Annotated in this window: 36 protein-coding genes, 1 pseudogene and 1 riboswitch; of the genes and pseudogenes, 17 read left to right on the forward strand and 20 right to left on the reverse strand. The window is 68.2% G+C overall.

All coding sequences use genetic code 11. The annotated features are described in order from the left end of the window. The 5 genes and pseudogenes from BRX43_RS15650 to BRX43_RS15670 form a co-directional block, all read left to right on the forward strand. Window positions 1-419: pseudogene (locus BRX43_RS15650) on the forward strand (beta-xylosidase); the annotation flags it as partial. Window positions 420-632: 213 nt separating this feature from the next. Then, entirely contained in the window at window positions 633-1595 is a 963-nt protein-coding gene (locus tag BRX43_RS15655) for a polysaccharide pyruvyl transferase family protein (RefSeq protein ID WP_241214996.1), read from the forward strand. Next, complete coding sequence (locus tag BRX43_RS15660; protein WP_125996034.1) at window positions 1592-2533, forward strand: glycosyltransferase family 2 protein; 942 nt, start codon at window positions 1592-1594, stop codon at window positions 2531-2533. The genes BRX43_RS15655 and BRX43_RS15660 overlap by 4 nt, the downstream gene beginning before the upstream one ends. Before the next feature lie 9 nt (window positions 2534-2542). After that, window positions 2543-3847 carry a nicotinate phosphoribosyltransferase gene (gene pncB, locus BRX43_RS15665; protein WP_125996035.1) on the forward strand — a complete coding sequence of 435 codons (1305 nt, stop codon included), beginning with the start codon at window positions 2543-2545 and terminating at the stop codon, window positions 3845-3847. A 40-nt stretch (window positions 3848-3887) separates the two neighbouring features. Beyond that, window positions 3888-4808, forward strand: a complete 921-nt coding sequence (locus BRX43_RS15670) for a LysR family transcriptional regulator (RefSeq protein ID WP_277600168.1) — start codon at window positions 3888-3890, stop codon at window positions 4806-4808. Here BRX43_RS15670 and BRX43_RS15675 read toward each other — a convergent pair. Further along, window positions 4722-6008, reverse strand: coding sequence for a cation:dicarboxylase symporter family transporter (locus BRX43_RS15675; protein ID WP_164523634.1), 1287 nt, complete (start codon window positions 6006-6008; stop codon window positions 4722-4724). The genes BRX43_RS15670 and BRX43_RS15675 overlap by 87 nt on opposite strands. 176 nt (window positions 6009-6184) lie before the next feature. On the opposite strand from BRX43_RS15675, the gene BRX43_RS15680 reads away from it, so the two are divergent. The 4 genes from BRX43_RS15680 (at window position 6185) to BRX43_RS15695 (ending at window position 11500) form a co-directional block, all read left to right on the forward strand. Beyond that, window positions 6185-7009: a substrate-binding domain-containing protein gene (locus tag BRX43_RS15680; RefSeq protein WP_241214997.1), complete on the forward strand. Its 825-nt coding sequence runs from the start codon at window positions 6185-6187 to the stop codon at window positions 7007-7009. Next, window positions 7006-8325, forward strand: coding sequence for an MFS transporter (locus BRX43_RS15685; protein WP_241214998.1), 1320 nt, complete (start codon window positions 7006-7008; stop codon window positions 8323-8325). The genes BRX43_RS15680 and BRX43_RS15685 overlap by 4 nt, the downstream gene beginning before the upstream one ends. A gap of 103 nt (window positions 8326-8428) precedes the next feature. Continuing rightward, entirely contained in the window at window positions 8429-9928 is a 1500-nt protein-coding gene (locus tag BRX43_RS15690) for a porin (RefSeq protein ID WP_125996039.1), read from the forward strand. A gap of 114 nt (window positions 9929-10042) precedes the next feature. Next, window positions 10043-11500, forward strand: coding sequence for an aminotransferase class V-fold PLP-dependent enzyme (locus tag BRX43_RS15695; protein WP_125996040.1), 1458 nt, complete (start codon window positions 10043-10045; stop codon window positions 11498-11500). 22 nt (window positions 11501-11522) lie between these two features. Here the strand turns inward: BRX43_RS15695 and BRX43_RS15700 are convergent, their stop codons facing one another. Continuing rightward, entirely contained in the window at window positions 11523-11843 is a 321-nt protein-coding gene (locus BRX43_RS15700; protein WP_125996041.1) for a hypothetical protein, read from the reverse strand. A 48-nt stretch (window positions 11844-11891) separates the two neighbouring features. Next, window positions 11892-12272, reverse strand: a complete 381-nt coding sequence (locus BRX43_RS15705) for a helix-turn-helix domain-containing protein (RefSeq protein WP_125996042.1) — start codon at window positions 12270-12272, stop codon at window positions 11892-11894. Window positions 12273-12364: 92 nt separating this feature from the next. Between BRX43_RS15705 and BRX43_RS15710 the strand changes: the two genes are divergently transcribed. Further along, a complete protein-coding gene (locus tag BRX43_RS15710; protein WP_125996043.1) occupies window positions 12365-13426 on the forward strand; it encodes an SDR family oxidoreductase in 1062 nt (353 codons plus the stop codon). 163 nt (window positions 13427-13589) lie between these two features. Here the strand turns inward: BRX43_RS15710 and BRX43_RS15715 are convergent, their stop codons facing one another. Beyond that, window positions 13590-14489 carry a hydrogen peroxide-inducible genes activator gene (locus BRX43_RS15715; RefSeq protein ID WP_125996044.1) on the reverse strand — a complete coding sequence of 300 codons (900 nt, stop codon included), beginning with the start codon at window positions 14487-14489 and terminating at the stop codon, window positions 13590-13592. Window positions 14490-14671: 182 nt separating this feature from the next. Here BRX43_RS15715 and BRX43_RS15720 point away from each other — a divergent pair, with 182 nt between their 5' ends. Genes BRX43_RS15720 through BRX43_RS20965 form a run of 3 tightly spaced genes read left to right on the forward strand, consistent with a single transcriptional unit; the run spans window position 14672 to window position 18880 of the window. Next, window positions 14672-16357: an ABC transporter ATP-binding protein gene (locus tag BRX43_RS15720; RefSeq protein ID WP_125996060.1), complete on the forward strand. Its 1686-nt coding sequence runs from the start codon at window positions 14672-14674 to the stop codon at window positions 16355-16357. After that, window positions 16341-17432 carry an efflux RND transporter periplasmic adaptor subunit gene (locus tag BRX43_RS15725; protein ID WP_125996045.1) on the forward strand — a complete coding sequence of 364 codons (1092 nt, stop codon included), beginning with the start codon at window positions 16341-16343 and terminating at the stop codon, window positions 17430-17432. Before BRX43_RS15720 ends, BRX43_RS15725 begins: the two co-directional genes overlap by 17 nt. Next, the gene (locus tag BRX43_RS20965) at window positions 17429-18880 is read left to right on the forward strand and encodes a TolC family protein (RefSeq protein ID WP_125996046.1); all 1452 of its coding nucleotides are present in this window, start codon (window positions 17429-17431) and stop codon (window positions 18878-18880) included. The genes BRX43_RS15725 and BRX43_RS20965 overlap by 4 nt, the downstream gene beginning before the upstream one ends. A 58-nt stretch (window positions 18881-18938) precedes the next feature. Here the strand turns inward: BRX43_RS20965 and BRX43_RS20370 are convergent, their stop codons facing one another. Together BRX43_RS20370 and BRX43_RS15735 are read right to left on the reverse strand one after the other, a co-directional pair. Continuing rightward, a complete protein-coding gene (locus BRX43_RS20370) occupies window positions 18939-19079 on the reverse strand; it encodes a hypothetical protein (RefSeq protein WP_164523635.1) in 141 nt (46 codons plus the stop codon). Then, on the reverse strand, window positions 19063-20991 hold the full coding sequence (locus BRX43_RS15735) for a BCCT family transporter (protein ID WP_125996047.1): 1929 nt from the start codon (window positions 20989-20991) through the stop codon (window positions 19063-19065). Before BRX43_RS15735 ends, BRX43_RS20370 begins: the two co-directional genes overlap by 17 nt. Window positions 20992-21366: 375 nt before the next feature. Between BRX43_RS15735 and BRX43_RS20970 the strand changes: the two genes are divergently transcribed. From BRX43_RS20970 to BRX43_RS15750, 3 genes are all read left to right on the forward strand, one after another. Then, window positions 21367-21957 carry a TonB-dependent receptor plug domain-containing protein gene (locus BRX43_RS20970; RefSeq protein ID WP_241214999.1) on the forward strand — a complete coding sequence of 197 codons (591 nt, stop codon included), beginning with the start codon at window positions 21367-21369 and terminating at the stop codon, window positions 21955-21957. A 228-nt stretch (window positions 21958-22185) separates the two neighbouring features. Next, window positions 22186-22713 (forward strand): TonB-dependent receptor, encoded by a 528-nt coding sequence (locus tag BRX43_RS20975; protein ID WP_125996048.1) that lies wholly within the window; start codon window positions 22186-22188, stop codon window positions 22711-22713. Between the two features lie 212 nt (window positions 22714-22925). Then, window positions 22926-23387, forward strand: coding sequence for a DUF2721 domain-containing protein (locus BRX43_RS15750; RefSeq protein WP_125996061.1), 462 nt, complete (start codon window positions 22926-22928; stop codon window positions 23385-23387). Here the strand turns inward: BRX43_RS15750 and BRX43_RS15755 are convergent. Continuing rightward, window positions 23377-24957, reverse strand: coding sequence for an amidase (locus tag BRX43_RS15755; RefSeq protein ID WP_125996049.1), 1581 nt, complete (start codon window positions 24955-24957; stop codon window positions 23377-23379). The genes BRX43_RS15750 and BRX43_RS15755 overlap by 11 nt on opposite strands. 144 nt (window positions 24958-25101) lie before the next feature. Between BRX43_RS15755 and BRX43_RS15760 the strand changes: the two genes are divergently transcribed. Further along, window positions 25102-26295 carry an MBL fold metallo-hydrolase gene (locus tag BRX43_RS15760; RefSeq protein ID WP_125996062.1) on the forward strand — a complete coding sequence of 398 codons (1194 nt, stop codon included), beginning with the start codon at window positions 25102-25104 and terminating at the stop codon, window positions 26293-26295. A gap of 79 nt (window positions 26296-26374) precedes the next feature. Here the strand turns inward: BRX43_RS15760 and BRX43_RS15765 are convergent, their stop codons facing one another. From BRX43_RS15765 to BRX43_RS15825, 13 genes are all read right to left on the reverse strand, one after another. After that, a complete protein-coding gene (locus tag BRX43_RS15765) occupies window positions 26375-27376 on the reverse strand; it encodes an acyltransferase (protein WP_206433244.1) in 1002 nt (333 codons plus the stop codon). 225 nt (window positions 27377-27601) lie between these two features. Beyond that, entirely contained in the window at window positions 27602-28999 is a 1398-nt protein-coding gene (locus BRX43_RS15770; protein ID WP_125996051.1) for a TolC family protein, read from the reverse strand. A gap of 11 nt (window positions 29000-29010) precedes the next feature. Next, entirely contained in the window at window positions 29011-32181 is a 3171-nt protein-coding gene (locus BRX43_RS15775; protein WP_125996052.1) for a multidrug efflux RND transporter permease subunit, read from the reverse strand. A gap of 79 nt (window positions 32182-32260) precedes the next feature. Next, complete coding sequence (locus BRX43_RS15780) at window positions 32261-33502, reverse strand: efflux RND transporter periplasmic adaptor subunit (protein ID WP_125996053.1); 1242 nt, start codon at window positions 33500-33502, stop codon at window positions 32261-32263. A 416-nt stretch (window positions 33503-33918) separates the two neighbouring features. Then, entirely contained in the window at window positions 33919-34467 is a 549-nt protein-coding gene (gene pnuC, locus BRX43_RS15785) for a nicotinamide riboside transporter PnuC (RefSeq protein WP_125996054.1), read from the reverse strand. After that, window positions 34467-35621 (reverse strand): aminoglycoside phosphotransferase family protein, encoded by a 1155-nt coding sequence (locus BRX43_RS15790; RefSeq protein ID WP_241215000.1) that lies wholly within the window; start codon window positions 35619-35621, stop codon window positions 34467-34469. Before BRX43_RS15790 ends, pnuC begins: the two co-directional genes overlap by 1 nt. A 2-nt stretch (window positions 35622-35623) precedes the next feature. After that, on the reverse strand, window positions 35624-37924 hold the full coding sequence (locus BRX43_RS15795) for a TonB-dependent receptor (protein ID WP_125996055.1): 2301 nt from the start codon (window positions 37922-37924) through the stop codon (window positions 35624-35626). A gap of 42 nt (window positions 37925-37966) precedes the next feature. Further along, window positions 37967-38076: riboswitch (TPP riboswitch) on the reverse strand. Between the two features lie 38 nt (window positions 38077-38114). Continuing rightward, a complete protein-coding gene (locus tag BRX43_RS15800) occupies window positions 38115-39281 on the reverse strand; it encodes a glycosyltransferase (protein ID WP_241215001.1) in 1167 nt (388 codons plus the stop codon). Between the two features lie 20 nt (window positions 39282-39301). Next, window positions 39302-39886, reverse strand: coding sequence for an NAD(P)-binding domain-containing protein (locus BRX43_RS15805; protein ID WP_241215002.1), 585 nt, complete (start codon window positions 39884-39886; stop codon window positions 39302-39304). Beyond that, the gene (locus BRX43_RS15810; protein ID WP_125996056.1) at window positions 39883-40383 is read right to left on the reverse strand and encodes a YbjN domain-containing protein; all 501 of its coding nucleotides are present in this window, start codon (window positions 40381-40383) and stop codon (window positions 39883-39885) included. Before BRX43_RS15810 ends, BRX43_RS15805 begins: the two co-directional genes overlap by 4 nt. 85 nt (window positions 40384-40468) lie before the next feature. Further along, entirely contained in the window at window positions 40469-40732 is a 264-nt protein-coding gene (locus tag BRX43_RS15815) for an accessory factor UbiK family protein (protein WP_125996057.1), read from the reverse strand. Between the two features lie 22 nt (window positions 40733-40754). Beyond that, window positions 40755-41306, reverse strand: a complete 552-nt coding sequence (locus tag BRX43_RS15820) for a TspO/MBR family protein (protein WP_241215003.1) — start codon at window positions 41304-41306, stop codon at window positions 40755-40757. Between the two features lie 94 nt (window positions 41307-41400). Next, the gene (locus BRX43_RS15825) at window positions 41401-42150 is read right to left on the reverse strand and encodes a TlyA family RNA methyltransferase (protein WP_125996066.1); all 750 of its coding nucleotides are present in this window, start codon (window positions 42148-42150) and stop codon (window positions 41401-41403) included. Window positions 42151-42285 lie beyond the last annotated feature (135 nt).

The following is a 42285-nucleotide window of genomic DNA, read 5'->3' on the forward strand; positions in this document are numbered from 1 at the left end:
GGGTGCGAGGCGCGGCGGAGGTCGGCAGCGGCGCCAGCCGTGACGGCGATCGGCTTTCCATCCTGGTCTGGCATTATCACGACGATGATCTGCCGGGCCCGGCGGCGGCGGTCGCCCTTGATCTCCGGGGCCTGCCACCGGCCTTGTCGCGCGGCGCGGTCCTGACCCACTACCGGATCGACGACGCCCATTCGAACAGCTTCACCGCATGGCAGGCGATGGGCGCGCCACTGGCACCGACCAACGCGCAGCGCGCCGCCCTGCTGCGTGCCGCCGAGCTGGTAACGATCGATCCCGGGCCGACGCCGTTCGCGACCGATCATGGCCGGACCACATTGCGCTTCACCCTGCCTCGCCGAGGCGTTTCCCTGCTGGTCCTTTCGCCGAAGCCGGATCAGCCTGCGGAACGCGGCGGATGATCGCCGCACGAGCATGGTCCGGGACCGATCCTGCCCGGCTTCCATGGACCCATCCCGGCCTCGCGCGTTTTGCCTGCCGCCCCGGCCGGTCGCCGGAGGTGCGGGAGACGGGATTTTGGGGAGGACGCCGAACGTGACGGGGAACATACACGATGCGGCGGCGCGGCCATGCGCTCCCGAAACCGATCGCCGACGTCGGAACCGGCATCGCGCATGACCACCCAGTCACTCGGTCCGCTGCCGGTTTCTGGCGCGAGCGCGCATCCCCATTCGACCATGCCGCGATCCCCGGACGCGATCGAGGATGTCATCGCCACCCAGCAGGCCGCGCTACGCGGACTCTACAACAGGCATCTGCGCCACGGCAGTCGCTATGCGCTGATCGACTTCCCGGATCATGCCAATGTCGGCGACAGCGCGATCTGGCTGGGGGAATTGGCCATGCTGCGTCAGGTCACCGGCCGCGATCCAGAGCATGTCGCGACGTGGCACGACTTCGATGCCGCCGCCGTCGCGACGGTGCATCCCGACACCATGGTGCTGCTCCATGGCGGTGGCAATCTCGGCGATATCTGGCCCCATCACCAGCGTCTGCGGGAAACGATCCTCACCGACATCCGCGACCGGCCGGTCGTGCAACTGCCGCAATCGATCCACTTCCGCGATGCCGGATCGGCGCGACGCTTCGCCGACATCGCCGCCGCCCATCCTGATTTCACCCTATACGTCCGGGATCGACCGAGCGTGGCGATCGCCACTGAGCTTCTCGGCTGCCGCGCCACCATCGCCCCCGACTCCGCCTTCGCGCTGGGACGGCAGATCCGCGAACCCGCCTCGGTGCCGCTGTTGGGGCTGATGCGCACCGATGCCGAGCGTCGCGCGCACGCCGGCCCCCTTCCCGAGGGTGCCGAGATCGTCGACTGGCTCCAGGACGACCCCGGTCTGCCGGCCGGCAGCACGCCGTCCGACCGGGAACGGCAGGCCCGCCACCGCGTCGCGCGCGGCCTGCGGCTGCTGTCGCGTGGCGAGCAGGTCGTGACCGACCGGCTGCACGGTCATATCCTCGCGCTGCTGCTCGACATTCCGCATCGCGTGCTCGACAACGACTATGGCAAGGTCGGCGCCTATGTCGCGGCCTGGACGGCCGCGTCGCCGCTGGTGCAGATGGCGGCATGACCGCAACGCCCGACATCAGCCTTCTGGTCTGCACCCGCAACCGCAGCCATGCCCTGGCCACGCTGCTGGAGTCGATCACCGTCGCCGTGACGCGCGCGGTCGACCACCGGATCGAAGTGGTCCTGGTCGACAACGGATCGCGGGACGACACCGCCGAGCGCCTTGCCCGGTGGAGCGGGAGCCAATCCTTCCCCGTATGCGTGGCGCACGAACCACAGGCCGGCCTGGCCCATGCGCGCAATAGCGGCCTGTCCGCCGTGCGCGGCGGCATCGTCGCCATGACCGACGATGATTGCGTGCTCGATCCCGGCTACTTCATCGAACTGGCCCGATGCTTCGGCGAGTTGGATGGCCCGGCGATCGTCGGCGGCCGCATCCTGCCCGGCAACCCTGCCGACCTGCCCGTCACGCTGAAGCTGGAAGACCATGCGATGATCGCTCCGCCGGATGCCTTTCCCGGCGGCTTCGTCATGGGGGCGAACCTCGCCTTCTCGGCGGAGGTCGCGAGGCGCGTCGGCCGGTTCGATCCCCGGTTCGGCGCGGGCGCGGCCTTCGTCTCTGCGGAGGATACCGACTATCTCTTCCGCGCGACGGGATTGGGCATCCCGCTTCGCTACGATCCCCGCTTCGTCGTCCACCATCATCACGGCCGCACGCTGGTGGCGGAGGAAACGCGCCTGCTGGCCGGCTACAGCTATGGCGATGGCGCATTATACGCAAAGCATCTGCTGCGCGACCGCCGCATCATCCGCGCGATCCTGCGCGACCTTTCGGACCTGTCGCGCGACTTTGTCGACCCGGTCACGACCCATCGCGGCATTAGCCGCTTCTACGCCTTCCGACTGCGGCACAAGGCGGCGGGAATGATCGCCTATCTGCGGGAAGGACGGACGCGAAGGAACAGGCGCGGACCCGCCGCCGCCCCCGTCACCGCCTGAGGATTTTCCATGCCCGTCACCGACATCGCGACCCGGACCTATGACCATGGCTGGCGGCTCGATCCCATCGTCCGCAGCTTGCTCGACACCGATTTCTACAAGCTGCTGATGCTCCAGCTGATCTGGCGGCTGCACCCGGACGTCGAGGCGACCTTCTCGCTCATCAACCGCACCCGGTCGGTGCGGCTGGCACAGGATATCGACGTGCACGAACTGCGCGAGCAGTTGGACCATGCCCGCTCCGTCCGGTTCGGCAAGAAGGAGCTGATCTGGCTGGCCGGCAACAGCTTCTATGGTCGGCGACAGATGTTCGCGCCCGATTTCCTGGCCTGGCTCGCGGACTTCCGCTTGCCCGACTACGAGTTGCGCGTCGTCGATGGCCAGTTCGAGCTGCACTTCCCCGGCCCCTGGACCCACACCACCATGTGGGAGATACCGGCCCTGACGATCGTCAACGAGCTGCGGTCGCGCGCCGCGCTGAAGGGGCGTGGCCGTTTCGAGATGGACATCCTCTACGCCCGTGCGAAGGCCAGGCTGTGGGACAAGGTGGAACGGTTGCACGCCCTGCCCGAGCTGGTCCTGTCCGACTTCGGCACCCGCCGTCGCCATGGCTTCCTGTGGCAGCGCTGGTGCGTCGAGGCCTTGAAGGAAGGGCTCGGTCCGCGCTTCATCGGTTCGTCCAACGTGCTGCTCGCCATGGACAACGACCTGGAGGCGATCGGCACCAACGCGCACGAATTGCCGATGGTGTTCGCCGCGCTGGCCGATGACGATGCCAGCGTGGCCGCCGCTCCGTACCGCGTGCTGGACGAATGGCGGACGCAATATGACGGCAACTTGCTGATCGCCCTGCCAGACGCGTTCGGCACCACCGCCTTCCTGGCCGGCGCACCGAAGTGGCTCGCCGACTGGACCGGCTTCCGCCCGGATTCCATGCCGCCGGTCGAGGGGGGCGAGCAGATCATCGACTGGTGGCGGGCGCAGGGCGTCGACCCGGCGACCAAGCTGCTGATCTTCTCCGACGGCATGGACGTCGATACGATCGAGGCGACCTATCGGCATTTCCACGGGCGCGTCCGCACGAGCTTCGGCTGGGGCACCAACCTGACGAACGATTTCCGCGACTGCGACCCGTCCGGCGGCGACGCACTGGCGCCGATCTCGCTGGTCGCCAAGGTCATCGACGCCAATGGCCGGCCGGCGGTCAAGCTGTCGGACAATCCCGCCAAGGCGACGGGGGAGCCGGCCGAGGTGGCGCGCTATCTGCGCATCTTCGGCGATCGCGGCATGGTCCGCACCCCGGTCGCGGTGTGACAGGCCGCGTCCGGTCCTGCTAGCATCTCCCATGGCCTCCATGAATTTCGAGCTGCTGGACATGCGGGTGTTCGTCGCGATCGCGGAGGGCAGGAGCTTCCTGCGCGCGGCCGAGCAGTTGCACCTGTCGCAACCCGCGATCAGCCGCCGGGTCCAGAAGCTGGAGGCGACCGTCGGCACCCCCCTGCTGGAACGGACCAGCCGGACGGTGCGCCTGACCCCGGCGGGACAGGAAATCCTGCCCCTGCTCCGCCGCCTGCTGGAGGAACTGGACGAATCGCTGATGGGCGTGATGGCGTCGGGCGAGCGACAGGCGGGTCGGCTGACCATCGCCAGCATCCCCAGCGCCACGGTCCGGTTCCTGCCGGCGGTGCTGGAGGCGCTGGGCCGCGACTATCGCAACGTCCGCGTCCGGGTGCTCGACCTGTCGGCGACCGAATGCGCCGAGGCGGTGCGGACCGGGCAGGCCGAGTTCGCCATCACCCTGCCCGTCTCGTCGGACGGCGACCTGGTCTATGAACCGTTGACCGACGATCCCTATGGGCTGGTCTGTCGCGCCGACGATCCGCTGGCGAAGCTGGCCGACCCCGCCTGGAGCGACCTGACAGGCCAGCGACTGGTGACGGTGCATCCGGGCAGCGGCAATCGCACCGCGCTCGACGCCGGGCTGGCGCGCGCTGGGATCGAGTTGCGCTGGTTCTACGAAGTGACGCGCCTCACCTCGGCGCTGGCGCTGGTTCAGGCGGGGCTCGGGCCGTCGGTGCTGCCGCGCCTCGCCTGCGAGGGGCCCGATGCGCGCGACCTGATCTGGCGGCCGCTGCGCGGGGCGGAGGTCGCGCGGACCATCGGCGTGCTGCGCCGCGCCTCCGCGACGTTATCGCCCGCCGCCGCCCGGCTGATGGGGCTGCTCACCCAGGCCTGGACCGCCCAGCCGCGCCCCGCCCCAGCGCGCGACGAGTAGCGAGGCCGAGACATTGGCCGTACCGCTGGTCAGCGCGCGGATCTCCGACAGGAAACGGTCGACCGCGATCAGCATCGCCGCCGCGCCGACCGGAATGTCGGGGAGCAGCGACAGGGTCAGCAGCAAGGCCGAAAAGCCGCTACCCGTCACCCCGGCCGCCGCCTTGGACGTCACCAGCATCACGCCCAGATAGACCGCCACCCGCTCCGGGGTCAGCGCGATGCCGAGCGCCTCGCCCAGGAAGAGCGTCGCGACGATCAGATACACCGCCGTCCCCGCCAGGTTGAGCGAATAGCCCAGCGGCACCGTCAGCCCGGCGACGCTGCGCGGGCATCCCAATCCTTCCAGCTTCTGGATCAGGCGCGGCAGCACCACCTCGGTCGAGGCGGTGCCGAGCACGATCAGGATCTCGTCGCGGAACGTCCGGAGCAGCATGCCGCCCCCCAGGCCGGTGGTCAGCCGCACCAGCAGGACCAGCCCGGCGATCAACAGGCCGCAGGCCAGCGCCAGCGTCCCGAACAAAAGACCCAACGAGCCGATGAAGCCCAGACCATAGGTGCCGACCGTATAGGCGATCGCCCCGAACGCCCCCACCGGCGCAGCGCGGACCAGGAAACCGAAGATGGTGAATTGCAGCCGGGTCAGCGCCTCGATCGCGCGGACGATCGGCGCGCCGTCCGCACCGATGCGCAACAGGCCGAAGCCGACCAGCCCGGCGACGAACAGCACCGGCAGGACATCGCCGGCGGTGAAGGCGGAGAACAGCGTGTCGGGCACGATCCGTACCAGGAAATCCCCCGCCCCCGTGATGTGTCGCCCGGCCAGCTGCCGCTCCACCTCCGCCACCGCCTCGCCATAGGGCGGTAGGGGCAGGCCGCGCCCCGGCTGCATCAGCGCCGCCACGCCCAGCCCGATGGCGAGCGCGGCGATGGTGATGCCCAGGAAGACGATGAGACTACGCAGCACCGTCGCGCCGGTATTGCGCGCCGCGCCGTTGCGGACGATGCCCTCGACGATCGTGCAGAACAGGACCGGCGGCACCATCATCCGCATCGCCTTGACGAAGGCGATGCCGAGCGGACCCAGATCACGCCCGAAGGCCGGGGCCAGCGCGCCGATCACCGTGCCGGAGACGATGCCGATCAGCATCTGGACATGGAGGTGGCGCAAGGCGCGCAAAGCGGGTCGATCCTTATTCATGCACCAAACGCATAGAGCGGCCCGATCATTGCATTTGATCGAAACACCCATTGTCCTGCTTAGTGCCTGCTACGGCATGATGGCTCAAGCCTCTGCCCTCCAACAGGAACCCGCATCAAGACGGGGCGATCGAGAGAGGTATGACGAACGTGCGAACTCCAAGATATCGAACCGTGGTGCCACGGCGACGGGCGCTTGGCCTGGCGCTGCTCCTCGGGCTGACCGCGATCGGCACCCCCGCGGCGGCGCGCGAGGGCAAGGCCGCGACCAAAGCCGCCACGGTGCGGGAATTGCACGTCGTCACCTCGGGCGGCTTCACCGCCGCCTTCGAGGCGCTGGCCAAGACCTATGAGCGCGACACCGGCATCCACATCGTCGCCGAACATGGCCCCTCCATGGGCGACACGCCCCAGGCGATCCCCAATCGCCTGGCCCGTCACGAGGATGCCGATGTCGTCATCCTGGCCCGTAGCGGCCTGGACAAGCTGGCGGCGCAGGGCAGCATCGCGCCCGACACCTCCGTCGACCTCGGCCTGTCCAAGATCGCGATGGCGGTGAAGGCCGGCGCTCCCGCGCCCGATATCGCCACGCCCGAGGCGCTGCGTTCGACGCTGGTCCACGTCAAGTCGGTGGCATGGTCGGACAGCGCATCCGGCGTCTATATCCAGTCGACCATGCTCGACCGGCTGGGCGTCACCGACCAGGTCCGCCCCAAGGGACGGATGATCCCCGCCACCCCGGTCGGCCGCGTCGTCGCCGAGGGCAAGGCGGAGATCGGCTTCCAGCAACTGAGCGAGCTGAAGGCGGTCAAGGGCATCCGCATCGTCGGCCTGATCCCGGAGTCCTTGCAGAAAGTGACGCCCTTTTCCGCCGGCATCGTCGCTTGGTCGCCCCATCAGGCGGAGGCGCGGGCACTCATCGCCTATCTCGCCTCGCCCAAAGCCTATTCGATCATCCGCGACAGCGGATTGGAACCCGCCGCGCAGAAGGCCAAGCCATGACCGCTTCCACCATCCCCTTCCCCGCCACCGAGGACGTGGCATCGCCGGTATCGGCCGAGCGCCGGCGATCGGCGTTCAAGTCGATCTTCATCGTCGCCAGCGGCAACTTCCTCGAGATGTTCGACTTCATGGTGTTCGGCTATTACGCCACCTACATCTCCAAGGCGTTCTTCCCGACCGGTAGCGAATTCGCGTCGTTGATGCTGACGCTGATGACCTTCGGCGCGGGGTTCCTGATGCGGCCGGTCGGCGCGCTGGTGCTGGGCGCCTATATCGACAAGCATGGCCGGCGGCAGGGCCTGCTCCTGACGCTCGGCCTGATGGCGCTGGGCACGCTCGCCATCGCGATCACGCCCACCTATGCCCAGATCGGCGTGGCCGCCCCCGTCATCATCCTGATCGGTCGCCTGGTCCAGGGCCTGTCGGCGGGCGTCGAGGTCGGCGGCGTATCGGTCTACCTGAACGAGATCGCGCCGCCCAATCGCAAGGGCTTCTTCTGCTCGTGGCAGTCGGCCAGCCAGCAGGCGGCGGTGGTGTTCGCCGCGCTGATCGGACTGCTCGTGTCGTCCAGCCTCGACCCCGTCACCATGCAGGCCTGGGGCTGGCGCATTCCGTTCGTCATCGGTTGCGTGATGATCCCCTTCCTGTTCGTCATCCGCCGCCACATGGAGGAGACCGAGGTCTTCCTGCAGCGCAAGGAGCATCCGCCGCTGTCGCAGATCATGCGAACCATCGGCACCAACTGGGGCGTGGTGCTCCAGGGCGCGCTGATGGCGGTGATGACGACCGTCTTCTTCTACATGATCACCGCCTATACCCCGACCTTCGGCAACAAGGTGCTGTCGCTGACGCCGGGCGCGGCGCTGTTCGTCACGGCCTGCGTCGGCGTCACCAACTTCGTCCTGCTGCCGGTGATGGGCGCGCTGTCCGACCGGATCGGGCGCAGGCCGCTGCTGATCACCGCGACCGCGCTGGGGACGCTGCTCGCCTATCCGCTGATGAACTGGCTGGTCGCGGCGCCCAGCTTCGGGCGGTTGCTGACGGTCGAACTGCTGCTCGCTGCGATCTACGCCACCTATAACGGCGCGTTCATCGTCTACCTGACCGAAGCGATCCCGCCGCATGTCCGCACCGTCGGCTTCAGCCTGGCCTACAGCCTGGCGACCGCGATCTTCGGCGGCTTCACCCCGGCGATCAGCACCGCGCTGATCGGGGCGACCGGCGACAAGGCGATCCCCGGCGCCTGGTGCGCGGCCGCCGCCCTGCTCTCGCTGCTCGCCCTGCTGATCGGATCGCGCCGCCGCCGCGCCGTCTGACCCCCTCGACCGTCGCGCCCGCCACCGGGCGTGGCGGTCGCCTTGTCCAAGACTAGAGGCGGCAGCCGATGTGCTTCCCGCCCACCCCTGAGAGGATGCCGTCATGTATCGTGGAGCCTTGCTCGCGATCGGCCTGTGCACGTCCCTGCCCGCCGCCGCGCAAGGCGCCGACGATGTCGCGCGCCTGACCCGGCTGGTCGAGCAGCAACAGGCGCGGATCGCCCGGCTGGAGGCGCGGCTGGCCATGATCGAGGGCACCCCGCCCCCGGCGGTCGCCGCCGTGCCGCTGGAACAGGCGCTACCGTCCGACGCCCGTCCATCGCCGCCGCTCCGGACTGCCGCCCAAGCCCCGCAACGGCCGCGCAGTCCAGCCCCGCTCGGCCAGTCGCTTCCCTCCGACGCCCATCCGCCGTCGCTCGACGCGCGGCTGGCGCGGATCGAGCAGGCGCAGAAGGAGGGCGTCCATGTCGACTGGTCGAAGGGCACGCCGGAGTTCACCAGCGCCGATGGCCGCTTCTCCTTCCGCCCGCGCGGCCGCATCCTGGTCGATCTCGCCACCACGACCGGCAGCGCGATCCCGGCCCGCAACATGACCGCCACCACCGCCCGGTCGCTGCGCCTGGGGTTCGAGGGGTCGATCGGCCCGCACCTCTCCTATCTGCTGGAGGGCGATTTCGCCGACAACGACGTGGCGATCAAGTCGGCCTATCTCGCCTGGACGACGCGCTTCATGGGCCAGCAGGCCGAGTTCGCGCTGGGCAATCGCCTGAACGATCGCGGGCTGGACGGGTCGAGCGGCACCATATCGGTTCCCTTCCTGGAGCGGAATTTCGTCGGTGCCGGCATCATCCCGGTGCGCGGCTTCTTCGGCCTGGGCGCCGCGGCCCGCATCTATGGCGATGGCTGGCATGTCGGCGTGCAGGTCTCGGGCGACGACATCAACAATCCCGGCACGCAGGGCGACGGCCTGACCATCGGGGCGCGCGCGCATTGGAACCCGGTGAAGACCGCCGACTGGCTGGTCCATCTGGGCCTCTGGGGCTTTCACGAGGAGATCGCCGCCGATGCGACGCGGCCGACGCGCAGCATCGCGGTCGGCGGCTTCTTCAACGACAATCTCCGCATCCTACCGGGCAGCTTCGCGGACGCCCGGTCCGGCGACGGCTATGGCGTCGAGCTGGGCACGTTCCACAAGTCGCTCTGGGCTTACGGCGAATATGGCGCGCGGCGGATCGAGAATCGCGCGGGCGCGTCGACCGACCAGTCGGCCTGGGCGGTGCAGGCGGGTTGGTTCCTGACCGGGGAGACCCCGCCCTATCTGACCCGTGGCGGCGTCTGGAGCCGCCCCAAGGTGCTGCGTCCCTTCACCTCGGGCGGCAGCGGCGCGATCGAGCTCGCCACCCGCTATGAGGAACTGGACTATTGCGACAATCCCACCGCCGGGCGCGGCACCGCGCTCACGCTGGGCGTCAATTGGTACCTCAACAACTTCGTCCGGCTCCAGCTCAATGCGATCGACTGGACGGTCGCCAATCCGACGCAGCGCGGCGGCGCGACCGATCATGGCCAGACCCTGATCGGCCGCGCGCAGGTCGCCTTTTGATCGATCGCGATCCTTCAGGGCATCCTCGGATAACAAAGCCGCAATTAGTTGGTATTGCATGGCCTAGGTTTTTGATTTTGCACGTTATGCGATCCCAACAACCAAGGGATCGACATGGATCAGAAAAGCGCGCCGCTGGTGGAGGCGTTGGCCGCGATCGAGCGCAAGCCGCTGATCGGGTTCGGCGCGCCGGGGCATAATCAGGGGGCCGTTATCCCCTCGGGCCTGCGGAGCCTGCTGGGCAGGCGCACGTTCCGCGCCGATGTGCTGACGCCCAAGGGGCTGGACGACCGGACGGAAGGAACGCTGGCGTTGCAACGCGCCCACGAGATCGCGGCGGAGGCCTGGAATGCCGATTTCTGCCGGTTCGTCACCGGTGGGTCGACCCAGAGCCTTCACACGGTGATGGCGGCGGTGGCCGGTCCGGGCGACACGATCCTGGTGGCGGCGAACGCCCACAAGGCCGAGCGGACCTATGCCCTGGCTGCGGGCCTCGACATCGGCATCGTCCCGGTGCAGGTCGACCAGGGATGGGACATCGAACATGGCGTCACGCCCGACGCCTTGCGGGAGTCACTGGCGCGCCATCCGGCGGCCAAGGCCTTTGTCCTGGTGAGCCCGACCTATTATGGCGTGACCAGCGATGTGGCCGCGCTGGCCACCCTCTGCCACGAGCATGGCATCCCGCTGATCGTCGATGCGGCCTGGGGCGGCGCCTTCGCCTTTTGCGAAGCCCTGCCCGACGATCCGCTGACCAAGGGCGCGGATGCCGCCGTCTATAGCGCCCACAAGACGATGGGGGCGCTGGCGCAAGGATCGATCATCGTCGCCAAGGGCGATCTGCTCGACCGGCAACGCCTGTGGATGGCCTATGAACTGTTCGAGACGACCAGTCCCTCAGTGCCGATCCTGGCGTCGCTCGACGCGACGCGGCGGGACCATGCGTTGCGGGGCGAGCAGATGTGGAACGACGTCCTCGCGCTGGCCGACCATGCACGCGGGACGATCGCCGCGATCGCGCCGCTCCGCGTCCTCGGCCGCGAGGACATGCCGGCCGGGGCCGATCTCGACCGCACCAAGGTCCTGATCGACGTGTCGGCGCTCGGCGTGTCGGGCTATGCGATCGACGACTGGCTGTTCGCGGAGCATCGTATCAGCGTCGGCTTGTCCGATGCCCGTCATCTCCTGGCGGTGATCTCGCTCGGCACGACCCGCAGCGACATCAGGGCGCTGCAGCGCGGGCTGGCGGATCTGGTCGCGCGGCTGACCGCCGATCCCGCGATGTTGCCTACGCTGGCGACCACGCCCGGTGTCGGGACCCTGTCCGTCGAAATGGCGATGGCCGGGCCGGACGCCATCGCCGGACCGGTCGAGATGGTGCGCTACGAGGAGGCGGGCGGCCGGATCGCGGCCGAGATGATCGCCCCCGCCCCGCCCGGCGTGCCCCGACTGGTACCCGGGCAACGCATCTCCAAAGCGCATGTCGCCTGGCTGGTGGCGCAACGCGAGGCCGGGGCGTTCATCATGGACCCGGTCGATCCGACCGATGCGACGATCCGGGTCGTGGCCTAGCCGGCGGCCTGCGGTGGCAGGGTCAATTGCCCTCGGCGTCGACCACCACCGTCACCGGCCGGCCGCGCGACATCGGCTCCCAGCCGGCGGACAGCGCCGCGCGGATGCACCGGGCGATCGTCGCATCGTCCAGCTGGAGGCGGCCGCGCGGCAACCCCTTGAGCAGCCGCTTGGAGGGCGGGAACTCCACGAAGACCTCGCGCTTGGCATCCTGTTGCAGGATCGAGAGGGTCATGCCCTTCCACCCCTCATCGTCCGACAGATGGGGTTCGCGCTGCAGGCGCCAGTCATAGGGGATGCCATCCACGGCGATCGTGCCGGATGTAATATGGGACTTCGACATGGACGCGCCCTTAGCACGGCCTCGCCACCATGGCGCAAGCCGGCACGATCAGGCGCGTCGCGAGCTTGCCCGCGGCACGAGCCGGTCCAGTGCATCGGCATTGTCGCGCCCCCAGCCATAGAGCAGCTCGACCGGCTCCACGAAGCGCCGGCCGAGATCGGTCAGCCGATACTCGACCATCGGCGGGATGGCGCTGTGGACGTGCCGGCTCAGCAGGCCGCTCGCCTCCATGTCCCGGACCGTCTGGGTCAGCATCTTCTTCGAGATGCCGGGCAGGCTGCGCAGCAGCACGCCGGTCCGCGCCGTGCCGTCATGGCGGGCATGGAGCGTGTGCAGGACCATGCTGGTCCATTTGGTCGCGAACAGTTCCAGCACGCGGCGCGGCGCGCAATCCTCCCGCCATTCCTCATCCGCCGTGCCGGGTTGCATATGGTTACCTCCTGGTGCCTGGGGGCGTAGATGGTGCCGTCTGGAACCGCCGTCCACCCATGACTAACTCATGTGTCGACAAGGAGAATTTCATGACGAAAACGGCTTTGGTGGTGGGGGCGAGCGGGATCGTCGGCAGCGCGACCGCGACGCTGCTGGTGGAACAGGGATGGACCGTCCACGGCCTCGCCCGACGCCCGACCGAACAGTCCGGGGTCCAGCCGGTCGCCGCCGACCTGCAGGATGCGGAGGCCACCGCCACGGCGCTGCGCGGCCTCGCCCCCGACGCCGTGTTCGTCACCACCTGGCTGCGCCAGGACAGCGAGGCGGAGAATATCCGCGTCAACGGGGCGATGGTCCGCAACCTGCTCGACGGACTGCGCGGAGGCGAGGGCCCGCGCCACGTCGCGCTGGTGACCGGGCTGAAACATTATCTCGGGCCGTTCGAGGCCTATGGCAAGGGCAGCCTGCCCCAGACCCCGTTCCGCGAGGAACAGGGCCGGCTGGACGTCGAGAATTTCTATTATGCGCAGGAGGATGCGCTGTTCGCCGCCGCGAAGCGCGATGGCTTCACCTGGAGCGTCCATCGGCCGCACACCGTGATCGGCCTGGCGGTCGGCAATGCGATGAACATGGGCACGACGCTGGCGGTCTATGCGACCCTGTGCCGGGAAAAGGGCCAGCCCTTCCGCTTCCCCGGCTCGGCCGCGCAATGGCAGGGCCTGACCGACATGACCGATGCGGGGCAGCTCGCCCGTCACCTTCTCTGGGCGGCGGAAACCGAGGCGGCGCATGACGAGGCGTTCAACGTCGTCAATGGCGACGTCTTCCGCTGGCAGTGGATGTGGGGCCGTATCGCCGACTGGTTCGGCGTGGAGGCGGCACCCTTCGATGGCGTCGTACGGCCGCTCGAGGAGCAGATGACCGACGATGCCGGCCTGTGGCGCGAGATCGCGGCGCGTGAGGGGCTGGCCGAGGCCGAACTCGGCCGGCTCGCCTCGCCCTGGCATACCGATGCCGATCTCGGTCGCCCGATCGAGGTCGTCACCGACATGTCGAAGAGCCGGCGGCTCGGCTTTACCAGCTATCAGCCGACCGACGATGCGTTCTTCGCGCTGTTCCAGCGGCTGCGCGACGGTCGCCTGATCCCCTAAGGCCGGGATCGGGCCGGGTCGGCGGGAGCGAATGATCGCCCCCCGACCCGGATCGAGGTCGATCGAACCACGGTCTCGGGCTCGACGGATGTTGGAAGCCCTGTCTCCGGACCGGGCGTATCGAGCCTGAGCCAGGTACGTCCAGACTAGGGCCGGTTCGGGATCAGGCCAGCAAGGTCCGGGCGCAACTCTGGACATGATCGGCGATCAACCGGAAGGCCGCGCTCATCGGAGACTGTCGCCGCCACGCCATGGCGATCGAGCGGTGTGCCCGCCAATTCTCGACGGTCAGGACCTTCAGGCCCGCCAGACCGCCCACATCCGATCGCAGGTAGAGACTGGGCAGAAGCGCCAGTCCCAAGCCGCTCGCCACCATCTGATGCAAACTGTCCAGGCTGGTGCCGTAATAGTCCGGCGCCACGGTCATCCCATAGCGTTCGGCGATCTCCGCCGCCTGGCGCGCCAGGTGATGGCGGGGATCGAGCGTCAGCAGCGGGCTGCCGGCAAGGTCGTCCGGCATGGTTCCGCCAGCATCGGTCGGATGATCCAGCGCCGCCACCAAGTGCAGCGGCTCGCGAAACAGCGGCTCAATCGTCAGGTCGTCGCCGGTCATCGGCAACGGACCGAGCACCACGTCGATCTCGCCACGCGACAGTTCCAGCACCTGCTCGTCCGGAATCCCTTCCCGGACATGCAGCCGCAGGTTCGGGGCCATGCGGTGCAGCTCGGCGATGATCGGCGACAGCAGATAGGGCCCGAGCGTGGGCGTGGTGCCGAGCCGCAGGATGCCCGCCAAGCTGTTGGACGCCCCCGCCGCCAGTGCGACGATGTCGCTGGCATCGCTCAACATGCGCCGTGCCGTCGCCACGATCGTCCGGCCGACCGGGGTCAGCATCGCGCCCGCCGCGCTTCGTTCGAGGAGCCTGGCCCCGAGCCGATCCTCCAGCGTGCGGACCTGCTGACTGAGCGTCGGCTGCGAGACGTTCGCCACCCGGGCGGCGAGCGCGAAGGACCCCGTATCCGCAATCGTGACCAGATATTCCAGCTGACGAAGCGTAGGCATGGCCCCCTATAGCATCCGTCTATAGCCGCGACAGCTACAATCCGATTGGCAACCCGGATGATATGCCATTACCCTATAACAATCTGGATCAATGAACGATATGACTCCACCGCGAAGTGGCGTCATGTCGACGACATTGGTCCAGGGCCGATCTGCCGAGAGGCATGACGAGGGGGATTGTTTTGGCGGCGCAGAGACTGGGATTTCGGGACGCGGTGGGGTGGCTGTCGCAGACGATCGGGCCCGATGGGGCCTATATTCGTCTAGGCATCGTCTATACCATCGCGATCAGCCTGTTGGCGCTCGCGACACCCATTTCCGTGCAATTGCTGATCAACAGCGTCGCCAACACCGCGATGCCGGCCCCCTTATGGGCGCTGTCGGGCGTCCTTCTCCTCCTGCTGTTGATGGTGGCGGCACTCAGCGCGCTTCGCGTCTGGATCATGGCCGCGTTCGAGCGTCGCCTGTTCGCGCGCGTCGTGGCGGAGGTCACCTTGCGGGCCGTCCATGCTCAGGACCCGTTTTTCGCCGACGGCAATCGCGGCCACCTGTTCAACCGCTTCTTCGACCTGGTGGTGGTCCAGAAATCGGTGCCCAGCATGGTGATCGGCGCCTTCACGATCATGCTGCAGGCGGTGATCGGCTTGACCATCACCAGCTTCTACCATCCCGTCTTCCTCGCCTTCAACGCAGTGCTGGTCGCAGCAGTATTGCTGGTCTGGATGCTCTGGCGGCGCGGCGCGATCAGCGGCGCGGTGGCGCTCAGCCATGCCAAGCACAATGCCGCCGGCTGGCTGGAGAGCGTCGGCGGGTCGAACGGCTTTTACAAATCGGCGCGCCATCTCGACTTCGCGATGACCCGGTCGGAGGCGATGACCGCGGCCTATGTCGCCACCCATCGGCGCTATTTCCGCTACCAATTCGCGCAGACCATCGCCTTTCTGCTGATCTACGCCTTCGCGAGCGCCGGGCTGCTGCTGCTCGGCGGCATGTTGATCCTGCGCGGGCAATTGTCGCTCGGCCAGCTCGTCGCGGCGGAGCTGATCCTGTCGGGCGTCTTCTACGGCATCGCTCAGCTCGGCACCTATCTCGACATCTTCTACGACATGGTCGCCAGTTCCGAGGAACTGTCGCTGCTGTTCGCCATCCCGCAGGAGAGCGCCGCAGGCGGCGGCAACGGCCCGCGCGACGGCGCGGTCAAGCTGACCGACGTGGCCTTCAAGGACGCACGCTACGACCTGACGCTCGCCGCCGGCGAGCAGCTCGTCGCGGTCGCCGAGCCGGGGGCGGAGCGCAGCCTCGCCATGCTGCTGAAGCGGCATGCCCTGCCCGAACGCGGCCTGGTGCGGATCGGCGGCGGCGACCTGGGGTCCTTCGACATGTACCATCTCCGCTCCGACGTGACGGTGCTCGACCGCTCGACCATCGTCGAGGTCACGATCCGCGAATATCTCCGCCTGGCCTCGCAGGGGCTGGACGGCGCGGCGATGGAGGCGCTGGCGACCGTCGGACTGGAACGCCGCCTCGCCAGCCTGCCCCAGGGGCTGGACACGCCGCTCGGCTCGACCGGCTTTCCGCTCAGCGTCGGCGAGGCGATGGCGTTGAAGCTCGCCAATGCCCTGCTCGTCCGGCCCAAGCTGCTGCTGCTCGGCCAGATCTTCGACCTGCTGCCGCCCGAACGGCTGCGCGCCGCGATACGGATATTGAAGGATCATGGCACGACCGTGCTGCTCTGCACCGGCCGACCGGAGGATCTGGTGCTCGACGGCTATCTCTATCTCGGCCTGACCGAGCAACGTCGCTTCGACACGCTGGCCGGGCTCCAGGCCGCCTGCAACCGGGAGGGCGACGATGCAGCATCCGCCTGAACAGCTTGCGCATTTCCGCACCCTCGCCTCGCTGCGTCCGCCCCGGGTGGCGGTCGCCGTCGCCTGGATCGTGACGATGGGCATCGCCGCGACGATCTTCGTCCTCTTCTGCGTACCCTGGTTGCAGACCGCGGTCGGGCGCGGCCAGGTCGTCTCGCTCGACCCGCAGGACCGGGCGCAGGACGTGACCGCGCTGGTGCCCGGCCGGGTCGAGCGCTGGTATGTGCATGACGGCCAGCATGTGAAGCGCGGCGATCCGATCGCCCGCATCATCGACCTCGACCCCAACCTGCTCTCGCGCCTCGCCGCCGAGCGGGCGCAGGTACAGGCCGAGATCGCCTCGGTCCGCCAGTCGCAGGCGGTCGCCCAGATCGACGTCAACCGCACCCGGCAGCTCTATGCCGAAGGCCTCGCCTCGCGTCGCGATTACGAACAGGCGCAGATCAAGGTCGCGGACTCCGGCGCGAAGCTGGCGGAGTCGCGCGCCAAGCTCAACCGCATCGACGTGCAGCTCAATCGCCAGTCGGCGCAGCTGGTGCGGGCGCCGCGCGACGGCCGTATCCAGAACCTCAACGCCGCCGCCGGTGGCGCCTATGTCTCGGCCGGGACCGCGCTGGCGGTGGTCGCGCCGGAACGGGTCGAGCGCGCGGTCGAGCTGCTGATCGACGGTCGCGACGTGCCGCTGCTGCGTCCCGGTCGTCCGGTCCGGCTGGAGTTCGAGGGCTGGCCCGCGATCCAGTTCAGTGGCTGGCCCTCGGTCGCCTATGGCTTCTTCGACGGTCGCGTCCGCACCATCGATCCCAATGCCAACGCGCAGGGCCTGTTCCGCATCCTGGTCGAGCCGATGCCCGGCAAGCCCGCCTGGCCGGATCGGCGCTTCGTCCGGCTGGGCGGCAAGGTGCAGGGCTGGGTGCAGGGCGAGACGGTCACGGTCGGCTATGAACTCTGGCGTCAGCTCAACGACTTCCCCTTGGAGTTCGGCCAGACCGCACCCTATACGGACGGCAGTGGCAAGGATGGCGGCGGCAAGGACGACGATCGCAAGATCGCCTCCAAGGCGGGCAAGCCGAAATGATCCGGCCATTCCTGCTTGCCGCGCTGGTCGCCGCCCCCATCATGGCCCCATCGGCCGTGGCGCAGCGCATCCGCGCCACCCCGGCCCTCGCGCTCGAAACCAGCACAGCGCCGTTGACGCTGGACGACGTGCTGCAAGCCTCTGCCCGCGCCGCGCCGCAGATCATCGAGGCCCTGGCCAAGGTCCGCGCCGCCGAGGGCCGCGCCGTGACCGCCGATGGCGCGTTCGACACGGTGTTCGAGGCCGATGGCCGCTCGCGCACGCTCGGCTATTATGACGGGACGATCGCGTCCGCCCGTGCGACACGACCGCTGACCGACAATGGCGGCTATGTCTATGGCGGCTACCGCGCCAGTCGCGGGCGCTTCCCCGTCTATGAGGATGAGCATTACACCAACCGCCTGGGCGAGGTGAAGGTCGGCGCGCTCTATTCGCTGCTGCGCGATCGGTTGATCGACGAGCGGCGGACCCGCCGCACCCTGGCATCGGGCGATATCGACATCGCCCGGTTCGAGCGGCAGGCGGTGGCGATCGGCGTGCAGCGGCGTGCGATCGACGCCTATCAGAACTGGGTCGCGGCGGGCCTGCGGCTGCGCGCGTATCGCGACCTTCTCCAATTGTCCGAAAGCCGGCGCGGCGGCCTGGCGCGCCAAGTCCAGCTCGGCGCCCGGCCGGACATCCTGCTGGCCGAGAACGACCAGAATCTGGTCCGCCGCCGCGCGCTGGTGGTACGGGCCGAAGGGGACTTCCAGGCCGCCGCGAACGCCCTGTCACTCTATTATCGCGACGCCGCCGGCAAACCGGTGCTGGTCGGCCCGGAGCGACTGCCCCCGGACGCCAGCGCCCTGGCCGGGGTCGCGGCGTCGGCGCGCGCCGATTTCGAGCGGCGACGGCCCGACCTGCAGATGCTGCTGGCCCGCATCGACCAGGGTTCGGCCAAACTGGCGCTGGCGCAGAACGACCTGCGTCCCCGGCTCGACCTGCGGGGCGAGATCGGCAAGGATGTCGGACCGGTCGGCCTGGGCGGCCCCACGCGTACGCCGCTGGAGGCGGCGGTCGGCTTCCGCTTCTCGCTGCCGCTGCAAAACCGCGCGGCGAAGGGCAAGATCGTCGAGGCCCGCGCGGAGATCGATGCGCTGGAGGCGCGTCGCCGCTTCCTACGCGACCAGATCACCGTCGAGGTGGAGGGCATCACCATCGGCGTCGGCGCGGCGGAAAAGCTCGCGACGATCGCCGAGCAGGAGCGACAGCTCGCCGAACGCCTGGCGGCGGCCGAGCGTCGACGGTTCGAACTGGGGTCGAGCGACTTCTTCCTGGTCAACCAGCGCGAGGAAACGGCGAACGACGCCCGGGTGCGGCTGATCGATGCGCAGGCCCGGATCGCGGCGGCCCGCGCCGAACTCGCCGCCGCGACCGCCGATCGCGTCGCGCTCGGGCTGGAGCCTTAAGCCGCCGCTTCGATCGACCCGATGCCATTTCCCGGTAGGTCGTGCGAGATGGAAGGTCTCACCGCTCGACGACATTCCGGCCGGTCGGCAGGATGGCGTCGACGCGGTGATTGGCGAACACCCACCCGCACCGTGATACGGGCGTGCGTCGCGCCACGATCCGTTCGGCGCTATCGGACCGCTCAGCGGTCCTGCACATGGGCCTCCGTCAGCCGCCAGCGTTCCAATTGGGTCAGCACGTCATTGGCGATCTGCCCGATGGTGAAGCCGGTCAGATCGCGAAAGCCCGTCTCGCCATTGGTCTGTGCGGCCAGCATCCAGGCCAGGTTGCGGCGGCCCTCCGATGCCTCCAACGCGGTATAGGCGGCGAGCGGGCGCGAGCGTGGCGACAGGCGATAGACGAAGAGGCGGCCGTCGCGCGCGGTGATGGTCAGTTCGACCCTGTCCGCCTCGCTGTCCAGCCGGGTTGCCGTCCAGCCCTCCGCCTCCAATGCTTCCTGCACCGATTGCACCGCCTGTTGCCCCTGTGACCGGAGTTGGGCGACAATGTCGGCGCGGCGGGCGGGCACGATCAACCGCTTGATCCGCTCGCTGATGGCGGGGCCGTCGGCGGGCAGCGACACGCCCGCCAGATCGGCATTGGTCTGCCGCACCAGCCCGACCGCCAGCAGCAGCATGATGAAGCAGAAGGGTAGCGCGGCAAGCAACGTCGCCGACTGCAACGCGCCCAATCCGCCGGCGACGAGCAACAGCGTCGCGGTGGTGCCCAGCAGCACGCACCAATAGACGCGCTGCCAGCGCGGCGTCTCCTCGGTGCCGCCCGAGGCCAGCGTGTCGATGACCAGCGCACCGGAGTCGGCCGAGGTCACGAAGAAGAATCCGACTAGCACGATCGCCAGCGTCGAGGTCACGCTGGCACCGGGCAGATACTCCAGGAGCTTGAACAAGGCGGTGGACAGGTTCGCCTGCACCGCGTCGGCGATGCCGCCTTGCGCCGGTCCCAGGTCGAGCGAGATCGCGGTGTTGCCGAACACCGTCATCCACAGGAAGGTGAAGGCGGTCGGCACGAACAGCACGCCGATCACGAACTCCCGGATCGTCCGCCCGCGCGAGATGCGCGCGATGAACATACCGACAAAGGGCGACCAGGCGATCCACCACGCCCAGTAGAAGAGCGTCCAGTCCGCCATCCAGGCGCGCGGCTCATAGGCGTAGAGGGTGAAGGTGCGCTTGACGAAATGATCGAGATACAGGCCGAAATTCTGGATCAGCGCGCGCAGCAGGAACAGGGTCGGGCCGACCGCCATCACGAACAGCATCAGCAGCACCGCCAGGACCAGGTTCAGTTCCGACAGGCGGCGGATGCCGCGATCCGCGCCGCTCAACACGGACAAGGTCGCCGCGCCCATGACCAGGACGATGATCGCGATCTTCACCTGGGTCGTGTCGGGCACGCCATATTCATAGGCCAGCCCCGCCGCCATCTGCGACACGCCGAAGCCGAGCGAGGTGGACACGCCGAACACGGTGCCGCACACCGCGAAGATGTCGATCGCGTCGCCCAGCGGACCGTCGATCCGCTTGCCCAGGATCGGCGACAGGCCCGACCGCAGCGTCAGCGGCATGTCCCTGCGATAGGTAAAATAGGCCAGGCTCATGCCCACCAGCGCATAGATCGCCCAGGCATGGACGCCATAATGGTGGAAGGTGATCGCCATCGCCTCGCGCGCCGCCAGGACCGTGCCGCTCGGCGCTTCGGGCGGCGAGACATAATGCTGGATCGGCTCGGCGACCGCAAAATACATCAGCCCGATGCCCATGCCGGCCGCGAACAGCATGGCCAGCCACGACAGATAGGGAAAGTCCGGCTCGGCATCGTCCGGCCCCAGCTTCAGCTTGCCCGCCGGACCGAAGCCCAGCGCAAGCACCACGACCAGGAACACCGCCACCGCCGCAATGTAGAACCAGCCGAACGTGTCGATCGCCCAGGCCTGCGCCGTCTTGAACGCGGCATCGGCGGTGCCCGGCATGGCGAGCGTCGTCGCCAGCAGCAGGGCGATGATCGCGGATGCGCCCCAGAACACCCGGGGATTGATTTCACTTTTCATCATGTCAACCGATTAGCATCGGCCGCCCCCGAATGCGAACCGGCGACTATTCCAAGACCATGGGCATCGAATACCAGCACCTGATGCGCAGACCACAAGGCCGCCGCCTTTCCGCGTCGGTCGATCCACGAGTACATGCCGACATCCGTTCATGATAAAGACGATAGCTGCGCCCAGTTCGAAGAAAAACCGTCTACGGGAAGCATTTTTCGGGCCCTCCACTTCGCGCACGCAACATGAAGTCAGGTCCTTCGTCGAAGACGGACGAAAAGCCTTCGAGATTATGGGCGCAACCCGCGCAGCGCCGGAACCATCATGGGGGATGGGTCCGGCACCGACGGGAAAGCTGCGTGTCCAGGGAAGGGCTTTGTAATTTTCATGAACTCCGCCATTTCTAGCCTGCGATACGGGATCTCGACCGCCGCCCTGCGGATCGCGGCCGCAAGCCCGGCTCATGCGCAGGTGGTCCATGCCGCCGTACCGAGCGCAGCATCGGAAGCGCCGATCGCGCCGGACTCGAAGGATGCCGCCTCGGCTGCGGCGAAGCCGGAAGCGACGCAGCCCGCCACGATCGTCGTCACCGGCACGCTGTTCCGCGATTCCAACGCCAGCTCGATCTCGCCCGTCACGCTGCTCGATTCGGCAACGCTGCTGCGCGCGAACATCACTACGGCGCAGGACGCGATCCGCTCGGTCTCCGCCGACAGCGCCGGTTCGATCTCGACCGGCTTCCGCAACGGCTTCTCGGCCGGTGGCGCGGCCGTGTCGCTGCGCAGGCTCGGCGTCTCGTCGACGGTAGTGCTGATCGATGGACTGCGTTCGGCGAATTTCCCGCTCAACGATGACGGCCCCAACGCCTATGTCGACCTCACTCCATTCCCTTCAGCGTCGTCGACCGGATCGAGGTGCCGAAGGACGGCGCGTCCTCCACCTATGGCGCGGACGCGATCGGCGGCGTCGTCGAGCTGATCAGCAAGAAGAACGTCCAAGGGATCCAAGGATCGGCCCAGGGCGGCGCGACCTGGCAGGGCGACGGTTCCCATTACCGGGCGACGCTGACCGCCGGCTATGGCGACTATCCCACTCAGGGCTTCCACTTCTACCTGAACGGCGAATATACCTATGACGGGTATATCACCAACATTCGCGCGGTTATCCGTCCAACACGCTCGAGCCAATATAGGCCTGTCGGGCAACATGCGGCTGATCAGCCGGCTCGACATCACCCGCACGCTGCGCCTCGACCTGGAGACGCCGGACGGCGTGGTACAGAAATATGCCGGCACGCTCGGGCCGTACCAACGGTCGTCGGGTGGCGGCACGCCGCGCGTCCGGGGGAATTGGCAGAATGCGTTGGAAGTCGGCAATCTCACGCTGACCGCGACGGCCGATTATGTCGGCCGGATCAAGCAGGTGGCGGCCGACCAGATCACGCCGGGCAACAAGGTCATCGACCTGTCGTGCAAGAACTCGATGGCGCCGATCCCGTCCGGCACCGACCCCAATTTCCGATGCTCCATCCGGCCGTTCGTCTATGTCGACCTGAACGCGGGTGTGCGGGTGAACGATCAGTTCCGCTTCTTCTTCAACGTGCAGGATCTGACCAATGCCCATGCGCCGCTGGCGGCGGCGGCCTATACCAGCAACCCCAACTATCTGAGCAGCTGGCATTATGCCGGCCTGGTCGGCCGCAACTCCAGCGCCGGGGCCACCTTCGGGTTCTGATCGTCTTGCATGTCGTCCCCAGGCTTGCCGAGCTTGGAGACGACCATCTCCCTCTGCCGACGCTGTCGGAGGGGTCGCCGCGCGTACCACACGCCTAACCGCCCGCGCAGGCGACGTCGGAATATCCGGACCGCCCGTCGATCCGGCCTAGCCCTTCCGCGCCCGGCGTGGCAGCTAGGTGGGCATTCGCACACGCCATCAGGACCCGCATGATCCCCACCCTGCCCGGCATCACCACCGTCGCCCAGACTATTACCCTGGCGCTGTCGCCCATATTCATGCTGACGGCGATCGGACAGTTGCTCAACGTGCTGGCCGGCCGGCTCAGCCGCGTCGTCGACCGGGTGCGGGCGCTGGAGCAGGAGATCCACCAGCGTGGCGACGGCGATCGCAGCCGCCTGGTCTGGGAACTGAGGCTGCTCGACCGGCGGATCACGATCATCAACGCCTCGCTGTTCCTGGCGGTGTCGAGCGCGGTGATGACCAGCCTGGTCGTCGCGCTGCTGTTCGTCGCCACCCTGGCGCATCTCCACTTCGCGACGCTGGTGGCTTTGTTGTTCATCGTCGCGATGCTGCTGCTGATCGCCTCGCTCGCCTATTTCATGATGGAGGTGCGCGTGTCGCTGCAGGCGATCCATGTGCGCAAGGACATCCTCGACCTGTTCAACGAGTGACGCCGTCCAGCCCCGGCCCCGCCGCCACCGTCGCGGCATAGCTCGGCGCCTGGCGCATCCGGCTGCGCTGTTCATAGGCATAGCCCGCGCCCAGCACCGCCCCCTCGCCCAGCCGCCCGGCGATGAAGGACAGGCCGACCGGCAGCCCGCGTACCGCGCCCATCGGCACGGTCAGGTGCGGATAGCCTGCGATCGCCGGCAGTTCTGAGGCGGAGGGACCGCCATATTGGTCGCCATGCACCGGATCGCTGAGCCAGGCCGCGTCATAGGTCGGCTCCACCAGCACGGTCGCGCGAGCGGATCGCAGCATCGCGTCGATCCCCTCCGCCCCCGCCAGCCGCAGCGACTTGGCGCGAGCGGCGCGATAGGCGGGATCGTCCAGCCCCTTGGTCGCGGCCGCCGCCTCGAACGTCTCCTGATCGAAGAAGGGCATTTCCCGGGCAGCCTGGATGCGGTTGAAGGCGATGACCTGGTCCAGCGTCCGCGTCGCCACGGCGGACGGCGTGGTCGCCAGATAGGCGTCAAGATCAGCCTTCAACTCGGTCTGCAACACCAGCAGCTCGGCCGCGCCGATCCCCTCCGGCTTCGGCCGCTCGACCTCGACCAGTACCGCGCCCGCCTGCGCCATCAGGTCGAGCGCCGCCTGATAGCGGGCGGCGAGCGCCGGCGACAGGGGCGGCCGGATCACGCCGATGCGCAGGCCCGACAAGGCGCTGGCCGACAGGCCGGCGGCATAGTCGCGCGTCACCGCGCCGGCGGTGGCCGGATCGGCGGGGTCGGCCCCGACCATCGCGCCGAGCATCACCGCCACGTCGCGGACGCTGCGCGCCATCGGCCCCGGCGTGTCCTGCGAGTGGCTGATCGGCACGACATGGGTACGGCTGACGAGGCCGATCGTCGGCTTCAGTCCGACCAGGCCATTGACCGAGGAGGGGCAGACGACCGAGCCGTCCGTCTCCGTACCGACCGCGGCCCCGGCGAAGCTCGCCGCCACCGCCGCGCCCGATCCCGAGGAGGAGCCGCAGGCGGTACGGTCCAATGCATAGGGATTGCGGACCAGGCCGCCGACGGCGCTCCACCCGCTCATCGACCGGGTCGAGCGGATATTGGCCCATTCGGACAGGTTGGTCTTGCCCAGGATCACCGCGCCCGCCGCGCGCAGCCGCGCCACCACCGGCGCATCGCGGCGGGTGACATTGGCCTGGAGCGCCAGGCTGCCCGCCGTGGTCGGCATCGGGTCGGCGGTCTCGATATTGTCCTTGATCAGGATGGGAACGCCGTGCAGCGGCCCGCGCACCCGCCCCGCCCGCCGTTCCGCATCCAGCGCGCGCGCCTGTGCCTCGGCTTCCGGATTGAGCGCGATGACCGAGCGCAGCATCGGCCCCTTGCGATCCATCCGGCCGATCCGTGCTTCATAGGCCCGGACAAGGTCGAGGCTGGTCGCCTGCCCCCGCGTCATCATCGCCTGAAGGTCGCCGATCGACCGCTCCTCCACCGGTACATCGCGCGCGGCGATCGGGGTGGCCGGCAGGAGGGTGAGCAGCAGCGCGACGCAATGGACAGGACGCATGGATTTCCCCCGTTGAGGACCGTGAGGCTAACCGAGGCAAGGCCTTGAGGAAAGGCGCTTTGCCGATGGCAATGAACCGGACCGGCTGATCGGCGTTAAGCGTCTCCCGATCCTTGCCGGCATAGGGATGCGCGCTTGGCCTATCTGCTCCGACGCCTTGGCGCGGTCCTGTTGCTGTTGCTGATCCTCCTCGCCGTGGCGGCAGTCGCCGTCCCGCGCTTCCTCGACCGGATCTATTATCGCGGACCGGTCAGCGGCCATTTCGATGGCGCGCATTTTGCCAATCCCGATGGCGACGAGGATACCGGCCATACGCCCGGCGGCGGCAGCCGCGCCGGCTTCTTCTGGCGCTACCTGACCGGCAGCGACGACCGCCCGCCCTGGCCGACCCAGGTCCCGGTTCGACCGGCGAGCACGGCGGAACTAGCGCCACTGTCGTCCGCCGCGACGATACCGATGCGCGCGACCTGGATCGGCCATGCCAGCGTGCTGGTGCAGGTGCCGGGTCTTTCCATCCTGACCGATCCGGTCTGGGCGGAGCGTTCGGGTCCGTTCGGCTTCGGACCGAAGCGCGTCGCGGGGCCCGGCATCGCGCTCGCCGACCTGCCGCATGTCGACCTCATCCTGATCAGCCACAATCATTACGACCATCTCGATCTCGCCACGCTGAAGCGGCTCTGGGACCGCGATCACCCGCGGATCGTCACCAGCCTGGGCAATGACGCGATCCTGCGCGCCCATGGTATCCAGGCGGTGGCGGCGGACTGGGGAGGCGTCGTGCCGGTCGGCGGTCGTCCGGGCGTCGGCGTCGCGGTGACGCGCAACCATCATTGGGGCAGCCGTTGGTTCACGGATCGCAACCGTGCGCTCTGGTCCAGCTTCGTCGTGACGCTGCCGGGCGGCAATCTGTTCTTCGCGGGCGATACCGGCTTCGGCGATGGCGAATGGCCGCGCGAGGCGCGCCGGCTCGGGCCGATCCGGCTGGCGCTGATCCCGATCGGGGCGTTCCGTTTCGCGCCCGGACAAATGGCATCGGGGGCGCATATCGGCCCGCTCCACGCCGTGTCGGTGTTCGACCGGCTGGGCGCGCGGACCGCCATCCCGATCCACTGGGGTACGTTCCGGCTGTCCTACGAGGCCTATCGCACCCCGCCCCAACTGCTGGCGGCAGCGATGCGCTGCTCGGGCATCACCGATCGCCGTTTCACGTATGTACAAATCGGGCGGCCGGTCGCCATCCCGCCCCTGAACGGTCCGCCGTCGGCCGAAACGGCAAAGGCCGACCCCGCCGCCCTGTCGCGCTGCCTCGACACGCCAGCGGTGCGCGGGCTCCGCTAGCATCATGATGGACGGGATGTCGTGACCGGTGCGTGACGCGTCGGCAACGTCGTTATCGAAAACCGGCGTCGTCCTGTGCTTACCGGGCCATGTATCGGCGATCCACGGCCCAAGCCGCCTGTGCGATGCCGTTGGACCACCAGAGCGGCTGTCCGAACAACCACTTCATACGGCTATGGCGAGCCGCATGGTGGATCAGCAAACATGCCACGACCAGAAGGCTGGCGCTCAACAGGGGCGTCGCCACCCCTCCCAGCTTCGGGATCACCGGCTTGAGCGCCATCCAGAGCGGCAAGTGCAGGAGATAGATGGGCAAGGTCTTCTGTCCGACCGATGCCAGCGCATTGGCGACGGCCGGCATCATCTCGACGGGCTTGAGCAGATAGATCGCCGCCGCGCAGACCGAAATCCGCTCGATCGGGCCGAAAAGCTGCCAACCCTGGGAATGCCGGAAAAGCTCGCTGATGACATGGATCGCTGCGATGCCGACCACGACGATGCTCGCCGAGCGCAGCGAGAACGGAGCCTTGATCAGCCCTGCCACTTCCGCCCGGCACAGCGCGCCGACATAGAACATCGGGGCATATCGCAGCAGATTGTCGTGACCGAAGGTCAGGCCGAATATGCCGCTATAGTCGATGGTCGCGACGAGCAGCGAGGCAAGCAGCACGGTGCGGCGTGGGATCTTCACCACGATGAACAGCGACGCGATCAGGATCATCAAGGCCCAGATGAACCATAATTCGGTCGCGGGCCGCCAGACATTGTCCAGGATATAGACCGCATCCGCCCGCACCTTTTCCGGCGACGCCAACAGCATCACCGGCAGCCATAGCACGTACAGCCATGCCAGGTTCGTCACGCGCGACAAGGCCTGCCGCTTCGGCTTGTTGACGATGCCGGCGGACAGGAAACCGGAAATCAGGAAGAGCACCGGCATACGGAAGGCCGTCAGCGCCAGGCAGATCGTCATCAAAGACGCATTTGTCGGCGTCGGGGCATATTCGCACATATGGTACACGACCATCAGGATCACCGCCGTCCCGCGAACGATGTCCAGGCCTTGGGAACGCGCTTGCACCGGTAGGTCCATAATGCTGCCCCTTTTCCGGGGGCGGCCTAGGGTCATTATGGTTAACAAGCAAAGGTATAATCGCTCTAATAGGTTGATATACGATGTATTATTTCACAATTGAACATTGGTGAGTCGATGTCCGGCCGGCATCGCACGCCGCGCCGGACGACATCGTGCCGGACGCCCCGATCGTCATGAGCGAGAGTGAAGCCGTTCCCCCACCCCGGACGATCAGGTGGTCCAGCCACCGCCCAGGGCGCGGAAGAGATCGATCTGTTGCCGCGAGATCTGCGCATCGGCCAGCGCCAGCGCGGCCTCCGTGTCCGCAAAGGTTCGCTCGGCATCCAGTTGCGCGAGACTGTCGATCTGCCCCTCCCGCTGCTGTGCCCGCGTGATGCGCGCCGCGACGGCCGCCTGGTCGCGCGCCGCCTGGAGCGCAGTGCGTCGCTGCAATGCCTGGGCATAGGTGGAGAGCGCGGTCTCGGTCTCCTCCAGTGCGATGAGGACGGTCCCGTCGAACGTGGCAAGCGCGGCCTTGCTGTCGGCCTCCGCGCCCGCGATCCGTGCCCGCGCCTTGGTCGGATTGACGCTCCAGTTGAGGAGCGGCCCGAGCAGCCAGTTGAGCGGCCCCGCGCCGAACAGGCTCCCGACCCCCGTCCCCGTCGAGCCGATCGAACCGCCCAGGCTGATGCGGGGATAGAGGTCGGCGGTCGCGACCCCGATCCGCGCGGTGGCGGCGGCCAGGCGACGCTCAGCGGCCCGGACATCGGGACGGCGCACCAGCAGCGCGAAACCGTCGCCGACCGGGATCGGCTGGTCGAGCCGCAGCGTGGTGGCGCGGCCCCCGGCGATCGCCGGCAACTCGGCCGGCATCCGGCCGGTCAGGGTCGCCAGCCGGAACAAGGCTGCCTGCCGCTCCGCGACCAGTGCCGGCACATCCGCCTGGCGCTGGTTGCGCAGCGCGGCGATCCGGGCGCTGTCGAGCCCGGTGGTCAGGCCGACCTGCGCCCGCCCCTGCGTGACGCGCAGCGAGCGGTCGAGCAAGGCGACGATCCGCTCGGCGACCGTCAGTCGCTCCGCGGCGGAGGCGGCATCGGCATAGGCACGGGTCGTGTCGGCGACCACCGCGACGCGTACCGCCTCGACATCGGCCTGCGCCGCGCCGACCTCGCCACGCGCCGCCTCGATATTGCGGGACACGCGGCCGAACAGGTCGACCTCATAGGCGACATCCAACCCGGTATCGATCGTCCAGTCCTCGCGCTGGACGCCGAGCGGGCGTTGGATCGCGGAGAGACGGCCATAGGTGGTGCTGGCCCCCGCCGTCGCCTGTGGCTGGCGGTCGCCGCGCACCTCGCGCAGGGATGCCCGCGCTCGCGCCAGCCGCGCGACGGCGACCCGGATATCCGTATTCGCTGCGAGCGCATCGGCGATCAGCCCGTCGAGCACGGGATCGCGGTAAAGCTGCCACCAGCGATCATTTCCGGTCGCGGTGGCGGTGACGGCGGGACCGGCCATCAGGAAATGGCTGTCCGCCGCCAGGAGCGGGGCGGGCGGCCGGTAATCGGGGCCGACCGCGCAGGCTGCCAGGGCGAGCGCCGACGCGGAGGCCAAGATGATGCGGATCATGGAGAGGTTCCTCATTCGGCCGGCTGCCACCGGGCGGCGGGCACCGCCCGGTCGCGGCGGAGCCGATCGCTCAGCGCGCGGCAGACGACATAGAAGGTCGGGGTGAAGATCAGGCCGAAGCCGGTGACGCCGAGCATTCCGAAGAACACCGCCGTGCCGAGCGCCTGGCGCAGTTCGGCCCCGGCCCCGGTCGCGACGAGCAGCGGCACCGCCCCCAGCACGAAGGCGAAGCTGGTCATCAGGATCGGGCGCAACCGATCGCCGGCCGCACGCACCGCCGCCTCGACCGGCGACAATCCGTCCTGCAACTCGGCCTGCCGCGCGAACTCGACGACGAGGATCGCATTCTTGGCGGCGAGCGCGATCAGCACGACCAGGCCGATCTGGGTCAGGACATTATTGTCCATCCCGCGCAGGTTGACGCCGATCATCGCCGCCAGCAGGCACATCGGCACGATCATGATGATCGCCAGCGGCAGCACCAGGCTTTCATATTGCGCCGCCAGCACCAGGAAGACGAAGACGACGGCGAGCGCGAAGATGACCGCCGCCGTGTTGCCGGCCAGCCGCTGCTGGAAGGCGATGTCGGTCCATTCGGTGCTGTAGCCGGCGGGCAGCGTATCGGCGGCCAGCTTCTCCATCGTCACCAGCGACTGGCCCGACGAGAAACCCGGTGCGGTGTTGCCGTCCAGCTCGACCGCCGGGAACATGTTGTAGCGGACGACGCGGTAGGGGCCGGTCTTGTCGCGGAAGGTGGCGACCGATCCGATCGGCACCATCCCCCCGGCGTTCGACCGGGTCTTCAGATTGGCGATATCGGCCTCGGTCGCGCGGAACGGCGCATCGGCCTGGGCGGTGACTCGATAGGTCCGGCCGAGCAGGTTGAAGTCGTTGACGAAGGCCGAACCCAGATAGATGTTCAGCGCTTCGAACACCCGCTCCGGCGGCACGCCGAGCAGATCGGCCTTGGCCCGGTCGATATCGGCGAAGACGCGCGGCGTGGCGGTGTCGAAGAAGGTATAGGCGCCCGCCAGGCCCGGCGCGGTGTTGGCCTTGGCGATCAGGGCATGGGCCTCCTGCCCCAGCGCCTGATAGCCATGGCCGCCCCGATCCTGCACCATCATGCGGAAGCCGCCGGCCGCGCCGATGCCCTGGATGACCGGCGGCGGCACGATCATCAGCCGCGCCTCGGTGATGTCGGCGGTCGCCTTCTGCGCCTCGGCCATGATCTGGCTGACATGGATGCCCTTGCGATCCTTGAAGTCCTTGAGCGGGATGTAGGCCGCAGCGGCATTGGGGGCGAGCGTCTGTGACGGGCCGTCGAAGCCGGCCAGCATCACCGCGCCCTTCACGCCGGCGAGCGGCAGGATGCGGGCCGCGACCTTGCGCATCACCGCGTCGGTCCGCTCGACCGACGAGCCGGGCGGCAACTGGATGACGGTCAGGAAATAGCCCTGGTCCTGTTGCGGGATGAAGCCGGTCGGCGTCGACCACAGCATTGCGATGGTCGCCGCGATCAGCCCGGCATAGGTGGCCATCACGCGCTTCGGCCGGGTGACGAGCGCCTGGGTCAGTCGGCTGTAGCGGGCGCTGAGCGAATCGAACCCGCGATTGAACGCATCGCCGGCGGCGCGCACCCGGCGCATCACCAGCCCCTGCCCGCCATGATCCTCGACATGGTTCTTGAGCAGGATCGCGGCCAGCGCCGGCGACAGGGTCAGCGAGACGATCAGGGAGATGATCGTCGCGGTGGAGATCGTCGCGGCGAATTGCTGGTAGAAGGCGCCGGAGATGCCGTTCATGAACAGTGTCGGGATGAACACCGCGCACAGCACCGCGACGATCGCGACCAGCGCGCCCGCGACCTCGTCCATCGAAGTGAAGGCGGCCTGGAGCGGCGTCATGCCGCCGGCCAGGTTGCGCTCGACATTCTCGACCACGACGATCGCGTCGTCGACGACGATGCCGATCGCCAGCACCAGCCCGAACAGCGACAGGTTGTTCAGCGAATAGCCGACCAGCAGCAGCACCGCGAAGGTGCCGATCAGCGAGACGGGGATGGCCACGACCGGGATGATCGCCGCCCGCCAGCGCTGCAGGAAAACTATGATGACCAGCACGACGAGGACGATCGCTTCCAGCAGCGTGTGCATCACCTCGTCGATCGACTGGGCGATGAACTCGGTCGGATTGTAGATGACGCGATAGGCCAGCCCCTTGGGGAAGGTCTTCTGCACCGTGTCCATCTCGGCGGTGATCGCCTTGGCGGCGGCCAGCGCGTTGGAGCCGGGGCGCTGGAACACGCCGAGCAGTACGGTCGGCTCGCCGGACAGATAGGTGTTGGTGGAATAGTCCGCCGCGCCCAGTTCGACGCGACCGACATCGCGCACCCGGACCTGGCGACCGTCCGCATCGGTGCGGATGACGATGTCGGCGAATTGCTGCGGCTCGGTCAGCCGCCCTTGCGTCTCGACGTTGAGCTGAAAGGCATTGCCCTGGTTATAGGGCGGCTGGCCCAGCGTGCCCGCCGCGACCTGCACATTCTGCGCCCGGAGCGCCGCCACGATGTCGCCGGCGGTCAGGCCGAGCGCGGCGGCGCGACCCGGATCGATCCACACCCGCATCGCATAGTCGCGCGCGCCGAACAGCTGGACATCGCCCACGCCCTCGATCCGCGCCAGGCGGTCCTTGACCTGGGTCAGCGCATAATTGGACAGATATTGGGTGTCGAGCGAGCGGTCGGGGGACACGAGGTTCACGACCATCAGGAAGTCGGGCGAGGTCTTCTTGGTGACGATGCCCAGCCGCTGCACCTCCTGGGGCAGGCGCGGCGTGGCGATGGCGACGCGGTTCTGGACCAGCACCTGCGCGGCGTCGAGGTCGGTGCCGGGCTTGAAGGTGACCGTGATCGTCGCGCGGCCGTCGCCGGTCGATTGCGACGACTGGTAGATCATGCCGTCGACGCCGTTGATCTCCTGCTCGATCGGCGCGGCGACCGTCTCCGCCACCGTCTCGGCCGATGCGCCCGGATAGGTCGCGGCGACGGTGACGGTGGGCGGCACGATGTTGGGATATTGCGAGACGGGCAGGCCCAGATAGGCCAGCGCCCCGACGATCGTGATGACGACCGCGATGACGGCGGCGAAGATCGGCCGCGTGATGAAGAAGCGCGACAGGCGCATGGATAGCCTCCTCGCCCCATGGGGCGACGACGAGAGAAGATCGGGATGGGTCTGGTGGTCGCCGGCCGGCGACGGTGCGCTACCGGGTCAGCGTCGCCTCGCCGACCATCGCCACGGGCATGGGCGCGGCCGCTGCGCGGTTCGCGGCGATCCGGCCGGGCCGGACGGTCACCTTCGCGCCGGGCATCGCCATCTGCGTGCCGCTGACGACGACGCGGTCGCCGGCTTCCAGGCCGCTGCGCACGATGCGCAGCCCGTCGACGACCGGCCCCAGCACGACGCCCTTGGCGGCGACGGTGCCGTCGCGCGCGACGGTCAGCACCGTCTTGCGCGCCTGATCGGTCTGGATCGCGGCATCGGGCACCAGCAACGCACGCACGGCCGTGCCACTGGCGAGCCGCATATTGCCGAACATGCCCGGCGTCAGGAACAGGTCGGGATTGGCCAGCACCGCCCGCCCCCGCACCGTGCCCGAACGCGGGTCGAGCCCATTGTCGGTGAAGTCCAGCCTACCCGATCGGCCGTAACTCGCCTCATCCTGCAACCGGACCTGAACCATCGACCCTTCCGCCCCGGCGCGCCTGGACTTGAGGAACAGGCCCTCCGACGCATCGAAGGCGAAATAGATGGGATCGAGCGCGTTGATCGTCGTCAGCAACGTGCCGCCGGTGTCGCCGGCGGTCACCAGATTGCCGGCATCGATCCGGCGATCGGAGATGCGGCCGGCGATCGGCGCACGGACCTGGGTGAACTCGACATCCAGCGCGCGGGCCTGGACGCGCGCCTGCGCCGCGACCAGGGCGGCCTGCCCGGCGCGGACACGGGCGGCGAGCTGGTCGAGATCGCTCTTCGACACCGCATCGTCGGCGACCAATCGGTTGGCGCGATCCAGATTGGCGCGTGCCAGCGACAGGTCGCTGTTCGCACTGGCGACGCTGGCCCGCGCCTCGGCCAGGCTGGCGGCGAAGGGGCGAGGGTCGATCGTGAACAGCAACTGGCCCTTCCGAACGATCGCGCCGTCGGTGAAATGCACCGCGGTGATCGCGCCGGAGACGCGGGGGCGCACCTGGACGGATTTCGACGCCTCGAAGCGGCCGACATAATCGTCCCATTCGGTCACCTCGCGGACCAGGGGCTGCGCGACCTCGACGGTTGGCGGCGGCATCGCCGCCACGGCCGGTTCGTCGTGACGGAACAGGGTCCAGGCGCCAGCGACCGCCACGACGGGCAAGGCGATCCAGCCGACCCGCCGCCACCGACCCCGATGGGCGTCGGCTCGGGCGTCATCGACGGGGGCATCGATCGGGCTGAGCATGTTCATGCGCGTGGCTCCGATCGCGCCCTGCCGGCACCGACGGTCAACCCGGAATCGCCGTGAAAATCGACATAGGCCATGAGCTGTCCTTCCTTCATGGTCATGGGCGCGCCGCGTCAGGGCAAGGCCGGACGTCCGCCACCACCCTTTGCAAGGGCCGTGACGCTGGCGCGCAGGTGTGGACCATCATCGCCATGACGCCGGGCGTCAGGCGGATCGGGTCCATGATGAGAGATATACGCTGGTCCGGGTGCCGCCGATTACAGGGCGGACACCACCGGGAAAACAGGATGGAGCATAGCGGCGTCCTCGCGAGCCAGGGCGCTTCGGATGGCGCCTCCTTCTATACTGACTGGTATATTAACGCCGAACCGTTTCGTCAACGCCTTTTGTACCGGCCGGTAGAGATTTTGTCGAATCGATCACGACTTTCGCCAGTCCCGATAGCCGATCACCGCCAGACCGATCATCACCGCATAGAGGCCCGCCGTCGGCACCAGTCCCTTGGCGAGGAACATGCCGACATAGACGATGTCGACCGCGATCCAGAGCAGCCAGCTTTCCCGGTGGCGCCGCGCCGTCCAATATTGCGCGACGAGGCTGAAGCTGCTGAGCGTCGCGTCCATCCAGGGCAGCGCCGCATCGGTGTGGCGGCTGGTGAACCACCCGATTGCCAGCGCCCCCAGCGTGCCGGCCGCGATCCCCACCACGGCCCGCCGCCCCGGCAGCGGCATCACCACGACCTGGCCCGTGTCGCGCCGACCCCGGCTCCAGACGATCCAGCCATACAGGATGCCGATCCCGAACAGGGCCTGCAACACCATGTCGGCGTAGAGGCGCACGTCGAGGAACAGCTTGAAATACAGGGCACAGGCGACGAGGTTCAGCGGCCAGCACCAGACATTGCGCCGCGCCGTCAGCCAGATCGCCAGGACACTGGTCGCGACCCCGGCGACCTCCAGCGGCGACATCAGACGCTCCCGCCGTCCGATAGCCGGGCACAAACATCCCGTCCGGCTGGTGACAGGAACCACTCGGCATGGCCGAGGAGATAGGTGTCCCAGGCCAGCGCCGCCGCCGCGCGATCGTCGACGATCCCGGCGAAATAATCGATCTCGGACAGGGCGAATTCGACATGGACCAGCGGCAACAGGCGGATCGAAGCCTGTACCACCGAAGGATCCGGAGCAGCGCCCATCCGATACCCCGCGATCAGCGTCTCCGCCGCCAGCGGATCGGCCAGATCGTCGTCCCGCCCCTGCCCCAGTTCCAGCCAGGCAAAGGCGGTCCGTTCGATCGCGATCGCCAGATCATGCGCCGCGCAGCTCCGATCGGCGAGGCCGAAATCGAGCCAGGTCCGCACCCGGCCATCCCCCGACCAGAGCAGATTGGACGGATGCCAGTCGTTATGCGTCCATAGCGGCGCCTGACGCGCCGCGATCGCCGGGAACCCCCGCCCCGATGCCGCGAACAGCGCCGACAATCGACGTCGCCACGGTCGATCCGCCAGGAACGCGGCCAGGGCCGGGCGGGCCTCGACATAGGCCTCGACGGCGGCCATCGGATCGGCCGCCGCCAGGATGGCGAAGCTGGCGACCAAAGGCTGCTGACGCCGCGCCGGCGCATCGAACCCGTGCGAGGCGCGATGCAGCCGTGCCAGCGCTTCCCCGGCGGCCTGCGCATGGCCGAGCGACCGGAACGGCGTCCAGGACAGGCGGTCGCGATAGCCATCGTCGCCCGCCGCCTGGCGTTGCAATTCATAGGTCCAGTGCCCCGATGCGACGGCGCTTTCCCCCTCTGCCGTGTGGAGCAGTTCCGGCACCGGCGCGCCGGCGGCCGACAGATGGGCGATGAAGCGATGTTCCTCCATCAGGCCCGCGACCGTGCGAACCCGCCGGTGATGCCGTTTGAGGAACAGGCCTCCATCGCCGGTCTCGATCAGCGTCGCGGCGGAAAAGGGACGCGGCGAATGCCAGCGCAACGCCTCGATCCGTCCGGCCGCCGGAAAGCGGGCGAGGATCGCCGCCGCTTCGTCCGGCGTGATCGCCGGCCAGGTGGGCGCCTCCATGGCCAGTCCCATGCCATGGACATGGTGGCCGGCCGCCGCCGCATCGAAGACCACCATGCTCAGAAGCTGCGCGAGAGGGTGGCGGTGACCGCCGCGCCGCCGCCGATATAATAGGTCGGCGCCGCGCCCGCGATGATCGTGCCGTTCCGGCCGACCGCATCCTGCGCGTTGGTGGTGACCCCTTGCACGCCGGCCAGCACATGCGGATCGGTGACGTTGATCGCGTTGACCCGCAGGTCGGTGCGTTTGCCGCCGAACCAGTCGGCGAGATGGAGCCCGATCGCCAGGTCGACGGTCGCATAGCCCCGGATGCTCTGATCGTTCAGGAAGGTCGCATATTGGCGTCCGACATATTTGCCCGCGACGCTGCCGAATATCCGTCCGTCGTCATAGGTGCCGCCGCCGCCGATCTGCACGGTCGGGCTCGACACGGCATGCCGCCCCCGCGTCGGCAGGTGGTCGTCGCCGACCGGCAGGTCGTCGTCGATCCGCGCGTGCAGATACTCGCCCGACAGATAGACGCTGACGCCCCGCGCCGGGCGATAGTCGATCTCGGCATCGACCCCATAGGAGGTCTGCCCACCCGCGTTGAGCGTGGTGTTCACCAGCGCGCCGCCGACATCGGCGACGGTCGCGAGCTGGCGATTGCGGAATTTGGCGTGGAAACCGGTCACCGAGGCCGAGACATTGGCGCCGATATAGCGATAGCCCAGTTCCTGCGAGACGGAATACTCGTTCTTCAGCGCGTTCGTGCCACGGGTCGCGACCACGCCGCCGTCATAGCTGTCATAGAGCGTGAACTCGTTGGGAGTCCGGAAATTGGTCGTGACATTGGCGAAGAGCTGCTGGCGCGCGTCGATCGCGTAGCGGACGGCGGCGCGCGGCAGGACGGCGACGCTGTCGCTCCTGACCCGGCTCTGCGGCCCGGGCAGGTAGTTGCGGCCGTTGCGCAGGAGGTTGACGCCCTTGACGCCGATATCGACGCTCAGGTCCTGCCCGAGCGCGATGCGGTCAGCCAGGAAGACGCCTTTCGTCACGGTGACCGTGCGCTGGTTCTCATAGGCGAGCAGCCGGCCATCGGCGGCGCGGATCGCCTTGCTGCGGTAGCCCCAGCGATCGGCCGGACGACCATCGGCGTCGACCGCGGTATAGGTCTGGGTGACGCGATCGGTGCCGTGGTCGTACCACAGCCCAGCAGAGAGTTGGTGGGCGCCGGCCTGCACGGTCAGCGTGCCGACCTGACCGGCGCGCATCTGGTCGCCGGTATAATTGCCCATCACCGTCGCGACGCCGTCCTGCGCACCGGGCAGCGCGATCGGCTCGGCCAGCGGCTCGGCCCCCAGGTAATTGCCGGTGGTGGCGAGCTGCGTGCCATAGGGCGAATTGCCATAGCCGAACTGGAGATAGGTCGTGCCGTCGAGCGTCAGCCGATCGCCGAGCACCAGGTGAACCGGTGCGGAGGCGTAGAGATTGCGGAACGGCGCACGGTACAGCCGCCAATAGTTGCTGTTCCCCGGCGTGTAGCGCGCATCGTAATTGAACTTACGACCGAGCGCCTGCCATTCGGCCAGGGTCGGGCTGGGATAGCTGGAGGAAATGGCGTCGTTATACGACAAGGCGAGGCTGGCGCGGCTGCCGTTCGACCAGTCCCGCAGCAGCTTGGCGTCGACGTGCTGGCGCGTGTCGAAACCCGCGCCGCGCCAATTGTCGGCGCGGGTGTTGGAATAGGACAGGAACGCCTTCACCCCGCTGCCCCCGATCGTGCCCGTATCGACCCGGACGAAGGCCCGGCGGAGGTCGTGCGATCCGAGCGAGAGGTCGGCGAGCAGCTGGCGGGTCGCCTTCGGATCGTCGAGCGTCAGCGACAGCAGGCCGCCTGCCCCCACGACCGTCGGCGCACCGATATCCACCGATCCCGGTGCGAGCGCGATCTGCCGGATATTGGCCGGATCCGCAAATTGCGACGGATAGGCATAGTAATAGCCGATGTCGTTCTGCGGCGCGCCCTCCAGCAGCACCGCGATCTCATCCTGGCCCAGGCCACGAAGCGTCAGGCTTGAACTCGTCGACAGGCCATAGGGATCGCTGGAGGCGATATTCGCGCCGGGCAGCAGGCCGACGAGCTGGAAGGCATTGAGGGTCGGCGCCTGCTTGACGATGAAGTCGGCGGAGATCGCGCTGACCGCGTTCGGCTCGGTCTCGTCGGGCAACAGCCCCTCCGGATCGCGATGGCCGATCACCCGGATATCCGCGGGCGCCTCGGGTGCCTGTTGCGCCACGGCCGTGGCGGGCAATGCCAGCCACGCCGTCGCGACCAGCAGAGCATCGCGGCGGATCGTCGTCCGACCGTGGATATTCATAACCGGCATCGTCTCGCGTCCACTTCACATGAAGGGACGACGGGAAAAGCCGCCAACCCTCCCTACGCCGGTATCATCCGGATCAGGTTCAGCGGGTCATGGGCTGCGGCCCAAATCTCAGCCGCGCATCAGCGGCCCCCCGGGGATGGCGTCGTCTATACCGGTTTGCCGCTCAGGTGAACCACCCTCGTCAGCCGCCGCCCTGCTTGACCGACGCCATCCAGTCCAGGCGGGCCTTGTGCATGGCCGGCAAGGTGAAACGCCGGGCGAGGTCGGCGATCGCAAGGGACAGGTCGCGACGCAGATTGGGGTCAGACAAGGTGCGCAGGCGATCGGCGAGCGCTGCCACATCGCCTTGCGGATATAGCAATCGCTGATCGAGCCCCAGGGCCCGGTACGGCACGGTATCGGGGCAGACGGGGATGCAGCCGCGGCTGATCGCATCGAAGATCAGGCGCGGCTGCTCGTCGTTCAGATTGGTCATCAGGACGACATCGTACTCGTCCAGGAAACGGAAGAACGCATCGGGATAGCCGACCGGCGGGAGGAGCTGGAAATTCGCCAGCCCGGCGGCACGAGCCTGCGCACCCAGCCTGTCCTGTTCCGCGCCCTTGCCGATGATCGTCAGTCGATCGAAACGCTCCGCGCCCGCCAAGGCGAAGGCCTCGATACCCAGGTGAAACCCCTTCATCGGTTCCAACCGTCCAGCCATGCAGACGCGCAAGGGCCGGTCCACCGGGGGGCGGGGCGGCACGATATCCTCGACCTGGATCCAGCTCGCCACGCCGACATGGATCGACCGGGCGACCGGCTCGACCAGCGCCCGCACCCCCTCGCCGACCACGAACACGCCGGCGCAGCGGCGCGCCAGCCAGGTCTGCGACAGCCGGACATCCGCATAATGGAGCAGGCCCTGGACGCGACGCGGCCACGACCCGTTCCTGGAATTCAATATGGCGGTGCGGGCGCGGTTGCTGGTGATGCCCAGGAATACCGCCTTCCCCTTGGCCGCCGCCGTCCGCAGCAGCGGGCGGAACCGGCGGGCCATCCGCCAGCCGCCATTGCCCGGCAGCTGGATCGCCGTCGACCACTCCACTATCCGATCGAGCGTCGGGCCACCCGACAAATGCCCTTCGTCGACGACCTCGATCGCCGAGGCGAGCGGCGCACCGTCCTCGATCGGTCCGGTGACGATCGGACACAGCAGCACGATGTCCGCCTGCTCCGATTGGGCGTTGATATCGCGCGCCCAGAGGTCGAGCGTCCGCCATCCCCCTTCATGCTGCGTGACCGGGATGGGCGAGCATAGCAGGATGCGGGGCTTCGTGATCGGCATGGCCGGGGAACGCGTGGTCACGCCCCGATGTTCATCATCGGTCAACCGCGTGCCGCCGCCGCCAGTGCATCGGCGAAGCGGAAGACGAAGCCCGGCCCACAGCCCGCCAGCGCGGTCACCGCGTCGAACGACCGTTCGTCCGCGATCCATTCCGCAAGCCCCAGCGGCCGGGCCAGCGCCTCGGCTGCCTGACGCACGTCGGCTGCATCGCTCGGGCTGAACAAGGCGGTCACGCCCTGCCGGATGGCGACCGGCAAATTGGGCATCGCGCGCACCACCGCGCCGGCCGGGATGCGGGTGGCCAGCACATCCGCTTCCACCCCCGCCAGGATCGACACCAGCAGGTCGGGCGCAAGGCCCGCCAGCATCGGCGCGACGTCATCGAGTTGCTGCGGCTTGACCGCCAGCACCAATGTCGCCGGTCGTTCGCCGTCCGGCAGGGCGGTCAGCGACCGGACGCCGGCCGGCGCCCCCTGCCCGCTGCGAGTCACCACCGTGACGGCGGCGGGGTCCAGCCCGGCGGCGATCCAGCCGCGCAGCATCGCGCCGCCCATATTGCCGCAACCGATCATCCAGAGCGGCTGCGGGATGGCGGCCATGCCGGCCACGGATCCGGGACCGCTCATGCCTCGCCCTGGGTTTCGACCAGGGCGGCCGCCAGCGCCTCACGCGGGGACTTGCCGCCCCAGAGCACGAACTGGAACACCGGATAGAAGCGCTCGCACTCCTCGATCGCCGACTCGACCAGCAATTCGGCGGCGGTCAGCGACAGGACGCGATCGTCGCCGCCATCGATCATCGCCGCGTGGCGGAACAGCAGGATGCCGCTCGACGACCAGAGTTCGAAATGACCGATCCACAACTGCTCGTTGACCAGCCCGATCGCCTCATAGACCGTCGCGCGACGATCGTCGGTGACCTTGATGTCCGGGAAGCACAGGAACTGGAGGACGCTGTCCTCCTCGCGCCACAGCGCGCGCAGCTCGTAGCTGGCCCAGCTTCCCTTGACCGTGGCGATGATCTCATCGTCATGCCGCTCATGCTCCCAGCCATGGGCAGCATAATAGGCCTCGAGCATGTCGATGGGGGCAGCGTCGTCGGCCTGGTCGTCGTGGTCGAGCATCAGCATCCTGTCGCACCGATCGCGGCGCGACGGAAGAGACCTCCGCACGCGCCGTCCTGGGACATCGGCACTCGATCGAGATTCATCATGCCGTGGGCAGCGGGTCGGCCGCCTTGGCCTCCAGCGCGTCGAGCCGGACGCGCAGCGCATCGGCCTCCTCGCGCGCGGCGATGGCGATCGCCTTGACCGTCTCGAACTCGTCGCGGCTGACGAAGTCCAGGCCACCGATCCAGTCGCGCGCGCGGGCACGAGCGGTCGATTCCGCCTCGCGGCCCATGCCGGCGATGGTGCCGGCCGCGCCGTTCATCAGCTTGGCGAGATCGTCGAAGATGCGGTTCTCGGATTGCATGTCGAATTCCAATCGGCGGGGATTACAAGAGTTGGGAGCTGCGCGCCGCCGGCGCAACTGTCTCGGCATCGGGATTGCGCTGGTGGATGCTCCAGGTCAGCACCGTCGCAAAGCTGATCCACACCAGATAGGGCACCAGCAGCCACGCGGCCAGCGGCCGGATGCGCCCGAACGCGAAGGCCGTGGCGATGCCGATCACCACCATCGCGGAGATCAGCACCGCGGCCGCGACGATCCGGTGCGCGCCGAAGAACAACGGCATCCAGACGAGCGCCGCGACCACGCCGATCGCGAACAGCGCGACCGCCGTCATCCGTCCTCGCGCGCCGCGCGCGTTCAGGATCATCGCCAGCGCCAGTCCCTGACAGATATAGATGATCGTCCAGGCGACCGGGAACATCCAGCCGGGCGGCGTCAGCTCGGGCTTGGCGAGCGCGACGTACCAGCCGTTTTCCGACCCGGCCGGGACCGATCGCCCGGACGCGAAGCCCAGCAGCAGCATCAACGGCACGGTGACGACCGCCCATCGCAGATAGGATGCCCGCAACTGCCCCTTCGACGCGATACCGTTCACATTGGCTCCTGAGATCTTCGCACCGCCCATGTCCTGCCGCAGGATGAAGGACCAGTAAACCGCCTGTCCCGTTTTTCCCGGGCTTGGTCGCTCATCACCCTGCGTCAACGGGCGGATGGCGGGCGGAAATCAGGAATTCGACATTGCCTTCCGGCCCGGTGATCGGGCTGGCGACGATGCCCTCGACCGACCAGCCCTGCGCGCCCATCCATGCCGCGACCTCGTCGCAGACGCGTTGGTGGACGACCGGGTCGCGCACCACGCCGCCCTTGCCGACCTCCTCACGCCCCGCCTCGAACTGCGGCTTGATCAGCGCGACGAGGCGCGTGCCCGGTCTGGCGAACGTCATCGGGCGCTCCAGCACCTTGGCCAGGCCGATGAAGCTGGCATCGCAGACGATCAGGTCGACCGGCTCCGGAATATGGTCGGCGGTCAGGATGCGGGCGCTGGTCTGTTCGTGGACGATCACGCGTTCGTCCTGGCGCAGCTTCCAGGCGAGCTGGTTGGTGCCGCTGTCGACCGCATAAACGCGCGCCGCGCCGCCTTGCAGCAGCACGTCGGTGAAGCCGCCGGTCGAGGAACCGACATCGATCGCGACCTGCCCGGTCACGTCCAGCCCGAAATGGGCCAGGGCATGGGCCAGCTTGATCCCTCCGCGCGACACCCAGGGATGGTCGCGTCCGCGCACGTCGAGCACCACGTCCGCCGCCAGCGCTTGGCCCGGCTTGTCGACCTTGCGATCGCCGACGAACACCAGCCCCGCCATGATCAGCGCCTGCGCCCGCGCCCGCGACTCCACCAGTCCCCGATCGACCAGCATCTGGTCCGCGCGCTGCTTGGCCATCTTGTTCATGGATCGGCCATGACAAGCGCAACGTCCTACCGCAACCCGCCATCGCTCCGACGCGACGGCTATTGCCTATCGGCTTGGTAGGAATATGTTGCGGTCATAGGGTGTAGCGTCACGGCGGACCCTGAC

This window comes from Sphingomonas sp. S-NIH.Pt15_0812 (assembly GCF_003951315.1).
Lineage (GTDB): Bacteria > Pseudomonadota > Alphaproteobacteria > Sphingomonadales > Sphingomonadaceae > Sphingomonas.

Coding starts and splice junctions, on each gene's coding strand:
- BRX43_RS15655 (WP_241214996.1), top strand. CDS start 633: ATGACCACCCAGTCACTCGGTCCGCTGCCGGTTTCTGGCGCGAGCGCG.
- BRX43_RS15660 (WP_125996034.1), top strand. CDS start 1,592: ATGACCGCAACGCCCGACATCAGCCTTCTGGTCTGCACCCGCAACCGC.
- pncB (WP_125996035.1), top strand. CDS start 2,543: ATGCCCGTCACCGACATCGCGACCCGGACCTATGACCATGGCTGGCGG.
- BRX43_RS15670 (WP_277600168.1), top strand. CDS start 3,888: ATGAATTTCGAGCTGCTGGACATGCGGGTGTTCGTCGCGATCGCGGAG.
- BRX43_RS15675 (WP_164523634.1), bottom strand. CDS start 6,008: ATGAATAAGGATCGACCCGCTTTGCGCGCCTTGCGCCACCTCCATGTC.
- BRX43_RS15685 (WP_241214998.1), top strand. CDS start 7,006: ATGACCGCTTCCACCATCCCCTTCCCCGCCACCGAGGACGTGGCATCG.
- BRX43_RS15690 (WP_125996039.1), top strand. CDS start 8,429: ATGTATCGTGGAGCCTTGCTCGCGATCGGCCTGTGCACGTCCCTGCCC.
- BRX43_RS15695 (WP_125996040.1), top strand. CDS start 10,043: ATGGATCAGAAAAGCGCGCCGCTGGTGGAGGCGTTGGCCGCGATCGAG.
- BRX43_RS15700 (WP_125996041.1), bottom strand. CDS start 11,843: ATGTCGAAGTCCCATATTACATCCGGCACGATCGCCGTGGATGGCATC.
- BRX43_RS15705 (WP_125996042.1), bottom strand. CDS start 12,272: ATGCAACCCGGCACGGCGGATGAGGAATGGCGGGAGGATTGCGCGCCG.
- BRX43_RS15710 (WP_125996043.1), top strand. CDS start 12,365: ATGACGAAAACGGCTTTGGTGGTGGGGGCGAGCGGGATCGTCGGCAGC.
- BRX43_RS15715 (WP_125996044.1), bottom strand. CDS start 14,489: ATGCCTACGCTTCGTCAGCTGGAATATCTGGTCACGATTGCGGATACG.
- BRX43_RS15725 (WP_125996045.1), top strand. CDS start 16,341: ATGCAGCATCCGCCTGAACAGCTTGCGCATTTCCGCACCCTCGCCTCG.
- BRX43_RS20965 (WP_125996046.1), top strand. CDS start 17,429: ATGATCCGGCCATTCCTGCTTGCCGCGCTGGTCGCCGCCCCCATCATG.
- BRX43_RS20370 (WP_164523635.1), bottom strand. CDS start 19,079: ATGTGCAGGACCGCTGAGCGGTCCGATAGCGCCGAACGGATCGTGGCG.
- BRX43_RS15735 (WP_125996047.1), bottom strand. CDS start 20,991: ATGATGAAAAGTGAAATCAATCCCCGGGTGTTCTGGGGCGCATCCGCG.
- BRX43_RS20970 (WP_241214999.1), top strand. CDS start 21,367: ATGAACTCCGCCATTTCTAGCCTGCGATACGGGATCTCGACCGCCGCC.
- BRX43_RS20975 (WP_125996048.1), top strand. CDS start 22,186: ATGCGGCTGATCAGCCGGCTCGACATCACCCGCACGCTGCGCCTCGAC.
- BRX43_RS15755 (WP_125996049.1), bottom strand. CDS start 24,957: ATGCGTCCTGTCCATTGCGTCGCGCTGCTGCTCACCCTCCTGCCGGCC.
- BRX43_RS15770 (WP_125996051.1), bottom strand. CDS start 28,999: ATGATCCGCATCATCTTGGCCTCCGCGTCGGCGCTCGCCCTGGCAGCC.
- BRX43_RS15775 (WP_125996052.1), bottom strand. CDS start 32,181: ATGCGCCTGTCGCGCTTCTTCATCACGCGGCCGATCTTCGCCGCCGTC.
- BRX43_RS15780 (WP_125996053.1), bottom strand. CDS start 33,502: ATGAACATGCTCAGCCCGATCGATGCCCCCGTCGATGACGCCCGAGCC.
- pnuC (WP_125996054.1), bottom strand. CDS start 34,467: ATGTCGCCGCTGGAGGTCGCCGGGGTCGCGACCAGTGTCCTGGCGATC.
- BRX43_RS15790 (WP_241215000.1), bottom strand. CDS start 35,621: ATGGTGGTCTTCGATGCGGCGGCGGCCGGCCACCATGTCCATGGCATG.
- BRX43_RS15795 (WP_125996055.1), bottom strand. CDS start 37,924: ATGAATATCCACGGTCGGACGACGATCCGCCGCGATGCTCTGCTGGTC.
- BRX43_RS15805 (WP_241215002.1), bottom strand. CDS start 39,886: ATGAGCGGTCCCGGATCCGTGGCCGGCATGGCCGCCATCCCGCAGCCG.
- BRX43_RS15810 (WP_125996056.1), bottom strand. CDS start 40,383: ATGCTCGACCACGACGACCAGGCCGACGACGCTGCCCCCATCGACATG.
- BRX43_RS15815 (WP_125996057.1), bottom strand. CDS start 40,732: ATGCAATCCGAGAACCGCATCTTCGACGATCTCGCCAAGCTGATGAAC.
- BRX43_RS15825 (WP_125996066.1), bottom strand. CDS start 42,150: ATGGCCAAGCAGCGCGCGGACCAGATGCTGGTCGATCGGGGACTGGTG.